The organism is Streptomyces sp. NPDC051364, assembly GCF_040682115.1.
Taxonomy (GTDB): Bacteria; Actinomycetota; Actinomycetes; order Streptomycetales; family Streptomycetaceae; genus Streptomyces.
Window position 1 is genome coordinate 1 of record NZ_JBFBAH010000038.1, and the last position, 54707, is coordinate 54707.

61 protein-coding genes and 6 pseudogenes (1 of these 67 running past the window's edge) are annotated in these 54707 nt (G+C 68.6%); 33 read left to right on the forward strand and 34 right to left on the reverse strand.

The features are described from left to right. Window positions 1-860 (reverse strand): ice-binding family protein (locus AB0M76_RS38180; RefSeq protein WP_365957330.1); only part of this gene is annotated, 860 nt, incomplete at its 3' end. Window positions 861-2619: 1759 nt separating this feature from the next. Here AB0M76_RS38180 and AB0M76_RS38185 point away from each other — a divergent pair. Further along, a pseudogene (locus AB0M76_RS38185) lies at window positions 2620-3174 on the forward strand (thiol:disulfide interchange protein DsbA/DsbL); the annotation flags it as partial. A gap of 154 nt (window positions 3175-3328) precedes the next feature. On the opposite strand, the gene AB0M76_RS38190 reads toward AB0M76_RS38185, so the two are convergent. Together AB0M76_RS38190 and AB0M76_RS38195 are read right to left on the reverse strand one after the other, a co-directional pair. Beyond that, window positions 3329-3568 carry a hypothetical protein gene (locus tag AB0M76_RS38190; protein WP_365957331.1) on the reverse strand — a complete coding sequence of 80 codons (240 nt, stop codon included), beginning with the start codon at window positions 3566-3568 and terminating at the stop codon, window positions 3329-3331. A 188-nt stretch (window positions 3569-3756) separates the two neighbouring features. Next, entirely contained in the window at window positions 3757-4395 is a 639-nt protein-coding gene (locus AB0M76_RS38195) for a hypothetical protein (RefSeq protein WP_365957332.1), read from the reverse strand. A gap of 202 nt (window positions 4396-4597) precedes the next feature. On the opposite strand from AB0M76_RS38195, the gene AB0M76_RS38200 reads away from it, so the two are divergent. The 3 genes from AB0M76_RS38200 (at window position 4598) to AB0M76_RS38210 (ending at window position 6155) form a co-directional block, all read left to right on the forward strand. Further along, window positions 4598-4912: a DUF3732 domain-containing protein gene (locus AB0M76_RS38200; RefSeq protein WP_365957333.1), complete on the forward strand. Its 315-nt coding sequence runs from the start codon at window positions 4598-4600 to the stop codon at window positions 4910-4912. 226 nt (window positions 4913-5138) lie between these two features. Beyond that, entirely contained in the window at window positions 5139-5444 is a 306-nt protein-coding gene (locus AB0M76_RS38205) for a hypothetical protein (protein WP_365957035.1), read from the forward strand. A 438-nt stretch (window positions 5445-5882) separates the two neighbouring features. After that, a complete protein-coding gene (locus AB0M76_RS38210; RefSeq protein WP_365957334.1) occupies window positions 5883-6155 on the forward strand; it encodes a hypothetical protein in 273 nt (90 codons plus the stop codon). 293 nt (window positions 6156-6448) lie between these two features. Here the strand turns inward: AB0M76_RS38210 and AB0M76_RS38215 are convergent, their stop codons facing one another. Both AB0M76_RS38215 and AB0M76_RS38220 read right to left on the reverse strand, forming a co-directional pair. Next, window positions 6449-7717 (reverse strand): aminotransferase class I/II-fold pyridoxal phosphate-dependent enzyme, encoded by a 1269-nt coding sequence (locus AB0M76_RS38215; protein ID WP_365957335.1) that lies wholly within the window; start codon window positions 7715-7717, stop codon window positions 6449-6451. A gap of 93 nt (window positions 7718-7810) precedes the next feature. Then, window positions 7811-7912: pseudogene (locus tag AB0M76_RS38220) on the reverse strand (IS5/IS1182 family transposase); the annotation flags it as partial. Between the two features lie 738 nt (window positions 7913-8650). Here AB0M76_RS38220 and AB0M76_RS38225 point away from each other — a divergent pair. Next, entirely contained in the window at window positions 8651-9502 is an 852-nt protein-coding gene (locus tag AB0M76_RS38225; RefSeq protein ID WP_365957336.1) for an IS5 family transposase, read from the forward strand. Window positions 9503-9575: 73 nt separating this feature from the next. Here AB0M76_RS38225 and AB0M76_RS38230 read toward each other — a convergent pair whose 3' ends face one another. The 5 genes from AB0M76_RS38230 to AB0M76_RS38250 form a co-directional block, all read right to left on the reverse strand. After that, window positions 9576-9746: a hypothetical protein gene (locus AB0M76_RS38230; RefSeq protein WP_365957337.1), complete on the reverse strand. Its 171-nt coding sequence runs from the start codon at window positions 9744-9746 to the stop codon at window positions 9576-9578. Window positions 9747-9981: 235 nt separating this feature from the next. Further along, window positions 9982-10992 (reverse strand): IS3 family transposase, encoded by a 1011-nt coding sequence (locus tag AB0M76_RS38235; RefSeq protein ID WP_365957392.1) that lies wholly within the window; start codon window positions 10990-10992, stop codon window positions 9982-9984. A gap of 3 nt (window positions 10993-10995) precedes the next feature. Further along, window positions 10996-11205 carry a transposase gene (locus AB0M76_RS38240; protein ID WP_365957338.1) on the reverse strand — a complete coding sequence of 70 codons (210 nt, stop codon included), beginning with the start codon at window positions 11203-11205 and terminating at the stop codon, window positions 10996-10998. 449 nt (window positions 11206-11654) lie between these two features. Then, complete coding sequence (locus tag AB0M76_RS38245; protein WP_365957339.1) at window positions 11655-12143, reverse strand: hypothetical protein; 489 nt, start codon at window positions 12141-12143, stop codon at window positions 11655-11657. A 408-nt stretch (window positions 12144-12551) separates the two neighbouring features. Continuing rightward, window positions 12552-12791, reverse strand: coding sequence for a hypothetical protein (locus tag AB0M76_RS38250; RefSeq protein WP_365957340.1), 240 nt, complete (start codon window positions 12789-12791; stop codon window positions 12552-12554). 960 nt (window positions 12792-13751) lie between these two features. Between AB0M76_RS38250 and AB0M76_RS38255 the strand changes: the two genes are divergently transcribed. Together AB0M76_RS38255 and AB0M76_RS38260 are read left to right on the forward strand one after the other, a co-directional pair. After that, window positions 13752-14183 (forward strand): hypothetical protein, encoded by a 432-nt coding sequence (locus AB0M76_RS38255; RefSeq protein ID WP_365957341.1) that lies wholly within the window; start codon window positions 13752-13754, stop codon window positions 14181-14183. A gap of 100 nt (window positions 14184-14283) precedes the next feature. Continuing rightward, window positions 14284-14481 (forward strand): hypothetical protein, encoded by a 198-nt coding sequence (locus tag AB0M76_RS38260; protein ID WP_365957342.1) that lies wholly within the window; start codon window positions 14284-14286, stop codon window positions 14479-14481. 151 nt (window positions 14482-14632) lie between these two features. On the opposite strand, the gene lepB is transcribed toward AB0M76_RS38260, so the two are convergent. Next, window positions 14633-15286 (reverse strand): signal peptidase I, encoded by a 654-nt coding sequence (lepB, locus tag AB0M76_RS38265; protein WP_365957343.1) that lies wholly within the window; start codon window positions 15284-15286, stop codon window positions 14633-14635. 585 nt (window positions 15287-15871) lie between these two features. Here lepB and AB0M76_RS38270 point away from each other — a divergent pair. Further along, window positions 15872-17494, forward strand: coding sequence for an IS4 family transposase (locus AB0M76_RS38270; RefSeq protein WP_365957344.1), 1623 nt, complete (start codon window positions 15872-15874; stop codon window positions 17492-17494). A 74-nt stretch (window positions 17495-17568) separates the two neighbouring features. Here AB0M76_RS38270 and AB0M76_RS38275 read toward each other — a convergent pair whose 3' ends face one another. Further along, the gene (locus AB0M76_RS38275) at window positions 17569-18528 is read right to left on the reverse strand and encodes an IS481 family transposase (RefSeq protein ID WP_365957345.1); all 960 of its coding nucleotides are present in this window, start codon (window positions 18526-18528) and stop codon (window positions 17569-17571) included. Window positions 18529-18909: 381 nt separating this feature from the next. Here AB0M76_RS38275 and AB0M76_RS38280 point away from each other — a divergent pair, with 381 nt between their 5' ends. The 3 genes from AB0M76_RS38280 (at window position 18910) to AB0M76_RS38290 (ending at window position 20847) form a co-directional block, all read left to right on the forward strand. Then, window positions 18910-19299 carry a hypothetical protein gene (locus AB0M76_RS38280; RefSeq protein ID WP_365957346.1) on the forward strand — a complete coding sequence of 130 codons (390 nt, stop codon included), beginning with the start codon at window positions 18910-18912 and terminating at the stop codon, window positions 19297-19299. A gap of 123 nt (window positions 19300-19422) precedes the next feature. Then, a complete protein-coding gene (locus AB0M76_RS38285) occupies window positions 19423-19764 on the forward strand; it encodes an STAS domain-containing protein (RefSeq protein WP_365957347.1) in 342 nt (113 codons plus the stop codon). Window positions 19765-20445: 681 nt separating this feature from the next. Next, window positions 20446-20847 (forward strand): cofilin family protein, encoded by a 402-nt coding sequence (locus tag AB0M76_RS38290; RefSeq protein WP_365957348.1) that lies wholly within the window; start codon window positions 20446-20448, stop codon window positions 20845-20847. Window positions 20848-20972: 125 nt separating this feature from the next. On the opposite strand, the gene AB0M76_RS38295 is transcribed toward AB0M76_RS38290, so the two are convergent. Together AB0M76_RS38295 and AB0M76_RS38300 are read right to left on the reverse strand one after the other, a co-directional pair. Beyond that, window positions 20973-21422 (reverse strand): SRPBCC family protein, encoded by a 450-nt coding sequence (locus AB0M76_RS38295; protein ID WP_365957349.1) that lies wholly within the window; start codon window positions 21420-21422, stop codon window positions 20973-20975. 571 nt (window positions 21423-21993) lie between these two features. After that, window positions 21994-22326, reverse strand: coding sequence for a cupin domain-containing protein (locus tag AB0M76_RS38300; RefSeq protein ID WP_365957350.1), 333 nt, complete (start codon window positions 22324-22326; stop codon window positions 21994-21996). Window positions 22327-22397: 71 nt separating this feature from the next. Between AB0M76_RS38300 and AB0M76_RS38305 the strand changes: the two genes are divergently transcribed. The 4 genes from AB0M76_RS38305 to AB0M76_RS38320 all read left to right on the forward strand — a co-directional run bounded on the left by AB0M76_RS38305 (window position 22398) and on the right by AB0M76_RS38320 (window position 24619). Then, window positions 22398-23342 carry a helix-turn-helix domain-containing protein gene (locus tag AB0M76_RS38305; protein WP_365957351.1) on the forward strand — a complete coding sequence of 315 codons (945 nt, stop codon included), beginning with the start codon at window positions 22398-22400 and terminating at the stop codon, window positions 23340-23342. A 70-nt stretch (window positions 23343-23412) separates the two neighbouring features. Further along, window positions 23413-23583: a hypothetical protein gene (locus AB0M76_RS38310; RefSeq protein ID WP_365957352.1), complete on the forward strand. Its 171-nt coding sequence runs from the start codon at window positions 23413-23415 to the stop codon at window positions 23581-23583. Window positions 23584-23973: 390 nt separating this feature from the next. Then, window positions 23974-24315 carry a hypothetical protein gene (locus AB0M76_RS38315; RefSeq protein WP_365957353.1) on the forward strand — a complete coding sequence of 114 codons (342 nt, stop codon included), beginning with the start codon at window positions 23974-23976 and terminating at the stop codon, window positions 24313-24315. 4 nt (window positions 24316-24319) lie between these two features. After that, complete coding sequence (locus tag AB0M76_RS38320; RefSeq protein WP_365957354.1) at window positions 24320-24619, forward strand: DUF6233 domain-containing protein; 300 nt, start codon at window positions 24320-24322, stop codon at window positions 24617-24619. An 812-nt stretch (window positions 24620-25431) separates the two neighbouring features. On the opposite strand, the gene AB0M76_RS38325 is transcribed toward AB0M76_RS38320, so the two are convergent. Then, on the reverse strand, window positions 25432-25578 hold the full coding sequence (locus AB0M76_RS38325; protein ID WP_365957355.1) for a hypothetical protein: 147 nt from the start codon (window positions 25576-25578) through the stop codon (window positions 25432-25434). A gap of 536 nt (window positions 25579-26114) precedes the next feature. Here AB0M76_RS38325 and AB0M76_RS38330 point away from each other — a divergent pair. Continuing rightward, window positions 26115-26177: pseudogene (locus tag AB0M76_RS38330) on the forward strand (hypothetical protein); the annotation flags it as partial. Window positions 26178-26203: 26 nt separating this feature from the next. Here AB0M76_RS38330 and AB0M76_RS38335 read toward each other — a convergent pair. Together AB0M76_RS38335 and AB0M76_RS38340 are read right to left on the reverse strand one after the other, a co-directional pair. After that, window positions 26204-26635, reverse strand: a complete 432-nt coding sequence (locus AB0M76_RS38335) for an IS3 family transposase (RefSeq protein WP_365957356.1) — start codon at window positions 26633-26635, stop codon at window positions 26204-26206. After that, on the reverse strand, window positions 26632-26940 hold the full coding sequence (locus AB0M76_RS38340) for a transposase (RefSeq protein WP_267727626.1): 309 nt from the start codon (window positions 26938-26940) through the stop codon (window positions 26632-26634). The genes AB0M76_RS38335 and AB0M76_RS38340 overlap by 4 nt, the downstream gene beginning before the upstream one ends. 208 nt (window positions 26941-27148) lie before the next feature. On the opposite strand from AB0M76_RS38340, the gene AB0M76_RS38345 reads away from it, so the two are divergent. Then, window positions 27149-27361 carry a hypothetical protein gene (locus AB0M76_RS38345; protein ID WP_365957358.1) on the forward strand — a complete coding sequence of 71 codons (213 nt, stop codon included), beginning with the start codon at window positions 27149-27151 and terminating at the stop codon, window positions 27359-27361. Here the strand turns inward: AB0M76_RS38345 and AB0M76_RS38350 are convergent, their stop codons facing one another. Together AB0M76_RS38350 and AB0M76_RS38355 are read right to left on the reverse strand one after the other, a co-directional pair. Further along, window positions 27362-27577, reverse strand: a complete 216-nt coding sequence (locus AB0M76_RS38350) for a hypothetical protein (RefSeq protein WP_365957359.1) — start codon at window positions 27575-27577, stop codon at window positions 27362-27364. A gap of 339 nt (window positions 27578-27916) precedes the next feature. After that, window positions 27917-30676, reverse strand: a complete 2760-nt coding sequence (locus AB0M76_RS38355) for a hypothetical protein (RefSeq protein WP_365957360.1) — start codon at window positions 30674-30676, stop codon at window positions 27917-27919. 806 nt (window positions 30677-31482) lie between these two features. Here AB0M76_RS38355 and AB0M76_RS38360 point away from each other — a divergent pair. Continuing rightward, a complete protein-coding gene (locus AB0M76_RS38360) occupies window positions 31483-32028 on the forward strand; it encodes a hypothetical protein (protein ID WP_365957361.1) in 546 nt (181 codons plus the stop codon). A gap of 39 nt (window positions 32029-32067) precedes the next feature. On the opposite strand, the gene AB0M76_RS38365 is transcribed toward AB0M76_RS38360, so the two are convergent. The 3 genes from AB0M76_RS38365 to AB0M76_RS38375 form a co-directional block, all read right to left on the reverse strand. Further along, entirely contained in the window at window positions 32068-32379 is a 312-nt protein-coding gene (locus tag AB0M76_RS38365; RefSeq protein ID WP_365957362.1) for a hypothetical protein, read from the reverse strand. Between the two features lie 150 nt (window positions 32380-32529). Continuing rightward, window positions 32530-33147, reverse strand: coding sequence for a winged helix-turn-helix domain-containing protein (locus tag AB0M76_RS38370; protein WP_365957393.1), 618 nt, complete (start codon window positions 33145-33147; stop codon window positions 32530-32532). A gap of 137 nt (window positions 33148-33284) precedes the next feature. After that, the gene (locus AB0M76_RS38375) at window positions 33285-34256 is read right to left on the reverse strand and encodes a WYL domain-containing protein (protein ID WP_365957363.1); all 972 of its coding nucleotides are present in this window, start codon (window positions 34254-34256) and stop codon (window positions 33285-33287) included. A 58-nt stretch (window positions 34257-34314) separates the two neighbouring features. Here AB0M76_RS38375 and AB0M76_RS38380 point away from each other — a divergent pair, with 58 nt between their 5' ends. Beyond that, complete coding sequence (locus tag AB0M76_RS38380) at window positions 34315-35796, forward strand: MFS transporter (RefSeq protein ID WP_365957364.1); 1482 nt, start codon at window positions 34315-34317, stop codon at window positions 35794-35796. A gap of 121 nt (window positions 35797-35917) precedes the next feature. Continuing rightward, window positions 35918-36405: pseudogene (locus AB0M76_RS38385) on the forward strand (RidA family protein). 301 nt (window positions 36406-36706) lie between these two features. On the opposite strand, the gene AB0M76_RS38390 reads toward AB0M76_RS38385, so the two are convergent. Continuing rightward, window positions 36707-36967, reverse strand: a complete 261-nt coding sequence (locus AB0M76_RS38390) for a hypothetical protein (protein WP_365957365.1) — start codon at window positions 36965-36967, stop codon at window positions 36707-36709. Between AB0M76_RS38390 and AB0M76_RS38395 the strand changes: the two genes are divergently transcribed. Together AB0M76_RS38395 and AB0M76_RS38400 are read left to right on the forward strand one after the other, a co-directional pair. After that, window positions 36920-37048 carry a hypothetical protein gene (locus AB0M76_RS38395; protein WP_365957394.1) on the forward strand — a complete coding sequence of 43 codons (129 nt, stop codon included), beginning with the start codon at window positions 36920-36922 and terminating at the stop codon, window positions 37046-37048. The two genes, AB0M76_RS38390 and AB0M76_RS38395, sit on opposite strands and share 48 nt — an antisense overlap. 755 nt (window positions 37049-37803) lie before the next feature. Next, entirely contained in the window at window positions 37804-38367 is a 564-nt protein-coding gene (locus AB0M76_RS38400) for a hypothetical protein (protein ID WP_365957366.1), read from the forward strand. 64 nt (window positions 38368-38431) lie between these two features. Here the strand turns inward: AB0M76_RS38400 and AB0M76_RS38405 are convergent, their stop codons facing one another. From AB0M76_RS38405 to AB0M76_RS38415, 3 genes are all read right to left on the reverse strand, one after another. Continuing rightward, window positions 38432-39658 (reverse strand): hypothetical protein, encoded by a 1227-nt coding sequence (locus tag AB0M76_RS38405; protein ID WP_365957367.1) that lies wholly within the window; start codon window positions 39656-39658, stop codon window positions 38432-38434. Between the two features lie 95 nt (window positions 39659-39753). Then, window positions 39754-39993 (reverse strand): hypothetical protein, encoded by a 240-nt coding sequence (locus tag AB0M76_RS38410; protein ID WP_365957368.1) that lies wholly within the window; start codon window positions 39991-39993, stop codon window positions 39754-39756. Between the two features lie 55 nt (window positions 39994-40048). Continuing rightward, complete coding sequence (locus AB0M76_RS38415) at window positions 40049-40174, reverse strand: hypothetical protein (protein WP_365957369.1); 126 nt, start codon at window positions 40172-40174, stop codon at window positions 40049-40051. Between the two features lie 1092 nt (window positions 40175-41266). Between AB0M76_RS38415 and AB0M76_RS38420 the strand changes: the two genes are divergently transcribed. Continuing rightward, on the forward strand, window positions 41267-42844 hold the full coding sequence (locus AB0M76_RS38420; RefSeq protein ID WP_365957370.1) for an ISL3 family transposase: 1578 nt from the start codon (window positions 41267-41269) through the stop codon (window positions 42842-42844). Between the two features lie 10 nt (window positions 42845-42854). On the opposite strand, the gene AB0M76_RS38425 is transcribed toward AB0M76_RS38420, so the two are convergent. Next, the gene (locus AB0M76_RS38425) at window positions 42855-43403 is read right to left on the reverse strand and encodes a hypothetical protein (protein WP_365957371.1); all 549 of its coding nucleotides are present in this window, start codon (window positions 43401-43403) and stop codon (window positions 42855-42857) included. An 85-nt stretch (window positions 43404-43488) separates the two neighbouring features. Between AB0M76_RS38425 and AB0M76_RS38430 the strand changes: the two are divergent. The 3 genes and pseudogenes from AB0M76_RS38430 to AB0M76_RS38440 all read left to right on the forward strand — a co-directional run. Then, window positions 43489-44197, forward strand: a pseudogene (locus AB0M76_RS38430) (transposase); the annotation flags it as partial. 142 nt (window positions 44198-44339) lie between these two features. Further along, the gene (locus tag AB0M76_RS38435; RefSeq protein ID WP_365957372.1) at window positions 44340-44708 is read left to right on the forward strand and encodes a hypothetical protein; all 369 of its coding nucleotides are present in this window, start codon (window positions 44340-44342) and stop codon (window positions 44706-44708) included. A 126-nt stretch (window positions 44709-44834) separates the two neighbouring features. Further along, window positions 44835-45557, forward strand: a complete 723-nt coding sequence (locus AB0M76_RS38440; RefSeq protein WP_365957373.1) for a hypothetical protein — start codon at window positions 44835-44837, stop codon at window positions 45555-45557. Window positions 45558-45576: 19 nt separating this feature from the next. Here the strand turns inward: AB0M76_RS38440 and AB0M76_RS38445 are convergent, their stop codons facing one another. Beyond that, window positions 45577-46083, reverse strand: coding sequence for an ArsI/CadI family heavy metal resistance metalloenzyme (locus AB0M76_RS38445; protein WP_365957374.1), 507 nt, complete (start codon window positions 46081-46083; stop codon window positions 45577-45579). 88 nt (window positions 46084-46171) lie between these two features. Here AB0M76_RS38445 and AB0M76_RS38450 point away from each other — a divergent pair, with 88 nt between their 5' ends. From AB0M76_RS38450 to AB0M76_RS38465, 4 genes and pseudogenes are all read left to right on the forward strand, one after another. Next, window positions 46172-46564, forward strand: coding sequence for a metalloregulator ArsR/SmtB family transcription factor (locus tag AB0M76_RS38450; RefSeq protein WP_365957375.1), 393 nt, complete (start codon window positions 46172-46174; stop codon window positions 46562-46564). Continuing rightward, window positions 46561-47307, forward strand: a complete 747-nt coding sequence (locus AB0M76_RS38455) for an MIP/aquaporin family protein (protein ID WP_365957376.1) — start codon at window positions 46561-46563, stop codon at window positions 47305-47307. The genes AB0M76_RS38450 and AB0M76_RS38455 overlap by 4 nt, the downstream gene beginning before the upstream one ends. 31 nt (window positions 47308-47338) lie before the next feature. Further along, complete coding sequence (locus AB0M76_RS38460; protein WP_365957378.1) at window positions 47339-47758, forward strand: arsenate reductase ArsC; 420 nt, start codon at window positions 47339-47341, stop codon at window positions 47756-47758. Window positions 47759-47784: 26 nt separating this feature from the next. Then, a pseudogene (locus AB0M76_RS38465) lies at window positions 47785-48117 on the forward strand (N-acetyltransferase family protein); the annotation flags it as partial. A gap of 81 nt (window positions 48118-48198) precedes the next feature. Here AB0M76_RS38465 and AB0M76_RS38470 read toward each other — a convergent pair. From AB0M76_RS38470 to AB0M76_RS38480, 3 genes are all read right to left on the reverse strand, one after another. Beyond that, complete coding sequence (locus AB0M76_RS38470) at window positions 48199-48474, reverse strand: isoamylase early set domain-containing protein (RefSeq protein ID WP_365957380.1); 276 nt, start codon at window positions 48472-48474, stop codon at window positions 48199-48201. Between the two features lie 361 nt (window positions 48475-48835). Then, window positions 48836-49174 (reverse strand): STAS domain-containing protein, encoded by a 339-nt coding sequence (locus AB0M76_RS38475; RefSeq protein WP_365957381.1) that lies wholly within the window; start codon window positions 49172-49174, stop codon window positions 48836-48838. Window positions 49175-49329: 155 nt separating this feature from the next. Then, window positions 49330-49986, reverse strand: a complete 657-nt coding sequence (locus AB0M76_RS38480) for a TetR/AcrR family transcriptional regulator (RefSeq protein WP_365957382.1) — start codon at window positions 49984-49986, stop codon at window positions 49330-49332. A gap of 141 nt (window positions 49987-50127) precedes the next feature. Between AB0M76_RS38480 and AB0M76_RS38485 the strand changes: the two genes are divergently transcribed. Then, window positions 50128-51078 carry an alpha/beta hydrolase gene (locus AB0M76_RS38485; protein ID WP_365957383.1) on the forward strand — a complete coding sequence of 317 codons (951 nt, stop codon included), beginning with the start codon at window positions 50128-50130 and terminating at the stop codon, window positions 51076-51078. A gap of 177 nt (window positions 51079-51255) precedes the next feature. Next, window positions 51256-51690: an ester cyclase gene (locus tag AB0M76_RS38490; protein WP_365957384.1), complete on the forward strand. Its 435-nt coding sequence runs from the start codon at window positions 51256-51258 to the stop codon at window positions 51688-51690. 222 nt (window positions 51691-51912) lie between these two features. On the opposite strand, the gene AB0M76_RS38495 is transcribed toward AB0M76_RS38490, so the two are convergent. Together AB0M76_RS38495 and AB0M76_RS38500 are read right to left on the reverse strand one after the other, a co-directional pair. Continuing rightward, window positions 51913-52473, reverse strand: a complete 561-nt coding sequence (locus tag AB0M76_RS38495; RefSeq protein ID WP_365957385.1) for a GNAT family N-acetyltransferase — start codon at window positions 52471-52473, stop codon at window positions 51913-51915. Window positions 52474-52930: 457 nt separating this feature from the next. Further along, window positions 52931-53260 (reverse strand): helicase associated domain-containing protein, encoded by a 330-nt coding sequence (locus tag AB0M76_RS38500; RefSeq protein WP_365957396.1) that lies wholly within the window; start codon window positions 53258-53260, stop codon window positions 52931-52933. 647 nt (window positions 53261-53907) lie between these two features. Here AB0M76_RS38500 and AB0M76_RS38505 point away from each other — a divergent pair. After that, window positions 53908-54108: a hypothetical protein gene (locus tag AB0M76_RS38505; protein WP_365957386.1), complete on the forward strand. Its 201-nt coding sequence runs from the start codon at window positions 53908-53910 to the stop codon at window positions 54106-54108. On the opposite strand, the gene AB0M76_RS38510 is transcribed toward AB0M76_RS38505, so the two are convergent. Next, window positions 54099-54707: the final stretch of an MFS transporter gene (locus tag AB0M76_RS38510; RefSeq protein WP_365957387.1), read on the reverse strand. The gene runs 657 nt beyond the window's last position; 609 of the gene's 1266 nt are visible here — the last part of the coding sequence; its start codon lies beyond the right edge, outside the window — the gene reads right to left on this strand; the stop codon is at window positions 54099-54101. The two genes, AB0M76_RS38505 and AB0M76_RS38510, sit on opposite strands and share 10 nt — an antisense overlap.

The window sequence follows — 54707 nt, forward strand, 5'->3', positions numbered from 1 at the left end:
CCGGGAGCGCCGGTCGGGCCGGGAGCGCCGGGGGCGCCGGGGCTGCCGGTCGGGCCGGGAGCGCCGGGAGCGCCGGGAGCGCCGGTCGGGCCGGGGGCACCCGTCGGGCCGGGGGCGCCGGGGCTGCCGGTCGGGCCGGGGGCACCGGTCGGGCCCGGAGCGCCCGTCGGGCCGGGGCTGCCGGTCGGGCCGGGGCTGCCGGTCGGGCCGGGAGGACCGCTCGGACCGGGAGGACCAACGGCGCAGGTCGGCCTCGTAATGGTGTTGTTGTCCATCGTGACCGCGGCCTCACGCGCCAGGGCGCGGCCTTCGATCACGGCGCTGTTGTTCAGCGTGATGGACTGCATGGCCAGGATGGTGCCCTTGAACTGGGTGGTCGTGCCGAGGGTGGCGGAGCTGCCCACCTGCCAGAACACATTGCAGGCATTCGCTCCGTTGATGAATTCCACGGAACTCGACGAAGCCGTGGTCAGCGTCGAGGGGATCCGGAAGATGAAGACGGAGTTGGGGTCGCCCTCGCCGTCGAGGGTGACCGTCCCGGTGAGTTGCAGGGACGGCGGGGACGCCGGGGCCGTGTAGACGCCGGGCGCCAGCGTCAGTCCGCCGATCTCGTCCGAAGCGAGAATGGTCCCGGGCCCCCGGCCTGCCGCATCGTCGTAGGCGACGACGAGGTCGGACTTCGCCTGAGCGGCGGCGGCGTTGGGGGCTACGCGCGTCACTCCGTTGACGATGCCGGGCGGGAAGCCGGTCACCGATGTGCCCGGATAGAGGCCCAGGTCGCCGTTGATGACGGTGGGGTTCGTGTTGGTGACCGTCGAACCGGCCAGGACCCCGTAACTGGCGGTGGTCCCCAGCAACACGGGGGCTTCTGCGGCGTGGGCGAGGGTCGGGACCAGGGCGGCCGACGCCAGGAGCGCTGCGGGGAGCAGGACAAAGGCTCCCCGTTTGAGCAGATTGCGTTGAGGGCTTGAGTCGGGTGGAGCCGACCGGATGACATCCAATGCCATAGCAGGACCTTTCTTGTTGCTGGTCAGGGCCGCCGGCCCGCTGCCTGTGCCGACACGCAAGCTCACCCCGAGCGGGGGAAGCAGATCTACTCCGTGCCAGAGGTGTGACGGGTCGTCACGCGGGAGCATTACCGCATATTTCACAGTGATAGACCACAAATAGGGAAAAGCGTCTGTATGAGTGACGTGGCGTCAGGAATGGCATATATCGTACATCTGTGCGTATTTGCTGCGTCGCCAAGCGCGGAGCACGGGCACGGGTGCAGAGGTATGGGCGACTGTCCCGCAGGCCCACGATGGGCATGCCACCTACGGCCACAGCAGCCCGATGTTTCCTCGCGAAGGAAAGCCATCGAAACCGGCTCTTCCTGCCCGATCGGCGGCGTGCACGGAGCAGTTGCGGGCAGGGTCTTGAACCATTGGGTCGGGGCGCGCCGGTGCCGGGCTTCAGGTCGTCGGCCGGGCGGACTGCTTGCGGCTGCCGGCCTTGGGTGCCTCGCCCAGCCTGGCTTCCCAGATCCTCTTCGACGGCGCCGGTCAGGAACGCGTGGCGCAGCGAGCAGCCGGCGTTCGCCGCCGCCTGCGACGTGGTGGCCGCCGCGACCGTGAGGCGCGCGGAGCGCCGTCCGTCCCGGTTCACGCCGGAGCGGCGCCGGCAGTTCCTCGAGTATCTGCGGGCCGGGATGGCGACGACGACGGCGGCGGCCGAGGTCGGGATCACCACCGCGACGGTCTACCAGCGACGCCGCCGCGATGCCGGCTTCGCCGAAGCCATGGACCGCCACCGCCACCCGCAGCACCCCGGAACCTGCCGGCGCCGCCACCGGCGCGTAGTGGACCGCCTTCTACAAGCACCTCGCCGCCCATGGCGTGCTCCGCCAGGCGGCCCTCGCGGCAGGGATCCGGCCCGAGACGGTCTACGACCGGCGCAGAGCAGACACCGGTTTCGCGAAGCAGACCGACCACCTGCGCCTTGGAGACAAGCGGGCTCCGTAGTCCCAGACGGCCGACCGCCGGGGGAGGGTCAGGCGAGGCGTGAGCCGATCCGGAACCGCATCTCGCCCGCGGCCCGGCGGGTCTCCTCGCTCTGGGCGGTGTCATCGAGCAGCCCGAGGAGCACCATCAACGCCCGTGCCTCGTCTTCGCTGATGAGTTTCAGGCAGGTTCGGTGACGCCGTAGCGTCGTCGCCGGCCTCCACGGCCAGGACGTGGGAGGGGAATGATGGGGGACGTGGGCAGCTCCTGACGTACGGTCGCCGTGCCGATCACGGCGACGTTTCGGCAGTTTCAAGCTGGCGGCCTGTGGACAGGGGCCGGAAAATTCTCCTCCCCCGGAAACGGATAAACCCTGCTGAGACGTTGATCGATAGTTGGCCGATTTGATGAGACTCCGACCGATAGTTGGCGGCTCCGACTGGTAGTTGGCGGGGCTGATGGGTGAGCGCGGTCGGGGCACGGCTTTCGCGACACGAAGGTTGGATTCGGTACACCCGATCCGGTCATTTCCGGTGAGGGTGCCGCGGGACGGGCGGCGATCGCGCCATGATCGCTACGCGCATACGCAGTGCGCATCCACATCACGCGATGGATGGAGTCGACCGTGACCGAGCTGATCGCAGGCCAGCAGTACATCGAGCTCTCCCATCCGGTCCCGGTGAGTGTTCCGGGCAAGATCGAAGCTGTGCAGCTGTTCTGGTACGGCGACCCGCGCAGCTACCACTTCGAACCGACGGTGAATCCGTGGGCGGAGAAGCTCCCGGCCGATGTGAACTTCAAGAAGGGCCCCGCGATGTCCGGCGGCATCGCGGATGTCCACGGGCAGATGTTCCTGACCCTGGAAGCCATGGGCGTCGAGCACAAGGTCCACGCCGCCGTCTTCGACGCGGTGCAGAACCAGCGCAAGCCGCTCACCAAGCCCGAGGACCAGGCCGAATTCCTCATCACCCAGGGCGTCGACAAGGACAAGTACCTGGCCACCTTCAACTCCTTCGCCATCAAGGCCCAGGTCCAGCAGGCCAAGCAGCTGACGATGAATTACGAGGTCACGGTCGTTCCGTCGATGATCGTTCATGGGAAGTACCGTGCAGATCTTGGAACGGCCGGGGGCCCCGAGGGACTCCTGAACGTGGTTGACGGACTGATCGCCGCGGAACGCGCGACTCAGTAGCGACAGCCGGACACCAGCGGCTACCGGCTCAGGCGCACACTCCGAGGCAGACCTCTTCCTCTCTCGGTCATCTCAAGCTCAGTCACAGCTGATCCAGTTCTCACGTGTTGTGGTTGAGCTTGTTCCGCTTTGACCAACACACCAACGGTGTCCGTCAAAGCGGAACAAGCTCACCCTCCCGGTGCTCCTCCGCCACGGACAGCTGGTCGGTCGCATCGAACAACGACAACGGCACCCGCACACCCGGCGCACCGGGTACAGCGGGAGCCGAAACAGGCGTGGCAGCCGCGGCCGGCTGCGCATCCAAGGCATGGGAGGCGGGAGCGGCGCCGAGCACAGACAGGACAGCGAGGACGAACGCGAGCAGGCCGCGCCACATCAGATTCTTGATCACATGAGTGGGTCTAGCGCGGCCCGCATGGTCTCCGACAGGGCGTCAGCAGCCAACTCACCCGTGCAGGCGGCCGGATTCACCGCGGAAACGATCACTCCGGCCACACCAGCGTCCGAACGCGACAGGACATTCACGCCGGGCGGGGACTGGAACCGCAGCATCAACCACTGTGCCGGTCCCCGGTCCGGTCAGTGGAACACGACGGCGCGACCGGTGGCGATGCTCGTGCGGCACACCTGGTACAGCTGGTGCCAGGCGGACCTCTCCATGTGGAAGAGGTCGTCAGATGCGGTGTCCAGGCGGGCGCTCTCCTCGTCGGAGAGGTGCCGGTCCCGGTCGAGGCGGACTCCGATGGCGGGAGCGAAGCCGCACAGTTCGGCGAGCAGCTGCTGACTGGAACCGACCATCCCGCCGCCCTCCACCTGCTTCTCCGCCGGCAGGAAGAGCGGATCGTCAAAGTCGACCGGCACGTAGAAGCCCGCACTGTCCGAGTGGCACAGCAGGTGCGAGCTCATCATCGTTGACTCGTCGAAGACCTTGTCCTCGTCGCGTTCGTACTGCTCAGCGCTGGTGGCCGATGCAGGCGTGACGGACTCGCCCCGGGCCGCCAGCACGAAGACGCGGCGCAGGTGGTGCAGGTGGCTGGTGGGGAAACTTATGAAACGCAGACGTGACGGCTCGTCCAACGCCGGCTCCTGCCAGACGATTCCCTCATCGGCCAAGGCCCGGCTGAGCAGGTCGAATCTCTCCTGCCAGTGTACGAGCGCCTCGTGCTCCTCGACGCCGGTCATGTTCTGGAGGATGCCAACCGAAATATGAAGTCCCATGGCCGGAAGGCTAGACGGCGGCTCTGACAGTCACGGCAGCAACCGTCGAGCGGCGGTCTCGGCGCCGTCACTCGCACCGCTTCGGCGACGAGCGCGGCACGAGCCGTCACGGCGGGCCGGAGGGTGACTAGCCGACCCAGCCCTACTACCCCTCCGACATGGCCAAAGCACGGGGACGGCTGGAGCACTGGACGAAGACCGCGTGACCATCACCCGCCTCTTCCAGCCCATGCACCAGGTCGTTACCGGACTCTCCCCCGACTTCCGGATCACCGTCAGCGACCACGCCGACCTGCCACACGCCTGGTACCAGGAAGCCCTCCGCTACAACTGGCGCAACGGCGAGAAACTCATCCCCACCACCTGGCTCGACAACCAGCCCACCCCCGAGAACACACCACATACCGGCGATCAGGGAAACTGCGCAACAACCAACCAACCTGCGCAACCAGGCCCGAGGCTAGAAACTCTGCAGGTCAGACCACTGGCAGCACCGCTTCCTGCGCAGATCCAGTGAGCCAGCCAGTCGGCAACCCGCCCAACCAAACTGCACAACCCCAGGTCAGAAGCTCGACGACTGCGCAGATTCACTGACCCTCGACAAACGTGACTTTGCGGACACGCTCTAGCCCTTCTCGGATGGACGCCCCGGAGTGCACCGGCGATGCCGGCGGCTTAGCTTCGCAGTGCCATGCCGCGGACCGTCCAGCCGCGACGCGTCCAGGCGGTCGAGAGGAAACTCCATGGCAGTCGTGATGACCTTTTCCTGGCCCGAGATCACACCCGACGTGTACGACGCGGTGCGCCAGAAGGTGCGCTGGGAAGAGGACGCACCGGACGGGTGCGTGCTGCACTCCGCCTGGTTCGTCCATGGCGGCCTCAACGTGATGGACATCTGGGAGTCGGAGGACCACTTCAACCGGTTCATCGAGGCCAGGATCGCCCCCGTACTCAAGGGCGAACTGGGCGTGCAGAGCGACCCCGAGCCGAAGTTCTACCCCCTGCACCGGCGCTTCGTCGCCCCTGGCGTCAGCGGAGGCGGCTCCTGACGTACGCCTTCTGCGCCAGGGGTCGCGTCAGCGATGCCTCGCCGGCCTTCGCCCCGCAGAACCTCACCAACGCCACCGCCACGGTCTGCGTAGGCTCCGACTACGACGACGTCATGGTCCGCTCGGTGATCTTCTCCGCCTGACGCACGCCAGCCGCGCCGGTGCGAGCCGTGCGGTCCTGGCGCCGGGGCGTGGGGTGACTCGTGGTACGTCAGTGCAGCCAGAGCTGGATCGCGGCGAGGGGAGAGGCGGGGCCGGCGGGCCGTGGGCCCGCCTGGCGAGCCCCGACCGCCGGGGCCAGCCTGGAAGCGAGGCGCACTGCCGCACTACGAACGAAGCGAGGCAGCCATGACCGGGACAACCCGACAGGACACACCAGTCGCAATCGAGGGCGGAGGTGTCGAACTCCGTACGCGAGCGGTCGGCGGAGACCTGTCCGTGGCCTTCGTGCAGCTGCCTCAGGGGACGGACCTGCGGCCGGCTCTGAAGGGCCTGACCGATGATCTCTGTCAGTGCCCGCACTGGGGGTACATGCTCAAAGGTCGGCTGAAGATGGTGACGAAGGACGGTGAGGAGGTCTACGAGGCGGGACAGGCGTTCTACTGGCCGCCCGGACACGCCCCCGTGGCCCTCGAGGACTGCGAATACGTGGACTTCTCACCAACCGATGACTTGACCGCGGTCATCGACCACATCACGTCGCAGGGCTGAGCCCAAGCCTTCGGCAAGAAGCGCTGCCGTGGGCCGGTCGACGGGTGGTGGACGCCCGCCCGACGCGCGCAAGCCCCGTTCAAGCAGGTCGATGACGGGTGCCCCGTGAGCGCTCACGGGCTCCTCCAGGCAGGTTGTACCGCCACGGTAGCCGCCGCAGCGGTGGAGGGAGGAGGTGTTCGGCCCTCACGGCTGGTGGAGGTATGTTCTGGGCGTAGCGGCGGGCCTCGGCCTCGCTCGTGCCCAACGCTGTCGCGACCTTCTCCATCGGGATGCCGGCGGCCGGCCCACTCCTAGCGGGCCCGCTGCTCGTAGCCCACAAGCCGTACGCACACGGTGAGCCCCTCGATGGCCTGCTCAAGCTCCGCGAGGCCCGGGTAGCTGGGCGCGATCCGGATGGTGGCGTCGCGCGGGTCGTCCCCGTACGGGTGGGTGGCGCCGGCCGGAGTCAGCACGATGCCCGCCTCGGCGGCACGGCCTACGACCTCCTTGGCGCAGCCGTCCGGCACTTCGAGACTGACGAAGTAACCGCCCTTGGGGTCGGTCCACCGGGCGAGCCCGGTGCCGCCGAGCTCGGCCTGAAGGATCCGGGCCACCGTCTCGAACTTCGGCTGAAGCACGGCGCGCTGGCGCTCCATGTGGGCCCGCACCCCGTCGGCGTCCCGCAGGAACAGCACGTGCCGCAGCTGGTTGACCTTGTCAGGGCCGATCGACCGCTTGGCGTTGTTGGCGAGCAGCCACTGCACGTTCGACGGCGAAGAGCCGAAGAAGGCGACGCCCGCGCCCGCCGCGGTGATCTTCGAAGTGGAGCCGAACACGAAGGCCCGGTCCGCGTGCCCGGCGTCCGCGCAGGCGGCGAGCAGATCGGCGATCTCGACGGGCTCGTCAGTGAGGTGGTGGGCGGCGTAGGCGTTGTCCCAGAAGATCCGGAAGTCGGGCGCGGCAGCGCGCATCGCGGCCAGCCGCGCCACGCTCTCTTCGCTGTAGCAGGCCCCGCTCGGGTTGCTGTACTTCGGGACGCACCAGATGCCCTTGACGGCCGGATCCTCGGCGACAAGCCGCTCCACGAGGTCCATGTCGGGCCCCTCGGCCGTCATCGGCACCGGAATCATCTCGATCCCGAACCGCTCACAGAGCGCGAAGTGCCGGTCGTAGCCCGGCACCGGGCACAGGAACGCGATCCGCTCCTGCTCCACCCAGCGCGACTCGGCGCCCGGCAGCACGCTCAGCAGCGCGTGCACCAGGCAGTCGTGCATCAGCTCAAGGCTGGAGTTGCCGGCCGCGAGGAGCTGCCCGGCCGGCACCTGGAGCACCTCGGCGAAGATCTCCCGGAGTTCCAACAGCCCTTGCAGACCACCGTAGTTGCGTACGTCCGTGCCGTCGGCGGAGGTGTGCCGCCCACCCGGCAGGCTCAGCAGGTCCTCGGAGAGGTCGAGCTGCTCCGGCGCCGGCTTGCCCCGCGTGAGATCGAGCGAGAGCCCGCGCCCCACAAGGGCCTGGTAGTCCTGCCGGGCCCGCTCAAGGAGCCCGCTCAGGGCGTCGGCGCTCAGCTCGGTGGTCATGGTGTTTCCTCTCACGGCCGGTGGCGCTGCCCGGTCCGGCGCCGGGGGCTTCGCTTCTGCCTGCCGAGGATATAAGAGCGACCGGCAAATGGATCATTTGAGGCGTCGGGTCGTGGGGCGAGTGTCCCAGCGGTAGCGGCTGGTCGCCCGGCGGATGAGCATACGGAGCGTGACGAGTGTGGCGGCAAGGTAGAGGTCCGCGGTCACCCACCGCCTCCCAGTCTGGCCTCTCCGCAGATGGACGTCTTACCGATTGGTAGGTTGACGTCCGCAGCGAGGCGGTCTGGGGGGAACTGGTGGGGATGCGAAGCGGGCGCCGAGGCGCCGGGGTGCTGTGGACGTGGGGCGCGGCCGCTCTGGCGGTCCTGGGCGGAGTGAGCTGGCTGCTGGCATGGGGCATGGCCCCGCCGGAGGGGTCCGTGACGGCGTTGACGGGGCGGGGGCCTAGGGGTTTCGCCACTTCGGTGCTGGGCGCGGTTGCTGCCGGGGCCTGGATGGCCGCGTCCGGTGCGCTCGCGATTGCGCTGGTCATTGGGGCGGTGGATACGGTGCGGGGCTGTTGGCGTGCTGGTCGCCGGTCGGGTATGAGCGCCGGGGCTCTGCTGGCAGTAGGCGTGGCCGGTGGGGCAGTCCTGGCCTGGGTGCACCGGATGCTGGCGGAGATCGTCCCGGAAGGCTCCATCGAGGTGCGGCCACACCCGGAAGGGTTCATGGAGGTTTCGTACGGGCCCGATCTGGTCGGGATCGTGCTGATGGTCGTGGCGGTGGGCCTTGTCCGGGGATGCCGCCGTGCTGGTCGTCAGCCGAGGGGCCATGAGCCAGGCGCCCGCGCGTAAACCGGCGCATGGTGCTGGCTGCCGTGGGATGTCATCCCGGCCGTGAAGGCAGGCACGCGCGTGGAGTTCTCTTCGCTCAGTGATCACCGGAGGGCCCGTGCCCGCAGTGCCGTCTTGCCTGCTCGAACCCCTGTGGAATCAGTTCGCCGCCCTACTGCCGACGCGGGGTGGGTTCGCGGCGACCCATCCGCTGGGCTGCCACCGCCGTCGGATCCCGGACCGGGTGGTCTTCGAGCACATCGTGCAGGCTCTGGTGCAAGGTTCCGGGTACGAACGGATCTCCAGTCCGGGCTGCTCGGACCGCACGATCCGGCGCCGCATCAAATCATGGGCCCAGATGGGGATATCGGAGCAGGTCCATGCGCTGGCTCTCGAGGCATACGACCGCATGATCGGCCTTGGACTGGCCGAGATCGCCGTGGACGGCTGCATCACCAAGGCACCCCCGGGTGGCCAGCGGGCCGGCCGCTCCCCAGTCGACCGGGGCAAGCGGGGCCTGAAGCGATCGGTGTCCTCGGACGAGGCCGGGGTGCCGCTGGGCATCGTCTCCACCGGTGCCAACCGACACGACTCACCTCTGCTCCGTCCCACTCTGGAAGCGATGAAAGCTCAGGTCGGGCCCCTGCCGGTGGAGGTGAACGTCAACCTTGACCGCGGATACGACAGTGCCCAGACCCGTTTTCTTGCTGGACGAGTTCGGCTTCACTGGCGAGATCGCCCGGAAAGGGTCCCCGCCCCGATCCAGGCCGGGAAGCGGTGGGTGATCGAGCGGACCCACTCCTGGATGAACGGCTACGGCAAGCTGCGACGTTGCACCGAGAAGGACGGTCAGGCCGTGGACTTCTACCTCTACCTTGCCGCCGCACTCGTCACGCTCCGTGTGCTCATCCGCCGCGCGACCAGCCGCTACCGCTGGGACACCCGCCCCACTACCCGACGCCTCAAGTGATCCATTTGCCGGTCGGTCTAAGCCGACGCTGAACCACCGGACACGCCCCAGAACGCCGCTGTGGTGCGTTCCGTTACCTGTCCTGCGCGCTCAGGAGCAGGACCAGGGCCTTGGAGCGGGTAGTCCCGAGCGCCGTGGCCACCGCTTCGGCGGACATACCGCCGTCGCACAGCGCGCCGGCGGCCTCCCGGCCCACCCGGGCGGCGATCCGCTCCAGCACCCCCGCGGCGCGCAGCGCCGCCAACGGCGTGTCCGCGGCCGTGCCAGTCAGCTGCTCGGCGATCTCGGCCAGGAGCGCGGCCAGCCGTTCGGGCAGAGGTACGGCGGCCTCGCGGACGACGGACAGGTGCGTAGTCCAGTCCGCGAGCGGCCCGGTGAGGTCGACGCCCGCTTCGTAGAGGGGCTGGTCGCCGATCGTGTCCCAGTCCAGGGGGTACTAAGCCGGGCTGAGGCGTCCCCCGGGGTGTGGACACAGGGGTTCATGCCGCGATTGTGAGTTTAGCTGCTTGCAGGTGTTGCTGTTCGAACTCCACGGGTGAGAGGTAGCTGAGGGCGCTGTGGCGTCTGCGGGCGTTGTAGTACGTGAGCCACTCGAAGATCTCCAGCCTCGCCTGGCGCATCGTCGAGAAGAGCCTCTGGTGCATCGTTTCTCGCTTCAGTCCCTGCCAGAAACTCTCGGCGAGAGCGTTGTCGTAACTCGAACCGACGCGGCCCATGCTCCTGCGGATGCCGTACTCGTCGCTGACCTGCGCGAACGCCGCTGCCGTGTACTGGGCGCCGCGGCGGTCGGCATGAAAGATCACCCCGCCGACGTTGCCGCCGCGGGCCGCCACGGCCATCTTCAGAGCGTCGATGACGAGTTCGGCGCGCATGTGTGAGGCCATGGACCAGCCGAGCACCCGGCGTGAGCAGATGTCGATGACGCAGGCGAGATACAGCCACGCGCCGCCGACCTGCACGTATGTGATGTCGCCGCACCACTTCTCGTCCAGCTGCCCGGCGGTGAAGTCACGCCGGACGAGGTCCGGGGCGGGCGGCGCGAGCCGGTCCGGGACCGTGGTGCGCTTGCGGCGCCGTAGGTGACGGCCCTCGAGCCCGTTGAGGCGCATGAGCCGCTCGACACGTTGGCGGTTCACGGTGTGACCGAAGCCGCGCAGCCTGCATGGACGCGCCTCACCCCGTAGGTGCCCTTGTGGCTGCTGTGTCTCGCGTATCTCGGCGACGAGCTCCTCATCGTCCCGTCGGCCGGCCGCCCTGGACTCAGCCGAGGCCAGGTGCCGGTAGAAGCCGGACCGCGAGACCTGCAGCATCCGGCATAGCCGCTTCACACCGAAGTCGGCGCGGTGGGCGGAGATGAAGTCCCAGCGGCGGGTCATGCCCTCATCTCCGCGGCGAAATACTGGGCCGCCCGGCGCAGGATCTCGCGCTCGAGTTCCCAATTCCCTCTCAGCCTTGCGCAGCCGGCCGTTCTCCGCCCGCAGCCGGGCCAGTTCCTACTCCCGGCTCACCCCGGACGGCTCGCTGCGGCTGCCGCCGGCACGGCCGTCCTGCTCGTCGGCTTGGCGCACCCAACTGCGCAGCGTCTCGCCCGTCACACCGATGTCGGCCGCGACCGCCGCATACGTGCGCCTCCCGCCCGCCGCGCGGTACAGCGACACCGCATCGTTCCTGAACTCCTCCGGATACGGAGACTTACGTCCCACCAGGACACCCTTCCTCGGATCAACAAGATCCATTGTCAGAGTGTCCACACGACGGGAGTCACCTCACCTGCGTCATGCCGACCTGGCGGCTACGGGCCGCTATCTCAACGCCCGAGTCGAGGATCTCTTCGATGCCCTGCAAGCGCACTACACCCGGCCGTGGCACCGGGCTACGACCCCGACGACTTCAAGGCGGTGTTCGGTGGCTAAGTTGCTGCGGCTTTCCCAGGATCGGCCACACCCGGCAGTGGACGCCGCTATTGACCAGAAACGGTAAGAGCTCTGAGTCGTTGAATGCTGCGTGAGTCAACTGGTGGGGGATGCACGCCGGACGCTACAACAGGAGCGCCCGGCGATTCTTTGGTGGATTTCCTTACCGGGTTGCCGTCATCAGGGACTTGAAAGAGACCTTCGGCCAAGCTTGAATCCTGGCCGTCGCTCGCACAGCGTTAGGAGGTCGACTTGCGCGCTGACGACGAGGGCGCCAGGAAAGTTCCCCAAGTGTAACTACCAGTCATAGTGACAGTTACCGCCGCAAACCTGACAGCCGTCGCCTTCCCTGCGGCATCAGGATCGAGCGTAGTCTTCTGGATGTAGTAGCCGTTCTGGGCGATAAGACAGTCCGTCCAAGTGTAGTATCCCTCGTCGAGAGTGATCCACTCCGAAATCCAACTACCCGACCTGGGAACAATTTTGTAGCTATCGACGGGGGGGTTCGAACCGTTATTCAATCCCCAAAGGTAACTGTCTTCATTGAGTTTGATGTGCCGATTATGGCAAGAATCAGCATTGGCCGTTGTCGGACTGTCGGTGAGAGTTATCGTTACCGTGTCGGTCGCTATGCCTCCGGCGGCATAAGCGGAGGCAGTCGTTCCAATTCCAGCCACCGCGGCTACGGCAACAGTTGCGGCAATCATCGACGTTTTCTTTACACTCATCGCCCTACTCCTTGCGAATGGTCCTTGACGGGCTCAGCAAATTCTCGCCATCACAGATCTGCATGTCAAGAGATTCACAGGGCCGGAGTGAAGCGAATTCCATTCCCCCAGAACGTTGCGCAGCTAATCAAACCATCACGGCACGCTGGATCGCGTTGAAACGCCTAATTTTCATCCTATTGACCCGCTTCACTCATCTCCGCGGGGCGGAAGGTCTCCGACGCGTGGAGGGGCGAGAGTACGTCCACCGAGGAGATGTCGGAGGACGGTGGCGCAGACGGCCACCAGCACGATGGCCGGGACGACGGCGTACCGGACGGCGAGCCAGAGTCATGATCCTCGTTGACCGGGGCCCGGGACCGGGGCCCGGGACCGGGGCCCGGGAGCGGGGCCCAGCCAACGATCCGTCTACATGAGCGGTAGCTGCCCGGCAATGCTGCCTGTGCCGAGCCCGCGGGGGCGCTGGCGCTCGCCTGGGATCGTGACGACGCCGGCGGCTCGCAGGTGGTGGGCGAACTGACAGTTGCGGCAGGTCTTGAACTGCTTGTCTGCGGCGTGGGAGTCGTTGGCCGGGATGTGCCGCGCGGTGAAGGGGATGGGGCGCACGTCGGTGAGCGTCACCTTCAGGTCCTTGACTTGGATCTCCACGTGGCACCCGAGGGCGGACTCGAAGGCGAGGTGCGGGTTGTCCTCCCACCGGTAGGGGTTGGCCGTGACGTCGCACAGGTAGAACGCGATGGCGTGGCGGTGCTCGTCGAGGGTGACGGTGAGGTCGCGGGGAGCGTCGGCCTGGACGGTACGACTGTAGGGGCCACAGAGAGAGCGGGCACAGTGCTGGGCCAGGTCGATGCCCGTGACGTACTTGAGCCAGAGGTAGTGGTAGCGCCTCTCCCCTTGCTCAATTCAAATGGTTAGTGAATTCACAAATCCCCCTCAATCGATGAAGTATCACTCTCTAATTATATAGGAATTGCAGGAATTCAAAATTCAAGCATTACGCCTCTCACGCGCCTCAAGGAGCGTTTCCACGAGGGGCTTATGCCGATTGTGTCGATACCCTTGCGGGTATTCCATGTTGAACTCGACTTCGAGCGCCCGGCGTCGCGCACTTTGGTCGAGCGGCAGCGGCCGGCGGCATCGTGCGTAGATGTTGCCGCCGTTGGAGTTGCCGAGTATCTGTACCTCGGCGAAGTAGTTGGCTTATAGTCGCGCAACGATCGAGATCTACGCGTCCCGGCATCGGCGACGGAACTACAGCGAGCCGAGGGCGTTCAATCAGTTCCAGCGTGCTCTGCTGAAGGCGGAACCTGCAGCAAGGCCCGACAACCCGCCGGCCCCGTTCGGGGACCTCTCCTCGATCGGGATCGAGGAGTTCTGCGCCTTGATCACGGAGATGCTCCGAGACAGGAACCGGCCCGTCGTCGAGAAGCGACGGTCTGGTATCCGTGCACTCTTCGGTTACCTGGAAACCCTGCCCCGTAATACATGGAAGGAACGGTGGGATGTCAGCGCTTTCAAAGGTGAGGATGTGCAACCGGTCAACGTTCTTGCCCCGCCTAACTCAACGGGCCGGCGGAATGCACTGGTGGCGGCCGTGAAGCTGGCGTTTTGCATGCGGATCATATCGACGCCCTGGCCATGGAGTGGAAACCGGAAGAGTTCCACGACACGTTCCAGGAGAAGGTCGCCGCCCTCGTCAACGCGAAACAGGCGGGCGAGACGGTGGAGAAGGCCGAGCCGCCGGCCAAGGCCACCGGCGCCGTCGACCTCATGGAAGCCCTCCGCGCCAGCGTCGAGAAGGCCAAAAGCCCCAAAGCCACCAGCGAGAAGGCGGCCGCCCCGGGCGTCAAGCAGCCCAAGAAAACGGCGCCGGCCAAGAAGCGGACACACGCCGCGCCGAAGAAGACGGAGCTGGACGGGCTGACCAAGGCCGAGCTGTATGAGAAGGCCACCGCGGCCGGTATCCCCGGACGCTCCACCATGACCCGCGACGAACTCCAGCAGGCGCTCACCCGGGACAGGGCACGCCAAAAGGCCTGACCCCCAGCCGTATCCCGCCGGACACGGCCCGCGTTGGCCCGGCTCGTGCGGTGCGCCGGGAAGCACGGTGCCGTGCGAGCGCGTACGGCGTTGTCCGAGCATGGACGAGACAGTGGACCAGCTGGACACCCTCCTCGACGGCGTCACCGAACCCAACCCCCGCCTGAAACTGATCAGCGAAGACGAGGCATGGGCACTGATGGTGCTCCTCGGCCTCCTCGACGACACCGCCCAGAGCGAAGACATCCGCCGGGCCGCGGGCGAGATGCGGTTCCGGATCGGCTCACACCTCGCCTGACCCTCCCCCTGCCACCAGGCCGTGCTCGTCTACGGCGCAGGCTCGTCACGAAGGGACACGTGGTCGGTCCGCTTCGCATGAGACTGTGACCTGCCGTTCTCCGCGTGATCCCGTAGGCGTGCCTCAGGCCACTTACAGCAGGGCCTTGATGTCAGATGGCCACAGGTACGAGCCGTGTGCGTACGGCACGGCGCTGGATCAGGTATCCGGCGAGGCCGCATCCGATCCCGGTGAGGGTGACGAGGACCCCACCGACCAGGACGAAGAGCACCGCGACCACGACGTCCGCATCCTCGAACGCTCGCTCACGGACCGTGTTCGCGGGGACGGTGCCGCTGTGTCCGTCTGTGAGGAAGTAACGGGAGTCGTTGGAGGTGACGCGGTTGTCGCCCAACATGAAGAGACGGCCTTCCGGCACCACTACGTCATAAGTGGTGCCGTTCCCGGCGGGGTTGCCCCCAGCGACATAGGGTTCTCTCAGCGGCTTGCCGTTCAGCAGCACCTGCTTGCCGTCACAGCTGACCCGGTCACCGCCCATACCGATGACACGCTGGAAGACGGTGTCGGTGTCCGTATACCGGCCGGGCAGGTGGTAGAAGACCGCGTCTCCGCGGTGGAGCTCACTGTCCTGGATCTTCTTTGTGAAGGCGATGTCGCCTTGCCCGTACGTCGGCCGCATCCCGTCGGAGTCCACGCTGTGCCCACCGAACGCGAAGTCGGCGAACAGCCATGTCCCGATCGTCAGCAGAATCCCGAGCGGCACGAGCACCAGCCCCGTGATCCGCAGTCTTCGCCCCGGTCTCATCCCTCAGCCCCTCCCGGCAGTCCGGGCTGCACCCTACCGACCCGACCAGCACCCCAGCCGGCGGGCCGGGCCCGCGGACGAAGGCAGCGGCGACTGCGCGGACCGACAGCTCGACGCCAACACGGTCCGGCACCGGGCTGCCGCCCAACGGGCGGCACGATGTGCGGGCCGGAGCGGATCATGGACGATTGCGGGCACCCGCAGCCGCCTCAACCGCGGCAGCTTGAGCGGCCGGCCTCGTACTGGCGCCGACTTGCCTGCGTCATGGCAAAGTGCCAGTGCCGGTTGCCGCCGGGCGGGAAGTAGTCGATCGCGCCGTAGTCCGCCCAGAAGCAACTGGCCACGGGGGAAGCCGTCGGTGAGGTTCCCCCGAGATGTGGGGATGGGTGACAGGGGGTCAGATGGGTCTCATGAGAGGAGCCCAGACGATGCCTGTCCCGAGGAAGTATCCCAAGACCACGGAGTTATGGCTTGTCCGCCGCTGTCAACGGGGCCGGGGCATTCGGGAGAAGTGCCGGTCACGGCAACGGGACTCCTGATAGAGCGAGGAAGCCGACCAAGGTCTTCCCGCCTGAAGGAGTCCCGTTGCCCGTTCAGTGTTCCACCGTCACGCTCACGTCGTCCATCACCGTCGCCGACGGGGTCTTCGCTCCGGGGCATCTGGGGGAGCTGACCCGGCACTTGCCCTTTGAACTGGTCGATGACGTGCTGGAACGTACTGGCGGCACCCAGCGGAGGCTGAGGCTGCTGCCGTCGAGGGTCGGCGTCTACTTCGTGCTGGCACTGATTCTCTTCCCGCAGCTGGGCTACCTGCGGGTATGGGACAAGCTCACCTCCGGGCTGCGCGGGCTCCTTCCGCTGCGTCCGTCGGAGAAGGCGCTGCGAGAGGTACGCCGGCGGCTGGGCGCCGCGCCACTGCGGCTGCTCTTCGAGACACTGGCCGGTCCCGTGGCACAGCCGGTCACACCAGGGGTGCGTTACAGGTGCTGGCGCACAGTCGCCTTCGACGGCTGCAGCTCCACCAAGGCTCCCGACCGGCCGCGAGTCTGTGCCTGGCTGGGCAAACACAGGCACCGTTACGGCACGGACGGCTATCCGATGCTGAAGATCATGGTGCTGTGCGAGACCGGGACCCGGGCTCTGCTCGGTGCGGTCTTCGGACCGACGCCTGAGAAAGAGACCGGTTACGCCGAGCAGCTGCTACCACTGCTGGACGACAAGATGCTGCTCCTCAACGACCGGGGCTTCGACTCCGACGACTTCCTCGCGAAGGCCGCTGCCACCGGGGCACAGCTGCTGGTACGCCTGAAGGGAACCCGGACACCCGCACGCTGGGCACTCCTGCCGGACGGGTCGTTCCTGACACGGATCAACGGGACGCGGCTGAGGATCATCGATGCACACATTGCGGTGACGACAGCCAAAGGGCTGCGGCTGGAAGGCCACTACCGGCTGGCCACCACGCTGGCCAATCACCGGCGCTACCCCGCCGCAGAGCTGGTGGAGCTTTACCACGAGCGATGGGAGATCGAGTCCGCGTTCTACTCGCTTCGGCATACCCTGCAGCACGGCCTGGTACTGCGATCCCAGGACGCGACCGGGATCCAGCAGGAACTCTGGGCCCACCTGACCGTCTACCAGGCACTGCGCCGGGCGATGGCCGAGGCCGTCGAGACGCTCCCCGGCACCGACCCGGACCGCGCCTCCTTCACCGTCGCCCTGGAGACCGCCAAAGACCAGCTCGTCGCCGCCGCCGACGTACTGCCCGATACCGGACCGGGACGAATCACACCGGCCCTGCTGCACGATCTGCTCCCACCCCGCCGGGCCCGCGTCAACCCGCGCCGAGTCAAATGCCCGATCTCCCGCTACGCCGCCCCGCCCCACCAGGCACAAGTCCTGGGCGCCTCCAGGATCACCAGCATCAGTGTCACCGTGGACCCCTCCGTCGGCCCCGGCCCCGACGGACGCCGTAACCGCACGCTGCAACTCCTGCGGACTGATCCCCTCCGCACCTGGCGCGCCTGTGAAATCGCCCGCGGTATCGGACTGGACGACGCCCAAGGACTACGCGCAGAATTGGGACGCTGGGTCTGCGAAGGAATCCTCTGCCGCACCGGCCGGGGCCTCTGCACCCTCGAACCCGAGTGGACCACCCCAACCGCCACAAGCCCACCGCCCCTGTTGACAGCGGCGGACAAGCCATAACTCCGTGGTCTTGGGGTACTTCCTCGGGGCAGGCATCGTCTGGGCTCCTCTCATGAGACCCATCTGACCCCCTGTCACCCATCCCCGCATCTCGGGGGAACCTCAGGGACGCGGCTGGCGGGTGGTTTGCCTGCGAGCGCGGTGTGTCCGCGGTGGTGATTGTAGGTGTGCAGCCACTGGGGGAACGCGTCGCGTCGTTCCTGTTCTGACTGGTAGGGGCGGGCGTAGGCCCACTCGTCCAGCAGGGTGCGGTTGAGGCGCTCGACCTTGCCGTTCGTCTGGGGTCGGTAGGGCCGGGTTCGTTTGTGGGTGATCCCGGCCGCTGCCAGCACGTCGCGCCAGGCGTGGGACTTGTAGCAGGCCCCGTTGTCGGTCAGGACCCGTTCCGCGGTGATCCCGCACGAGGTGAAGAACGCCTGGGCCCGGGTCCAGAAGGCGGTGGCGGTCTCCTTCTTCTCGTCGACGAGGATCTCGCTGTAGGCGAGGCGGGAGTGGTCGTCCACGGCGGTGTGTATGTACTGGTAGCCGACGCCGGACTTCGTCTTGCGGCCCGCTTGGCGGCCGAGAGTCTTATGGCCGCCGCCGTCGGGGATGTTGCCCAGTTTCTTGATGTCGACGTGGACGAGTTCGCCTGGCCGGTCGCGTTCGTAGCGGCGTATGACGCGGCCGGTGGCCCGGTCCAGGTGGGTCAGACGGGCCAGCCGGAAACGGGTCAGGGCGCGGTGCACGGTGGAGGGCACCAGCCGCAGGTGGTGGGCGATGCGGGCCGGTCCCCACCGGCGCAGGACACGGACCTTGATGATCCGCCGTTCCGTGCGGGTGGGTGTCCGCTTCGGGCTGTGGTGCGGACGCGAGGACCGGTCGGCCATGCCGGCCTCGCCCCCAGCCCGGTAGCGGGCCGCCCACCGCTGGGCGGTGGTGGGTGAGACCTGGAATCGCTCGGCCGCCCGGCGCAGCGGCCAGCCGTCCTCGACCACGCAGCGGGCCAGACGCAGCCGTCCGGTCTCGGTCAGGGGTGCATTACGGTGGGGCACGAGGGCCTTTCGGTCGGTGTAGACGTCGCAATCCACACCGAACCCGGAAGGCCCTCACCCGTTCAAGACACCTCAGCCGAGACCTGCATCACCCGTCCACAACCTCCCGGGGTCGTGCCCGGCCGTCCGCCCAACCCGCGCCCGGGCCACAGTGGAGGACCACACGAGACCCGGCACCACTCCGCGAACCCTCTGAGCCAATAGCCTCGCAGATCAGAGACGGGATCCGCGAGCACCGTGCGTGTGCGGCCCCAATCGACTCATTGCACGCGATCTGCACGCCGCTTCGACCGCCTGGTCGAACGGTGGGACGATGTCATTACCAGCGGTAGAGGCGCGAGCACCTGTGCGCCCATCCCGAGACAGACAGCAGGCCAGGCCATGACGAAACAGCCGAAGCCATCCCAGCCCAAGCATGGAGAAGGCCCCAGTCGCCACGAGGGGACCAAGCAGCACGGCTGGTCACCAGACGTCGACGAAACCCGTCAGCAGGACAACCCGAGCGCCCACCGTTCCTTCCACCCCGACAAGCACGCCCCGGCCAAGGGCCCCGAACCGGCGGTCTCCAAGGAAGAGGCGGGCAACCCCCACGGCAATCCCGTCAAGAGCCGGGGCAAGCGCGGGGAGGATCAGAGCAAGGGCTCCGGCGAGAAGGGCATGCACGACCTCGGCCCCCGAGGCCGCTCCCAACGCCCCAGCGGTACCAAGGACGCCTCAGCCTCCACAGGCATCAACCCCCAGGACCCGCCGGGCACACGCAGCGCCGGATAGCGGCAGCACCCGGGCACCGTGACGACCCGGTCCGGATACCCGCCGAGGGATGACCGGCACGGCCGCTGCCCCCAGTCGATGCGACCTGTTACCAGGTCTGCCAGCCCCCCTAGGGTGAGCGGTATGGCAGACGATCCAGAAGCCGGAATCCCGCGCGTGCAGGTGGAGAGCGCAGCGCGCAGCATTGTCGTGCGCGTCGGCGGCGAGATGGACATCGACCGGGCGCCCTTGCTGCATGAGGCCCTTGACTCGGTGATCACCCGGCCTGACTGCCCGGTCGAGATCGTCGTCGACTTGGCCGAGCTCACCTTCTGCGACTCCTCCGGCCTCAACGCCCTCCTTCAGGCCCGCCTGACCGCCGAACAGCATGGCCGACGGATCCGCCTGCATGCCCCGTCCCCGCAGGTCATCCGCCTGCTGGAAGTCACGGGCGCCGACCAGCTGTTCCCCGTCACGGACACCTGACCGGCCGCGCCCCGGTCGGCCTGGCCTTCCTGTCTCGCGCTCGATGGCGTGCCGACGACGTTGCGTGAACCCAGGCTGCTTCGGCGACCGGGCGGGTGACCTGCGCCCCACTGACGGCCGTGTACCGCGGAACCCGGCTCACGTACGCGCAAGGATGCACGGATTCATTCCCCGAATTTCTTCGCCGCTGGAGTGTTCCGTGCTCGAACGCAAGCAGACCAAGGGCCGTACCCAGGTCACCTTCATCCTCCCCGAAGACACCCCAACGGGCCGGTCAGCGTCGTCGGAGACTTCAACCACTGGAACCCCACCGCCCACCCCCTCGAGCCCCGCGGCGACGACACCCGCGCCGCCAGCGTCACCTTGCCCGCCCACAGCACCCACTCCTTCCGCTACCTCGCCGCCGGCGACTACTGGTTCAACGACGAACACGCCGACAGCCACGACGGCACCAACAGCCACATCCACACGTGACCAACGGCCCACCGGCACCCGCCCGACCCATCCCCGGCCGACCAGGCGCAGCCGGCTTTCCCGGGGCGCCTGAGGTCTCGTCGTTGCACCAGTCGTCACTTGGGGTCCAGGTAGCGGAAGCAGTACGGCTTCTCGCTCGGCATGGCCACTGTGACGCTCCGCTTGCCGCCTTGATTGCCAGGCCCTGACCACCGAGGTGAGACCCCTGTGAGCAGACCGGTCGGTCTTTCGGAAGACAGCCTTGCTGCCCTGCAGCATCTGAGGGAGACCCGGGAGATCAACACCGTGATCCTCCGCTACGGGGACGTCCCGGGTGTCCTGGTCCCAGAGGTTGCGGGCAACCTGACCCATGACGAGCTGCTGGCGGCCTTGCCTGCGGACGAGCCGCGGCTGGTCGTCCATGAGCTGTCCTTCGCCAGCCCGGAGGGCACGCGAAGGAACGAGCGCCTGCTGATCTTCTGGATGCCGCCGGATGCCAGTGGACAGGAAGAGGCGTACACGGCCGGGTACACCGCGCTGAAGGAGTTCCCCATCGACGTTCAGGTCCACCTCACCGCCAGGCGGACAGGGCAGCTGGAGTATGAACGGCTCGTCGCCTTGGCCGGCTGAAGGCTTGTACGGCTGCCGGGGCCGGGCGCCCAGCACCACCGCGGCCGCGCGGTGGAACTGCGCGGCGGCCGCCAAGCCTTCACCTCAATCGGAACACGTCCCTCCGGTCGACTCAAGGAGCCGGGTCAGACCTGGCCTCGCCACTGTCCGGTGGCTGAGCCGCGGTCTTCGATGAAGTGCTTGAAGCGCTTCAGGTCTCCCTTGACCTGCCGGTCGACGAAGCCGAGCTTGTCGCCGATGTTCTCCGCCATCCCCTCGGGGTCGAAGTCCATCATCAGCGTGACCTGCGTATGGGTGGGATCGATGGGCTGGAAAGTCACCAGGCCCGACTGCTCACTCTCGCCTCCGACGGTCACCCACGCCACCTTGGTATCCGGGATCTGCTCCGTGATCTCCGCATCGAACTCCCGCTCGACACCGCTGATCTTCGTCACCCAGTGCGTGAGCGTGTCCGTGCGCTGCTCGATCCGCTCCACCCCGTCCATGAACTGCGGGAACGACTCGAACTGCGTCCACTGGTCATACGCCATACGGACCGGAACCTCGACCTCGATGGACTCCTTGACCTGCGACATGACGCGTCTCCTTTGATCTGGGGCGGTGAAGCGGGAACCGGGCGGTCTCGGGCCTGTCCGACGCCCGCAAGGGGCACCCGCATCCGTGCCCTCTCGCCGCGCGCCTGCCCCGGCAACCGGGTAGTGACTCCCCGAACGAGCCCACTTCCCGGACCAGGCAGACCCCAGCAGTCGCGCCCCGGGCGAAACCAGGCGGTCGGCGGTACCGCGCACTGCCCCGCACACCGCCGACCGCACGCGTTCTGGCAGCGCCGACGGCCGGGAAGGCGGGTGCTGCCGACCGGGGCTGTGCCACGGCGACGTGTGACGGCGGCCGCTGCTGCCCGGCCGACAGCACCGCAGGGAAGCCAGGAGGACACCGACGTGGCAGGTGCGCTCCTCGCCATGCCATCCCACCCATTGCGCACCCGCGATGACCACCACGACCCGCCCCACACCGCCCGGTACCACCCGCCCAGAGCAACATCCTGCTCTCGGTCCGGACCCCGTCCCGGGCGCGCCGTCCGCCCGGTCGGCCGGCCGCGTGCAGCCGGCCCGTCGTGTCGTGGCGGCCGGGGACGATGAGCTGCGGTCAGTGTGCCCGCACTGTATTCCCCAGCATCCGTGCGCCCGCCTCCGTGCGGGGGCGGTGGCGGCTGCCCGGGGCGAACACCACGTAGGTCCCCGGACCATGGCGTTCTTCTCCCTCGATCACCTCGCCGCTCAGGACGTAGTAGCGCTCCTCGGTCGCGTGGACGTCGACATCCGGCCACTGGGTGCCCGGGGCGAAGTCGATCAGCCAGCCGCTGGCGAATTCGGTCGCCGGGAGCCTGCGGCGGACGATGCCGGGGGCGACCTCTCCCGGTTCGATGTCGTCGATGTGGACGGTGGTCTTCAACGGGCCTGTAGGCGTTGTTTCGCTCATGTGCCCACGATCGCGCGGAGCGGGTACCCGGGCCGAGAGTCTGGAAAGACATCATCAGGTATTTTCCTGCCATGAGCCGTCATCGTGTCGTCGCGCTGCTGAACGGGCCGCAGTCACCGTTTGAACTCGCCTGCGCCGCCGAGGTGTTCGGGTCCGTGCGGCCGGATCTGCCGGTGTACTACGACTTCGCGGTCTGCGCCGAGCATCCCGGAGTGCTCCCGGCCACGACGGGGCCCGCGATGTACGTCGAGGCGGGGCTGGACGCGCTGACCGACGCGGACACCATCGTCGTTCCGGGCTGGCAGCCGACCGGGGCGACCGTGTCACCGGACATCCTGAGCGCCCTGTGCACGGCGCACCGGCGCGGGGCGCGGGTGGTGTCCATCTGTACGGGGGCATTCGTACTGGCGCAGGCCGGGTTGCTGGACGGGCGCCGGGCTACAACGCACTGGCGGCGTGCGGAGCAGTTCGCTGCCGCGTTTCCGCGGGTGGGGGTCGACGCGGACGTGCTGTACGTCGACCATGGCGACGTGGCCACCAGCGCCGGGTCCGGAGCGGGCATCGACCTGGCCCTGCACCTGGTACGCCGCGACCACGGCGCCGCCTACGCGGCCCAGGTCGCCCGGAGCATGGTGCTGCCGCCGCACCGGGAGGGCGGCCAGCTCCAGTACGCCACCCAGCCTGTAGCCAGGACCGACGAGTCGCTCGCGCCGCTGCTGGAGTGGACCCTGACCCGGCTCGACACCGAGCTGACGGTGGGCCGCCTCGCCGAGCAGGCGGGAGTGTCGGCCCGCACACTCGCCCGGCGCTTCGCCGAACAGCTCGGCCACAGCCCCGGCAAGTGGCTGCTCACCCAGCGCCTCGCCGCCGCCCGCATTCTGCTCGAGCAAACGGACCTGCCAGTCGAGGCCATCGCCATCCGGGTCGGCCTGTCCTCCGCCGTCAACCTGCGACGCCGCTTCCGGACCATGCTCGGCACTACACCCGGCGCGTACCGAAGGGCCTTCGGCCGCTGAACGACCGGGCGCGGCGGCCCTCGCCGGATGCACCCAAACGCCCGCGGAAGGGAAACGGATAGGCGGAGAGATGAGCCCCGCTCTGCGCGTGATCGTCTACCCGCTGGTCACCAAGGGCGGGCGCCGCGTCCGCTGCGACGGCGAAATCCTCGGCTGCGTCCCGGGGGCCCAGGCGACCTACTCGAGTTCCTGCGGCGGGCCGGCCTTGACCCGGACGACGTCCTCGATGGTGCGCTTCTGATCGAGTGGCGCAGCGGCGGGCTGGCAGCCTGGGCCCCGGATATTGGCGAGGAGTGAGCGCAGCGGTGGGGACGTCAGTGTGACCCGCCGCCTGTACAGCGTTGCCCCCGACACGGCGCGCCGGTGACCGGCCTTCGGGTCCTCCATCGCGTGGGCGGCCCGCCGGAGGTTGCGGTGAGCAGCACCCCTCGCCTCGCCCTCCTGCGGCGTAGCTCACGCATCCGTCTTTGTCTAGACACGTTTTCTCGGGGCATGACCAAAGTCGTCCACTCGGGCCTACTTGAGAGGTGCCCATTTCCGGTTCGCGTGGCACACCGCGAGGCCGAGCCCCCGGACCTCGCCTTCACATCTGCAGGGCCTCGCTCCGCCTGAACTACGAAGGACCACTTCCATGAATCACAACTTCGGCAATTCGACCATTACAGAGCACCGGAACGGCTGGAAACTCGGGATCAGGATGGGCCTGGTCCTGACCACGCTGGCATCCGGTGCGATGCTCGCAACCTCTGCCTCCGCTGCCATCGCCGCCCCCGCCTCGGCGGTCACCGTGGCCACAGACGACGATTCCGGAAATATTCCGCGCAAGTCCTTCCAGAATTCGCAAGTGAATTCGAAGAGAAATCTCACCTACTACAGCCCCCACACGATTATGCCGCCGAAAGACCCGTTCCCCCCGGTATGCGACAAGAAGCCTTACCTCCCCAATTGCCCGCTCGGAACGGTAATTCCGTAAAGGGTTGACAAACACGCGCCGGGGCGCCCACACCGCGCTGCACCTCGCGTCCGTCGCCGCAGCCGGCGGCGAGCGGGAGGCCAGGCGGCGCACCCCGCGCCCGCCGCCCGAGCCGCCTGCGTGGCTGATCGTGCACGGCATCGGCGCGGCCCGGCTCCCGGTCCGTGTGCACGCCGGAGACTGCTGGGATGCACGAAAGCGCTGCTCACCCCTGAGCAGCGAGGAGGCCCGCCGGGCTCTGGCCGAGGGAGTACCCGCCTGCCCTCACTGCCGGCCCAACGCAGCCCCCGGAATGCTGGAGTGACCGGGTACGGCGGGGTGGATGGATGAGACCCGATCTGCGCCCGGTCGTCTATCCGCCAGGGCCCAGGCGGGCGCCGCCGGGACGGCGGCTCGGCCGCTCTGGAGTGTTTGCAGGGGGCTGACGTGCCCGAACGCACGTGGAACGCACATGAGACCGCGCGGTTGGGGTAGACGCTGCCGGGGGTGCGGCCTTGGCCATCAGGGCTGCGACGGAGGCCGCACCCCCGCACCCGCACGGTGATGCGTGGGGCGGGCGGGAGCGGCAGGCACCCGTCGGGAGCCGACGACGGGCGGTGAGGGTGATGGCGCGTCCCGTCTGGGCGGGGATCTTGAGTTTCGGGCGCTCATCGCCGGCTGGGACGCCACCGCCGAGTACTGTCCGGGGCGTGGGCTATCCGGTCGCCTCTGGAGACCACTGGCGGTCACCACCAGGCTGGGCCCCTCGGAGAACTGGTGAAAGTTGAATACGCGATCACACCCCTGCCTGCAACCGCGGCCACCACGGCGACACCGGCGGGGAGCTTGGTAGAGATGTTCACGGCTGATCAATGCCGGGCGGGCGTAGGCCGACACGGGGCGGTCCCGAACTGACCCCGTACGTGGGACGGTGCCTCCCGGATCGCAGGAGGCTCCCCTCACCGCAGGGCATCACCCGCCAGCCGGGTAGCTCGAGAGGGTGCCTTCGTTGAGTACGAGGCCGCCGAATTCGTTGACGAGGATGGGCGCGACCTCGGGACGGGTGGGCATGTCCTTGCCGGTACGTTCGTCCAGCGCGACAGCACCGTTGGCCGTGGTCCCGTAGATCCGCCCGTGTCATACCGCCTTCACGGTCGGTGCCTTCCGGCCGTCCTGGTCGTGGTGGAGCTGCCAGAGCAGCTGTCCCGAGGCCAGGTCGACGGCGATGACCGCGAAGGGGCCCGCGCAGACCAGCGTCGCCGCTTGGTCGTGAGAGCAGCTCATGACAGAGACTTCTTTGGGTAGAGGCCGCTGGACCTCTCCGGTGTCGGCGCTCATCAGCTGGTCGAATTTCTGGCCGGCGAGATCTCCGCCGACCTTGGCCAGGGAGGGCCCTGCGGGCACCAGGTCGGCGCCGAAGGTCTGCTTGCCGCGCCATTTCTCGTTCCCGGTGCCAGGTCGTACCCCGCGGGCACCTGGTAGTCGCCGCCCTGGACGAGCAGAGGCCTGCCACCGTTTCGGCGGTCACTGCCGTCACCTTCACGTCCGGCTGCGTCCAGACCAGCTGGTGGCTGGTCAGGTCCCCCCTCCCTCCTGGCTGACCAGGGCCAGGCGGGGTACCAGCGGGCAATGGACTCCGCAGCCAGCAGCCAGGATGTTGCGCCACAGGCCCGCGAGGTCGTCGAGGACATCGTCACGGCTGAGGTTCCCCCGAGATGCGGGGTTGAGTGACAGAGGGTCAGATGGGCCTCATGAGAGGAGCCCAGACGATGCCTGCCCCGAGGAAATACCCGCTGGAGTTGCGTGAGTGTGCGGTTCGGATGTACCGGACTGCCGAGCCGAAGCCCGTGATCCGCCGCATGGCCGAGGAGCTCGGCGTGCATCACGAGGCCCTGCGCAACTGGATCCGTCAGGCTGAGGCCGAGGCCGGCGAACGAGGCGACATCACCCACAGCCGGTTCGGGCCCTCGGCGGTGAAGTCGCGGTTGACGAGATCCGGGGCGAGGGTGGTCGCGGGGTCGCGGCGGGTGAAGCCCTTGCCGTGGCGGCGGGGGCTGATGCCGTGCAGGCCGGCCTCGCGCATCAGCCGCTCAACCCGCTTGCGGCCGACCGCCTCGCCCTCACGCTTCAGGACGGCGTGCACCCGCGGGGATCCATGGACCCCGCCGGACTCCGTATGGATCTCCCTGATCCACCCGGTCAGCCCGGCATCGCGGAGGCGCCGTTCGCACGGCTCCCGCTCGGCCAGGCGCCAGCGGTAGTAGGTGGAGGAGGCGATGGACAGTTCCCGAAGGACGGGCTCGACCCCCAGATACGGATGCTCGTCGAGCAGTCCTGTCACCTGGGCCGGGTCGGGTCGAGCTGTGCCGCGAAAAAAGCCGAGGCCGTCCGCAGAACTTCGTTCGCCCGCTTGAGTTGCACATTCTCCTTGCGCAGGGCCGCCAGTTCCTCGCGCTCGGCGGTGGTGAGCACATCACCGCGCTCGCCGGCGTCGGCCTCGGCCTGCCGGATCCAGTTCCGCAGGGCCTCGTGGTGCACACCGAGATCCTCGGCCATACGGCGGATCACCGGCTTCGGCTCGGCAGTCCGGTACATCCGAACCGCACGCTCACGCAACTCCAGCGGGTACTTCCTCGGGGCAGGCATCGTCTGGGCTCCTCTCATGAGACCCATCTGACTCCCTGTCACCCATCCCCGCATCTCGGGGGAACCTCACCGGTGGTCCGCCCATCGGGGCTCAGCCGTGTTGCCGGTAGGGCGCCCTTGGCCTTCACCAGGAAGCAGATCTGCCAGTCCGGGACAAAGGCAGTTCCCCGGCGCCGGGGAACTGCGGACCGGGCGGCAGACTTCCGTCATGAGCACCACGCGCCGCCCTCTGGGCACCGGTCCGACGACGAGCACCAGGACCACGGCGACGCCGTCCTCGAGGACGGGTCTCCTCCCCGCGGAGCGCATCGACGTCGAGCACCAGGACGTCGCCGACGAGAACCCGGGCGTGCGAATGCTGCGGGGCCGGCGGCCGCTCGGGACCGGTGTTCCGGAGCAACCGGGAGCCGGAGCGAGTTAGCTAGCCGTTGCCTCGCAGGAGGTTGCCGATCAGCCCCTCCGCCTGCTTATTGAGGATGGTGACGAAGGCTTCGCCGAGTACGTCGATGATGGAATCGGTTGCTTTGGCAGGCCCGCTGTCGACAGGCTTGGTCTCCTGTGCCTGTGCGACGCCGGAGCAGGACAGGACAGCGCCCGTGAGGGCCACTGCCGCGAGTACGCGCTTCATGTTGTTCATGGCCTGTAAACGACCATGGACAGGCCGGGTCACCGAGCCCAGTCCATGCCGAGCTCGCGATTTCCTAGCTCCGGTGATGAGCGACGTATGACTTTCAGTGGTCAACGACAGTCGTTTGCGATGTGCTTTGGTGGCGTCGTTCCTGATGGTGGGGTCGGGTTGGGGTGCGGGGTGTCGCTGTCTTGGTGAAGGTTGCTGTCGTTTCTCGCTGATGGTCCGGTGTCGGTTGTGTAGTGGCTGGCGTAGGTCGGCTGCCGGATGTTTTGTGCTGTTGTGTGCTGGCCCGGCTCCGGGGTCGGGGTCGGGCCAGCACGTGTCGGTGGGGTGGTGGGTTGGGTGTTAGCGGAGGGTGAAGGGTGCTACGTGGGTGGTGGTGTCTGCTCCGCTGATGGTGAACTCGAGGTTGTAGTTGCCGTTGGGCAGTCCGTTCGTGCTGACAGGGAGGCCGTAGCTGGAGAACACAGGGTTGTAGGCGAACCGGCCTGTGACCGGCCTGGTGACGGGGCCAGTGACCCGGACGGCCGTCAGGGTGATGTTCGAGCTGGAGAGGTTGTTGCCGTTCGCGTCGCAGATCCGCAGGGAGAGCACGACCTGGCCGAGGAGGCGGACCGGGCGGGTCGGGTCGTAGAGCAGGCAGATCCGGTACGCCACGGTGTAGGTGACGCTCTTGGTGGACGGGTTCGTGGCGACGTCCTTGGCGTTTACCGTGAAGGTGTGCGAGCCGAGCGTCGAGGTGTTGACCGCGCTGCCGTTGGGGACCGTGCCGACGCAGCTCGCCACTCCGGAGGTGGCGTCTGTGCACGAGTAGGACGCGGTGACCGCCTGGCGGTACAGGTACGTGCCAGCGGCCGGTCGGACGATGGTGATCGTCGGCGCCACCGTGTCGAGCCGCACGGTGATCGTCTGCGGTGCGGAGGTGTTGCCGGCGTTGTCGGTGGCGGTGTACGTCACCGTGGTTACGCCGTTCACCGTGATCGGGACGGCGGCACTGGCGCCTGAGACGATGGTGGACGTGATCGGCTGGGCGCCGCTCGCGCTGTAGGTGATCTTCTGGACGCCGGAGGCGCAGGCCTCCTCACTGGCGCTGATGTTGACGGTGGCGGGGCTGGTGGTGTTCCAGCCCGCGCCGTTGGGTGCGGGGGAGATGCTCGAGGAGACGGTCGGTGCGGTCGTGTCCGGGTCGTAGGTGAACTGGTCGGCGGGGGTGATCGGGCTGGTGCCGTTGGGGGTGGTCACGGTGACGTCCACCGTGCCCCGTGCCTGCGGCGGCACCTGCGCGGTCAGCTCCTCCGGCCCGCTCACGTTCACGTTCGTGGCGGCCACTGAGCCGAAGCTGACGGCGGTGCCGCTCGTCGGGAATTCCGTACCGCGCACCGTCACGGTGTTCACGCACTGTGCGAGTTCGGGCGCGTGGTTCGGGGTGACGCTGGTGACGGTGGGCGGGGACAGCGTGACGCGGTCCATCGCGGTGCCCCAGTCGCCGCCGAAGATCCCGGTGTTGCCGGTGGCTCCGATCTGCTGGACCGTCCACACGTCCTTGGGGTTGCTCGGGTCACGCGCGGTGCCCGAGTAGTCGCCCCAGCGCACTTCGGCGCCGCAGTTGCACGAGTAGGCCTGGGTGCCCGCGTCGTAGAAGTCGCCGAACGTGTTGGCGGGGAAGTTCCCGGACGGCACTCCGATCGCCACCCCGGTGGGGAACCTGGTGGAGGAGGAGGCGGTGAATCCGGAGAACAGGTCGTCCTCGTCGTTCAGGGTCAGCGAGCCGTAGTAGATGTCTCCGCCCACGAGGCCGAGATTGAGGTTGGTCGCCAGGGTCTGGGTCCCGCCGGTCGCGATCTGGATATAGCGCTGGCAGGCGTGGGCCGCGGTGTCGCCGACGGGGGTGCAGCTGACGTTGAAGACGCCCCACAGGTGGTTGTTCTGCCAGGCGACCGACAGCATCCGGTCGTCGTTGGTCTCGATGGTGGCATCGCCTCCGGCCGGCTGGGCGGCGGCCGGAGGCGGCCCGGCGGCCCCGATGGCGATGGTGTTCTCGGTATGGGCAACCGTGCTCACGCCGGGCACGCCGGTGAACGTGTGCACCACCACGTTGGTGGGGTCACGCGGGTCGTGCTCCATCGCGAGCTGGTCGTTGACCGCCGACAGCGAGGTGGCCGGGACGACCTGGAACTGGTTGGTGTCCTGAGCGAACGTCGCGAAGGAGATCGTGCCTCCGGCCAGCAGGTCCGCCTTGTTGACGACCACGGTCACCACCCCGAGAAAGTCCCGCGGGGTCGTGGTCAGGTCGTAGTTGTTCCAGCTCAGCGTGACCTTGTCGCTGCTGTAGCCGAGCTTCGGCTGATCCTGCAGCACGTTGGTGGTATTGCTGCCCGCGATGTAGACGGTCCAGTGCCCGCGCGGGTCTGAGGTGTCGCTCACCGCGACGTCGACCTCGTCGCCGCCCGCCGGAAGTCCCTCGTACGAGGCGAAGAAACGGCCGGACCCCGCGTCGTAATGCACGCGCGGATCACCGCCCGTGTTCGCCGCGAAGCCGAAGAAGGTACCCAGGTCGAAGGGGCCGCCGACGGCCGCGCCGTTCTTGTCGTAGATCTGGCCCGAGCGGTTGACGACCTGGACGATGTGGGTGGGGCCGACCGCGAGCTGCGCATCGGAGGGAGCGGTTTGGGCGGCCGCAGGGTTGTCCCCATTCCCCAGCGTGCGGAAGGTCTTCAGCCGTTCGATGACGGCCGTGGACGGAACTGCCTTCGGCGACGCCGCGCCCTTCGCAGTGAGCTGCGCGATGGTGACGGGCACGCTCGGCTGCCGGCGGGGCCCCACGGACGCCGGCTCCTTCGGAGGCGGGAGATAGGGCATGACCTGCGGCTCGGCGGTGCGCTCCGGCTTCGGCAGGGTCCGTACCTCCACGCGCCGCTTCGGCGTGACCCGCGAGAGCTTCCCCTCGCCGTCCGCAGGCAAAGGGCTGGCGGCAGTGGGCGGGACACCAGGCCGCGGTTCGGCGGCCGCCGCGCCGGCGGGTGCGGCCACCGTGAGCGTCACGGCGAGGGAGAGGAGGAGCGCACGCGACCAGCCGCGCGCGGCGCCCATCACCCGTCGGTTCATTCGAAGAGGCCGTCGCATCGACACGGGCTCCCCCCTTCGGCCTCGTTCGGAAGTCCGGTCCCGTCTGCCCATCGGCAGCGGGCGACAGCTGTTCTGCGGTAGCTGTTGATCACGGGCGGTGTCTATCGGAAGGCCTGGCCGACCGGTCACTGTCGGCAGCGTGCCGTGCCGACAATTCCCTCTCCTGGCCCACAGCCCGGCGCGTATCTTTCGTTGCAGGACCGTTCCTTCGCGTTGCGCGGTAGTTCGGCGACGAACTCGACGGTGCGCGGGACCTTGTCCGGGGGGCGCTAGCCTTCTGACCTGCAGAGTTCCTGGCTCGTGGTCTGCTTGCGCAGGTTGGTTGGATACTGCGCAGTTCCACTGGTCCGTGACTGCGCTGCCGCGTGTGAGTGTCACGGGGGTGCCGCGGGTGTTGTCGTGGGTGTGAATGTGCGGTCTGGTGGCAGGACCGGCGCGCTCTCCTGGAGCAGCTGTTCACCGACCACGCCCTGACGGCCCCCTGGACGCTCTGCCCGATAACCGCGGACCTGGCCACGGCCCGGGAATGGCTTCAGACCTGGACGGATGTGTCCGGGGTGGAGGGCATCGTGGTCAAGCCCCTGACCAGCCGCTATCTCCCCTCGCGCAGAGGGTGGTTACTAGTTGACTGCACCAACTCGGGCCACGGCTCGGCGCAGTGGCGGTGGTTGAAGAGCATGCGGGAGTGCATAAGGCTTTCGACTGTTTGACGGACCGGTGCGGCTGCCCTGCCGGCGTACTCGCGTCCGTTCACATGTACGCCGACACTGTCTCGAGTGGGGGCCGTGGACATTGAGTCGGTCAGCAGTTACCTAGAGGACCGGATGCTGAGCGCTTTTGGCCGCAGCACGGAAGAATGTCCCTGCCGCGAAGGGGGAGCCATGGCTGATGGGATCGATGTCCTGCTGGAGCTTTGGAAGGATCATCGGGCGGCTGACCGCCAGGTGGAGAGTCAGAGGGCGACACTCACGAACATCATCATCGTGCTGATGGGGGCTGGTCTGGGCTTCCTCGCACAGAAGGGCCTGCAGACGTCCATGCTCGTCGTGACGTTGCCGATGCTCGGCCTTGGGCTCTACGGCACTCTCGCTTGCCTGAAGTTTCACGAGAGGAGCGCTTTTCATGTTGGGCAGGCCAAAGGGCTGCGTCGGAAGATCGCCAGTAAGTTCCCGGACCTGAGCATCGAGACCGGCCTGACGGAAACGAGCCGTACTCAGCGGGCTCGCTTCCCGCGACTGAGGAGCCTGCGTTCGTACACGGTGTGGGTCGCTCTGCACTGTGCCATCGCGGTGACTGGGGCGGCGCTCTCAGGATGGATCATCTTCACCTGAACCTGACTGCTGAGCAGGGAAACGCATTGGCTTCAGCAGTCAGGAACGTCCGAGCTGGGGGGACTTGGCGTAGCGCAGAGAAGCGTGCATCCGCTGCCCGATGCCGAGCGTCAACCCGAAGGTGCTGCCCCGGCTCGACACGTCAGAATTGCGGGAGTCGGTGGGCGGGGAGTCCGGGCGGGAGTCGGTCGAGGGTTCCGGGGAGTCGGTGGCGCCTCGTCGGTGGCCTGGCGGTCGGCGGCTGGTGGGCCGGGTGGTCGCGGCGCTCGCCGTCGAGGCGGCTGCGGTCGTGGTGTCCGTGTGGGCGCCGACGTGGTCGGCGGCGGCGCACTTCCCTGACCGAGGTCGCACGGGCCGGCTTGCGGCTCCGGCGGGGTCGGGGCGGGCGTCCGCGCGGCCCTGCGGGTTCCCGGGCCGTCCACGCGAGGACGGCCTGGGAACCCGGGGGTGTCACCCGGTGATGGCGTCCCCGGGTCTGCGGCCGGTGGAGGGCCCCGCGGTTCACGGGGCGGGGCCGGCAGCGGCTGCCGGGTGACCGGGGCGGGTGCGGTGTGGGGCCGCCTTAGACCTTGGCGGGCACCGTCGGTGGGGTCCGATGGTGCGGCCCGGCTTCGTCCTCGAGGCAGACGTAGCCCCCGCAGGCCGCCCGGGCCATGTACCTCCGCCCAGGTCGCCCCCCCCCCGCCATGCGGTGAGGGCCTGCTCGTCGCGTTCGGCGACCGGCCGGGCGGGCGCCTGCGGGGAGAAACCGAGCCGGTGCATCAGCCTCGTGGCCCCCGAGACGCTGTAGGTGATGTGGAACTTCCGGCCGGTCAGCGTGGTCACCCGTGATGCGGTCCACACCTGGTCCTCCCCCGAGCCGTGCGCGGCCGGCCCCTCCTCCAAGAACCCCGCAAGCTTCTCCAGACACCGTGGGGACAGGCGGCATCCTGAGCCGCCCGGACCTCGGGAGACCAGTGCCTGAACACCGCCGTCCCGCCACAATTGGTGCCACTGGTAGGCAGACTTCACGCTTACCCGCAGCCGTCGTGCGACTTCCGACGGCTTGACCTTCTGCTCGAACAGCTCGGCCGCCTGCCACCGTACGGCCTCCCGACGCTGTCGCCCCTCAGCGGTCAGCCCGCCCCCATCCGCCTATCTCACACAGTACGAAATACAGCCCGCACTCCTGGCCCGCCCATCAGCCACATCGGCAAAGATCGCCCTGACGAGCCGAAGTCAGTGACAGTCCCTAGCCTCGACACTTTCCAGTGAATTCACGTAGCACACCTGAGTCCTTCATCGATGCGGGTGCGCAGGGAGCGCAGCGCCTGCCTGAGCTCTGCCGGCTCGATGTCTGTGACATCAGCGTCGAAAGTCAGGAGCAGTCCTGCCAGCCCTGCCCACGACCACGCACCGAGCGTGAGCCGGCAGCTGGAGTCGGTGTTGTGCTCGACCGTCGACCCGCCGGGAGCGAACCGGGCGACAATGGGCGCAGGTAGTGCGACGAGCGCCGACCCGGAACATGGCCATTCCGCCAGGGTGTCGCCGCGGTCGTGCGTGCTCATGACGAATGCGACCGGATCGCCATGCGGGACGTCGCGGCGGTCGAAGGTTCTCCCTGTGGGCATGCGTGATTCGAGGCGGTCGACGCGCATCGCGCGCCATCGGTCCGCGTCCGGTTCGAATGCGACGAGGTACCACCGTGCCGCCCACACGACGAGGTCGTGCGGCTCCAGCGTGAGCGTCGCCGGTTCGTCCTCGCCGGTGTAGTCCACGCGAACGACGTGCTGTCGGTTGATCGCGCCGCCGATGACACGGATGATCTCGGCATCGATAGGTGCTGCGGGGAATTCCCAGTAGTTGCGCGCTGCGGAGACGCTGAACGACTCGGTGCGGATACGGCTGCGGACGGGCATCGCTTGCTGCAGCGTGGCGAGGGCGCGTGCCGAGTTCTCACGGATGCCGGAGAGGATCCTGGGGACGGTCTGGAGCGCGACGGCCGCGGCGACCGCCTGGTCCTCGTCGAAGACGACCGGCGGCAAGCGGGTGGCGCGGCCGAGCCGGTAGCCTCCGCCCGTTCCGCGCACCGCCTCGATCTCATATCCGAGCTCTCTGAGCGTGTCGATGTCGCGTCGCACGGTCCGAAGGGAGACTCCGAGCCTACTGGTGAGCTCCTCGGCGGTCAGGGTGGCGCCGATACCGAGGATCGACAGCAGCCTGAGCGTCCGCGCGGAGGTCACAGCCATGATCCCCCCCCGGAATAGCGGTCATTCGATGGCAACTATAACTGTGACCCTGACCGGCATGACCGCTCCACAGACATCCCGAGAGACCACCCGCGCCCCCGACGCTCCCCCCGTACCCATCTACGGTGCAGGCGCCAATGTGGCGCTCCTGGTCGTGCTGTTCGGCTCCTTCATGGACCTCATCGACGCGACGATCGTCACCGTCGCGGCCCCGGCGATTGCCCGCGACTTGGGAGCCGGCGAGGCTCAGATCCAATGGACGATCGCGGCCTACACCCTCGCCCTGGGCGCGGGACTGATCACTGGCGGACGGCTCGGTGACCAGTTCGGCCGCAAGCGCCTGTTCATGGCGGGGCTGGGCGGGTTCATGGTCACCTCCGCGCTCTGCGCGCTCGCCGTCACTCCGGGCATGCTCATCGGCATGCGCGCCGCGCAAGGACTGACCGCGGGGATCATGGTCCCGCAGGTGTTCGGCGTAATCCGAGCATCGTTCGCCCCGGCAGAGCGCGCGAAGGCATTCGGCGCCTACGGGGCCGTCCAGGGGCTCGCCTCGGTCGCAGGCCCACTGCTGGGCGGACTGCTCATCGAGGCCGACCTGTTCGATCTGGGGTGGCGCACCATCTTCTGGATCAACGTCCCCCTCTCGGTCCTCGCCCTCGTCCTCGGGGCGAAGGTCTTGCCGGAGTCCCGTTCTGCCTCCACCGCGCGACTCGACCTTGTGGGCGCCCTCCTCGCGGCCTCGGGCATCCTGCTCCTCCTGCTCCCGATCATCCAGACCGAGACATGGGGATGGACCGCGGCCAGCTACGCCCTCCTGGCGGCCGGAGGCATCACACTCATGATCTTCCTCGCCTACGAGCGCAGCCTCGCCGCACGCGGGGGCGAACCCGTCTTCGACCCGGCTCTGCTCAGAATCCGCGCTTTCGCCATCGGTCTGAGCACATCCCTGTTCTTCTTCGGCGGTATCGGATCGTTCTTCCTCGCCCTGTCGGTCTACCTTCAGCTCGGCACCGGCCGGAACGCGTGGGAGACCGGCTTGGTGATCCTGCCCTACGCCCTCGGCTCGATCATCACCTCAGGACTCGGCGTCGCTCTCGCCGCCAAGGTGGGCAGAGCGCTGCTGATCACCGGCTCGCTCACCATCGCGGCATCCCAGCTCGTGCTCTGGGCCGTCATCAGGGACGGCGGTGACCCCGGATACTGGCTCCTCGCGCTCGGACTGTTCATCGGCGGCCTCGGCCTCGGCCTCGCCGCCCCCATTCTCGTCAACGTCGTGCTCGCCGGTGTCCCCGGACGCAATGCGGGCGCGGCGGGCGGCGTCCTGTCCACCGTCAACCAGATCGGTGGATCCCTCGGCATCGCCGTTCTCGGAACGGTCTTCTTCCGCGCCGTCACCGGATCGGCGACCGGCGCACCAGGACCGGCCGACTACGGTCACGCCCTCAGCACCGTCCTCGTCGTCACCGCGGCGCTCCACCTCGTGGCGGGATTGGTGATGCTCGCGCTCCCTAGGGCTGCGGCCGCGCACGTCGACCAGTGAACCCATGCAAACGGAAAGCGCACCGCTCGTCCGGCGAGCTCCAGCGCGCCCCGCCGATCGGCGCGCACACGAGAACCGTGGACGCACATACCGCCTGTATTCGAATGGAGCCGATGTGGCAGTGAAACGAACGGCAGTCAACCCGGTTACTTGGTCGGTGGAGATGGGATTCAACCAGGGGGAGGTCGTCTCCGGGCACACCCGGACCCTGTACTGCTCCGGACAGACCGCGATGAGCAGCGAAGGCTTGTCGAGGGTGATCACCCAGGAGGCCAGCACCCCGGCAGCCCCGGTCAGCACCAGCAGCCAGGCCAACGCCCGCGGGGTGGCGGCTGGTCCGAGCCACAGCACGACGGTGACATGGCCGCACAGCTGGCGCTGAGCCTCGACAATCTGGAGGCCGTGCTCGGCGAGGCCGGCATGTCCCTCGCGAACCTCGTCCGGCTCAACGTATACACCACCGACGTCGATCTGCTCTTCCCGCACTACGGAGTGCTGGCTTCGCGGCTGGGCGCCGCCGGGGTGGCACCCGCCACCACCATGCTCGGCGTGACACGGCTGGCGATCCCCGGCCAGATGGTCGAACTCGAGGGAACCGCCGTCGCGTGATGCGACCCTGCTGTCTCTGGTGCTCGTGCCGGTCGGACCGGCACGAGCACCAGGCAGACGGGTGACACCTGGCCGCAGACGCTAAACCGGGTGCCCGGATGGCGAAGAGGCCCAAGCAGCAGGTGAACACCCGTCTCGAGTCCGCCCAGCGCGCCCTGCGCGTCATGGAAGTCATCCACCGGCACACCAAGGGTGTCTCCCGGACGCAGATCCTCGAGACCGGGCTGCCCCAGCTCTACCTCGCCCACGCGATCGAGCACCTGGTCCGCACCCAGCTCGCCGTCCCGATCGCCCCCGGCGTCTACGCCGCCGGCTCATCCCTCAAGCTCGCCGAGACCGGCCGCAACGGCGGCGCGCTCCTGCGCGATGAGGTCGCGCCGCCGTCTACGTCGCCAGCTACACCGACGGCGAGGTTTCCATCACCCAGTACGCCGACAGCCCCACCACCCCCGCCGTCCACGAATGGGTCGACTTCCGCAAAGCCGCCCACGCCTCCGTTGTCGGCAAGGCGCTCCTGGCCCAGCTCGACGACGACGAGCGCCGAGAACACCTCAGCCGCCACCGCATGGAGCCCTTCACCCCCCCCACACCATCACCAGCCCCGACGTTCTTTCACCGAACTCGACATACGGCACCCGGGTGAACCCCTCCTGGACCTGCAGGAATACGCCCTCGGAACCGTCTGCGCCGCCGTCCCCGTCCGGAGGGACCCGAACCGGAATGCGTGGTCTCCCTGCCCTCACCCGACCCGCACAAGCTCCAGCAGGCCGCCCACGTCCTGCGCAACGAGGCGATCGCCGTCCTTCTGGCCCTGCTGCGCCGGCGAGAGGAGGCGGCTCTTCCATCAGTCGCGCGCGCCCTTGGAGGTGTCTTCTGCCGGACTGCGGTCGTCAAGGCGAAGCGGCACAGCCATCACCCCAATTGGCGATACCGCAACACCTGTGGCACCGCATACCATGGCCTGCACGGCGCTGAGCTGCGACAACCCCCCGGCTCCACATCCATGCAACGGCCGTAACCCCAGAATCCGCTCTGCCAGGAGTGCCGGGCCCGGCTTATGGAGTAACAGCAGAAGCTGGCCCACCCGGGAGCCTGACTCGGCAGGGCCTCTGGCCTTATCCGCGCGCCATGCATGCCTGGCCCGGGGGAGGCTGTCGGGTGCCAGGCCCGGAGCGGCGGTGAAGGAGGCCATCCGAGAGTGGTTCTCACCCCGCCCGTCGAGCCGATGCTCGCCCAGGCCGTCGAGTACGTCCCCGGCTCCGGTGTCCTGGCGAGCGGTTTCGCGGCGGAGCAGAAGTTCGACGGCCACCGCGCGATCCTCTTCACCCCGCGAGCCCGGGCGGCCGGCTGCTCCTGCAGACCCGGCGCGGCTCTCTCGTCCAGGACCGGTTCCCCGACTTGGTCGCGGCCGCCGAGCAACTGCCGGACGGCCTGGTCCTCGACGGCGAGCTCGTCGTCTGGGACACCGCAGCCGGCCGTCTGTCCTTCGAAGCCCTCCAGCGCCGGGCCGCCGCCCGCGGCCGCACCGCCACCGCGCTCGCCGCGAAGAGCCCGGCGTTCTTCATCGCCTTCGACGCCCTGCAGATCGACGGCATCGAGCTGCTGGCCCTGCCCTACGCCGAGCGCCGCCGACGCCTGGAGGTCCTCTTCGCGGCCCGCGCACTGACCGCCCCATGGACCCTGTGCCCGATGACCACCGACCCGGCCAAGGCCCGGGAGTGGCTGGAGGACTGGACGGACGTCTCCGGCGTCGAGCTTCAATCCAGGCCGGCAGCTGGTGGCCTGCAACTGGGCTACTTTGAGCGGTTGGGCGATGGCGAGGTTGACGGTGACGGATTCGAGGCCCGCGATGGCCGCGGTCGCGAAGACAGTGCCGGCGATGGTGGCGACCTCGGTGGTGAGACCCGCCCGAGCCGGGCGGGGCGAAGAAGCGGTTTGCCGGCCCGGGACCGCGGCGGGTAGGTCGGTACGCGGCCCGGCACTGCGCTCGGCCAAGCGTGGCAGTGGCCGGCCCTTCGGCCCAGCGCTACGCCGTGTCTTCCGGATCAGGCAGGGCCTGCTCGGCCGCCACGGCCCGGAAGGCCGCGGCCGCGCGGCGTGCGACTGCGTCCGCGTACGGCACGAAGACCGCCGGGTCGGCGTGGTCGGTGATGCGCAGGCTCACCGCGACCTGGAACGTGTGGGCTGTGTGGTAATCGAGCTGTTCGGGGACCAGCGCCTGCGCGAACCCTTCGATCTCCCGTTCCCACCACTTGTACCGCGTCGCCATTCCGTTCGCGATGCTCTCACTGGTCACGGACGCCAGACCATAGGCGCCGGACGGCCGCCGCACGAGGAGGATCCGGTCCGGGTGGTACGCGGCGCCGCGCCACTGCCCTGCGTACAGGTGTCCCATCGGCATGTCCGGCGGTGTCCTGAGCGGGGTGGCGTCGGGCAGGCCGGACCAGTCGAAGTGCACCCACCAACCGTGGCGCGCCTCGTACGGCCTGTCCTTGACGGTGCTGATGCCGGGCCGTCCGGCCGCCTCCAGGGCCGCCGCGGTTTCGGTGATCGCCCCGGCCACTTTCCGTACGGCCTCCTCGCGGGCCCGCTCGTTGCGGGCCGAGGCGTGGACGCGCCGCCACCAGGCGTCGATGTCACCGACCGTCTCCCGCAGCTCGGCGGGCCAGGCCGGCGGCGTCTCGCCCCGCGCCGCCAGCTCCCGGGGAGTGCTCCCGCCCGGTAGCGGTCGGTCTGCGGCCGCCTGGCGCCACTCCCACTCCGCGAATCGGGCCCGGGCCTCCGCCAGCCGCCGTTCCTGTTCCTGGTAAGCACGCCGGCCGGCGTCGATACGCTGTTGTTCCTGTTCGGCGATCCGCCGCTCCACGGCCTCCCGCACCGGCCGGTAAGCGGCTGCCGCGGGCTCCACTCGCTCCAGGAAGACCGCTTTGGCCCTCCCGTACGTCCCCTCGGCCCACCGCCGGCTCACCCACCGCCTGCGCCAACGCCACAAACGCGCCTCGACCCGCTCCAACTCCGCTATGGAAGGGGTGAGTTCACTCAGGCAGACAAGGGCAGCGGCATTCCACGCAGCCACCTCCTGCGGGGTGGCGGTCGCCTTCACGCGGGTCCGCGACAGACGGGATGAGCCCAGCAGGTCCGGGACGGGGCCCTCGGCCCCGCCGACCTCGCGGGGCTCCTCAGGGAACCAGTACAGGGTCACGAGGCCGGCATCGGCGATCGCGTGGTGCCGCCACGATAATTTCAGAGCCATGGCCCGAGGATGCCCACAAGCACCGCTCCGAAGCCCCGACCGCGGCCACCCTCCAGAGCGGATCCGCAGGCCTGAGCCCACAGGCGTACCTCCGTCTACTCGGAGCCGAGAGCGCGCCGCGGCACCGTGAGTATCCGGACCAGACCTCGCCCCTCTGCCGGGACGCCCTGCAGGTCCATGTCCGCGGCTCGGCTTCCGGCCGGATCCGGGCGATGGCCGGGAGCGAGTACACGCTCGACGACCGGATGTGCCCGGACCTGGACGCGGTCGCCCGCGGCATAGCTGGTGAAGCGGACCCCACAGCCCGTCGGCAGCTGGCGATCGCGCTGATCCACGTCCGCGACCGTGCCGGGCAACGGGCTGCGCCGGCGGAGGACCGGTGCGACAGCCCTATACGGCGCCGATCCCGCCGGATTCCTGCACCGCGACATCCAACAGGCCGTTGGACGGCGCGCCGACGTCCTTCGCGGCTTCGCTTTCGACGGGGAGCCGACCGTCGTCGACATCCTGGGGCACCTGCGCAAGAACCGCGATGCGGAGCGGGCGGGGAGCAGGACACGTCCGGTGCGCGGATCCTCACGAAGCCCTGGGGAACGGGTGACCGCCGCGATCGCCCGCACTCCGGTACCCACGCCACGGTGGGTGCCGCGCTAGCCGACCTCGTCCTACGGGCTTCGTGGCCGGGGAAGGCCTCGCCTTCACTGCAGCCGGCTGGCGAAGGCCCGTGCCGGGGGAGGCATGACCACGGCTGGCTTTGTACGCGTCGAAGAGCAGCGTTTTGACAGCAGTTCGGGAGTCACCCTGGCGGTCGGCGCCGAGCCGTTGTTCATGACGTTCGACGGCACCGCCCCGCGCCGGGACGTAGCGCCAGCCGTCTGGGCGTCCTCGGGAGCCGGGTCGCTGGGGACAAAAGCGCTGGCTACGGAGCCAGGTCACCGGTGGCGCGGCTCCGACGCCGTCTCGCGGCCCGCTGCGGTGTACTGCCTCCGGTTCTCGTGAACATCGGCCTCCCGCCTCGGCCGGTGCCTCCCGAAGTCATGACGAACGGGCTTCGCAAGCCGTGAACAAAGCCACTGTGCCCAAGCCTTATCCGGAAGAGTTCCGCCAGGACGTCGTGCGGGTCGCGAGGAACCGCGGCCCGGGCGTGACGGTCGAGCAGGTGGCCGCCGACTTCGGAGTCCACGCGATGACGCTGTGGAAGTGGATGCGCCGGGCGGACATCGACGACGGGACCAAGCCCGGAACGACAGCCAGGAGAGCGCGGAGCTGCGCGAAGCGCGTCGGCGCATCAAGCTGCTGGAGCAGGAGAACGAGGTCCTGCGCCGGGCCGCGGCCTACCTGTCCCAGGCGAACCTTCCGGGAAAAGGATCTACCCGGTCGTGGAAGAGCTGGCCACGGACGGCATTCCCGTCACGGTCACGTGCCGGGTGTCGGCGTACACGTGAACGTGGCTCTGCCAAGATTTTCGTAGCCGGAGATCATCTCGATGCGGCCGGTCGCCCGGTTTGCGGGGTGGGCAGCCTTTGAGTGTGTTCTGTTGAACTGCCAGAGTTGTTACCGCACTTGGCCGGGTTGCTGGTGTTCTCGGCTGATACTTCCGGTCCTGCCGTGGTGATCGAGGCTCGTACCCGCTCCCGTGTCCCAGTGGGATGCAGCGGGTGCGGTGTCCTGAGCGACTGGACTCACAGCCGCTATGTCCGGCACCTCGCCGATGCGGCGCTCGGCGGCCGGCCGGTCCGGATCGACTTGTCCGTGCGCCGTCTGTACTGCGAGAACCGGTCCTGCCCGAAGGTGACCTTCGCCGAACAGGTGCCTGGGCTGACCGTCCGCTACCAGCGGCGGACGCCGCTGCTGCAGCAGCTGGTCGAGTCGGTCGGTGTTGTGCTGGCGGGCCGGGGCGGGGCCCGGATGCTGCGGGTCCTGAACGTCAGACTCTCGCGGTGCACCGTGCTCGCCCAGCTGATGCGGGTGCCGCTGCCTCCGCTGGTCACACCCCGGGTGCTGGGGGTGGACGACTTCGCGTTCTACGGCGACACCTACGGCACTCTCCTGGTCGATGCCACTACCCGACTCCCGCTTACGCTTTGGGAGGGCAGGGACGCAGAACAGCTCAGCCGATGGCTCCGCTTGCATCCCGGAGTCGAGATCGCCTGCCGCGACGGCTCCCTCACCTACCGGCAGGGCATTGCCGATGGTGCCCCCGAAGCTCTGCAGGTCAGCGACCGTTTTCACTTGTGGCAGGGCCTGTCCCGGCGCGTTCAGGAAGTCGCCGCCGCCCACCGCGGCTGCCTTCCGGCCGCACTCCCTGTCCCCGAACCGGACGGGTCCGAGTCTCCTTCAACGACAACAAGACCCGGGCAGGACACTCCCGCCAGCCGGCATGCCCGGCGGCTGTTCGAGGCCGTCCACGCGCTGACCGATGCCGGCCGCCCCTACAGTGCCACGGCCCGCGAACTCGGGCTGGACCGCCGCACCGTCCGCAAATACGCCAGGGCCCGCAGCTGGCACGAGGTGATGCGCCGCCCTCCCCGCCGCCCGTCAACCTTGGATCCGTACCTCGACTACCTGCAGCAACGCTGGGACGAGGGCGAACACAGCGCCAAAATCCTCCACCAAGAACTCGCTGGCAAGGGCTACCTGGGCCACTACCAACGCGTGAAAATGGCCCTGGCACCACTGCGACGCGGCCTGCCCCTGGACGAGCCCCGCGAACGAACGCCCTCCCCACGCGACGCCGCACGCTGGATCATCACCAACCCACTCCGGCACGGCCCGCAGTCGGCGGAGCGCCTGCGGCGGCTACTCGACCATTGCCCGGAACTCCACCGCACCCACGAACTGGTCCGCCAGTTCGCCGCCATGCTCGACAACCGCGACGCCACACCACTGCCAGCCTGGCTCGATCACCTCACCACCAGCGGACTGCCACCCCTCGCCAGCATCGCCACCGCCCTGCGCGAAGACCGGCACGCGGTCGCCCAGGGAATCACCAGCCCCTACAACTCCGGAGTCAACGAGGGCCGCATCACCGACGTCAAGCTCCAGAAACGCATCATGGCGGGCCGCGCCGGCGTTCCACTCCTCCGACACCGAGTCGTACTGGTCGCCCACCTACGCCGCCGCTACGCGGACCAGCCGGCCACACCATCGAAAGGGCCGCCGGATACGGAAATCAGGAGCCTGTAGGCGAACGCGCTCACGGTTGAATGGGCTCTGCCGGGGGCCGGGCGGGGTCATAGTTGGTGCGGGCGAAGGCATCGTCGGCACGGTGCACGACGTCGGGCTGCGGGGGTGCCGGCCACACGCTCAAGGAATGCTCTTCAACCGGATCGTCGCCCTCATGCCCCTCACCCTCATCTCGTCCGCGTGCCTGAACCCGGACTCGATACCAGCCCTCGCCGGCATTCGCGAAGTTCCCCGCCTCCTCCTCCACATCCCCACCCCACCGGAACAGTCGCAGATTTCCGCTTGTGCTGTAGATACTCACGTCTACTGCGGCCTCCCACTCCAGCCCCGGCGGAGGAGGTTCCTCTGCGCACTGCTCGGTAGTGAGGCGGATCCAGCCGGTATGCGTGCCAGCGAACACCGTGAGGTGTTCCGGGCCTCCAGCCGCCAGGCTATTGCCCTCAAAGATCCGCCCGACCGTGTCGGCGTCGTCGTAAACAGTGAGGAAGTCGTCGCCCTGCAGGTAGTACTGGCAGTACGAGACAAACATGCGATCCGAAGTCCACCGTGTGTAGCTCATTCAGCGGATCATGCCCTGCCCCACTGACACCCCTCGAACAGCCCCACAAAGATGATCTGCGGCTACGAAAATCTTGCCAGAGCCAGAAAAGTCCGTACGCCGACACCTGGGCAACCACGGCCCCCTGGTCCTCCTCACCGGCTACCAGACACCAGCAGCCATCCGACGGCTCGGCGCCAGCCGGCTCGAGCAGTGGCTCCGGAACAGGAAGCTCCGCTGGTGCGGAGCCCTGGCCCGCACCGCCATGGAGGCCGCCGAGCGACAGCACACCAGCGTTGCCGGAGAGAAGACGGTCGCAGGAATGGTCGCCACGCTCGCCCGTGAAGTGATCGTGCTCAACGAGAAGATGAGCGAGATCGACCGGCAGATCGAGGCTTCCTTCCGCGCCCACAAGCAGGCCGCCATCGTCGCCAGCATGCCCGGGATCGGCAACCTGCTCGGAGCCGAGATCCTGGCCGCCATCGGTGGCGACATAGATCTCTTCGGCAGCCCTGATCGCCTGGCGACATCCGGCCTGGCACCGGCGCCCAGGGACTCAGGCAAGGTCAGCGGCAACCGTCACCGCCCCAAGCCGATACCACCGACGTCTGCAACGGGCCCTGTTCCTGGCAGCAATGAGCAGCATCACCTGCTGCTCGGAATCGCGCCGGTACTACGACCGCAAACGAGCCGAGGGCAAGAGGCACTCCCAAGCAGTCCTGGCGCTGGCCAGGCGACGAGTCAACGTCCTGTGGGCACTTCTCCGAGACCAGCGGCACTACGAGCTCACGCCACCAGCGGCAACCGTCCAATAGGGCTTCTCGCCGATCGCAAACCTGATCGACCAAAGCCGACTTCTCAGGGAGGATCCCATCAGCACTGCCCTATGACGCTGAGGAGACCCCTGTGATCACGCAAGGAGTACAGGTCACAGGCCGGTGCAGTGCCTGCGGAGGTATGACGACCTGCGATGTCGGCCAGTTCTTCCACCGCGGCATCCTCTGCTGGGGCACCGAAGGACGATGCGCGGACTGCGCGAATGGGTGGTGCGAGCAAGACAGCGGTCCCGTCACGCCCGAGCACATTCGACAGGCCTTGCTGCAAGCGCACGGGCCCACGCGGCTTTGCCTCTCTGGAGACGCGCCGAGCATCGTTCCCGTGCTGCAAGCCCTCCGCGGTGCGCAGGCACTGTCCCTGGGCGAAGCGAGAGCACAGGCCGCGGAACTCGCCGAAACCGGTCTCATCGGCACGCTCGTCGAGATGGAGATCCTGGCGGTTCACCTACGCAGACGAGCCATCACGGTGATCCTTGAAGCAGCGGCGTAACCCTGTCGGGACCGCACCTGCTGCGGCTTGACACCGGCATTGAGAAGTCTTTCCCCGCGATAGCCGGGGGAAGAGGTCTGGTCTGTGTCCGGGGGCTGGCTGCGCCGCAGGGGTACATGTACCGGTATGGCTCGTGATCGGATCCGGTGGCTCCTCGTCGTGGACCGGGCGAGGGAGATCGTGGACGGGTACGCGCCGCTGAAGGTCACGCTGCGGCGACCTGATCGACACCGTCCGCGAAGTACACGTCCCGCCTGCCTGGCCGGACGCGACCGCGTTCGTCGCCGAGATGCCCCCTGGTTCCGCCTGGACCGATCCGCGGGCCAGAAGCAGGCCCTGTACGTCGCCGCCGAGAAGGACACCCTCCGACAGCAGCTGACCGGCTGGCTCGAGTTCGCGGGTATCCCCGTGCTCGTGGTCCGCGGCTTCAGCTCCCAGTCCTACGCCGACGTCGTCCGCGACCGCGTCGCCCACGAGCAACGCGAAGCCTGCCCACTTGTGGTCGGCGACCATGATCCGAGTGGGGAATGGATGCTCACCGCGCTCGCCGAGGACGTCACCGCGTTCGCCGAAGCGGCCGGCGCCGAGGTGCAGTTCGTCTCCATCGCGGTCACCCCGGAGCAGATCGAGACCTACCGCCTGCCGACCGCCCTGCCGAAGCCCACCGACCGCCGCTCGTTCTCCGGCACCACCACGACCCAGGCCGAGTCGCTGCTTCCCGACGTTCTGGCCGCGATCGTGCGCGAGGAGATCGAGGCCCGCCGCGACATGGCCCTCCTGCGGCGAGTCATCGAGCGAGAGCCAGCCGAGCGGCAAGCCATCATCGACCGGCTGACTGGCCTGCGGTGAACGAACCGCTGTCCCGGCGTCAGCTGCCGCACGCACAGCCGGGGGCGGCCTTCGCCTCGGCCGCGCTCTGGGCCGGGTCGAGGACCTGCTCCTCGGGGGTGCAGCAGGAGGTGGTGCCGCAGCAGGCGTCCGGCGCGGCGGCGCTCTTGCCCAGGGTGTCGGCGTCGGCCTTGACCACGTATACCTCCCAGGGCTCCTGGCCGGGGCCTGTCACCCAGACCTTGTCCTGGAGCGCGTAGCAGCAGGAGGTGTCGTTCTCCTCGAAGGTGGCCAGGCCGGCGTCCTTGAGGCGGGTGGTGGCGGCGGTGACCTGGTCGGTGGACTCGACCTCGACGCCGAGGTGGTCGAGACGGGTGTCCTCGCCGGCCTCGCCCTCAATAAGGACGAGCTTGAGCGGGGGCTCGGTGATGGCGAAGTTCGCGTAGCTAGGGCGGCGCTTGGCCGGCTCGGTGCCGAACAGCTTGGAGTAGAAGCCGATGGAGCCTTCGAGGTCGGCGACGCGAAGGGCGAGCTGAACACGGGACATGGCGGTCTCCCCGATCCGAGGTCTTGTTTCGACATCTGTCGATACAGCAAGCTTGCCTCTCCGGATAGATGGCTGTCAACATAGACGTATGTCGAAATCAGAGCTGGTCGTCCTCGGGCAGGACGACGCCATGGTGTGCTGCTCGCCGATGGTCCGCGAACCGCTGGGCGAGGCAGCCGCCGTCGACCTGGCCCGGATGTTCAAGGCACTGTCGGACCCGGTCCGGCTGCGGCTGCTGTCTCTGATCGCCTCGCACGAGGGCGGCGAGGCATGCGTCTGCGACCTGACCGGCCCGTTCGACGTCTCCCAGCCGACCATCTCCCACCACCTGAAGGTGCTGCGCGAGGCCGGCCTGGTCGGCTCCGAACGGCGCGGGACCTGGGTCTACTACTGGGTGCTGCCCGCCGCCCTGGCCAAACTGTCCTCCCTGCTCCAGGCCCCGGCCGGCGCGGTTCCGGTAGCCGCAGGGGGCACCAGATGACGGAGATAGCGCCGCTGGGGCGCCGGGCCGCGGTCGAGTTCGTCGGGACCGGCGCCCTGGTCGCCGTCGTGGTCGGCTCCGGCATCCAGGCCACCAAGCTCTCCCAGGACATCGGCGTGCAACTGCTCGCCAACTCGCTGGCCACCGTGTTCGGCCTGGGCGTGCTGATCGCCCTGCTCGGCCCGGTCTCCGGCGCCCACTTCAACCCCGTGGTCACACTGGCCGCGTGGTGGACCGGCCGCCGCGGCGGTGAGGGGTCGAGTCTTCGCGAGGTCGCCGCCTACGTACCCGCGCAGGTCGTCGGCGCCATCGGCGGCGCGGTGCTGGCGAACGCGATGTTCGCCGAGCCGCTGGTGCGCTGGTCCACCCACGACCGCTCGGACCCGCACCTGTGGCTGGGCGAGGTCGTGGCGACCGCCGGCCTGGTCCTGCTGATCTTTGGCCTGGCTCGCACCGGCCGCGCGCACTTCGCCCCGGTCGCGGTCGCCTCCTACATCGGCGCCGCGTACTGGTTCACCTCCTCCACGAGCTTCGCCAACCCCGCCGTCACGATCGGCCGGGCCTTCACCGACACCTTCGCCGGCATCGCCCCCGCCTCCCTGCTGGCGTTCGTCGCCGCCCAACTGGTCGGCCTGGTCGTCGGCGTGGCCCTAGTCGCCGTGCTGTTCGGCCGTCCGACACCCGCCGGTGAGGACGTCGTCGTCCCACACGGCGAGCACCACCCGGCCGCCTCCGGCCGCTGAACCCACTGCGCCTGCCCGAAGGAAGAACCCCGTGACCACTCCCGCCGTCCCGTCCGTGCTGTTCGTCTGCGTCCACAACGCGGGCCGCTCCCAGATGGCCGCCGCCATCCTCACCCACCTCGGCCGGGACCGGGTCGAGGTCCGCTCGGCCGGCTCCGCCCCGGCCGACACCGTGAACCCGGCCGTCGTCGAGGCGATGCGTGAGGTCGGCATCGACATCTCGGCCGAGGTGCCGAAGGTGCTCACCGTCGAGGCGGTGCAGTCCTCCGACGTGGTGATCACCATGGGCTGCGGCGACGCCTGCCCGTACTTCCCCGGCAAGCGGTACCTGGACTGGAAGCTGGACGACCCGGCCGGCCAGGGCGTGGACGCGGTCCGGCCGATCCGCGACCAGATCAAGCAGCGCATCCGCGCCTTGATCGCCGAACTCGGCATCGAGGCCGCCGCGTGAACACTGCCCCGGTGACCGTCTCGGCGATGCTCCCGGAGCACGCTGAGCAGGTGCTGGCGATCTACCAGCTGGGCATCGATGGCGGCGACGCCACCTTCGAGACCTCCGCGCCGACCTGGGAGGCGTTCGACGCCTCCCGCCTCGCCGAACACCGCCTGGTCGCCGTCGACGGCAACCAGGTGCTGGGCTGGGCCGCTGCGGTGCCGGTGTCCGACCGGTGCGCGTACGCGGGCGTGGTCGAGCATTCCGTCTACGTCCACCCCGACGCACGCGGCCAGGGCGTGGGCCTGGCCCTGCTCCGGGCGCTGCTGGTCTCCACCGACACGGCCGGGATCTGGACCGTGCAGTCCGGCATCTTCGCAGTCCTGCCGTCTCCTGAGGCGGCGCCCCGCACGTGAAGCCGCGTGTGACCGTCCACCGCGGGCCCGGGGCGGGCGGGGTCAGGTGTGGATGCGGCTGTTGGTGCCGTCGTGGCTGTCGGCATGTTCGTCGTTGAACCAGTAGTCGCCTGCGGCGAGGTAGCGGAATGCGTGGCTGGTGTGGGCGGGGAAGGTGACCTTCGCGGCGCGGGTGCCGTCGCCTTGGGGTTCGAGGGGGTGGGCGGCGGGGTTCCAGTGGTTGAAGTCCCCGACCACGCTGACCGGTCCTTCGGGGGTGTCCTCGGGGAGGACGAAGGTGACCTGGGTGCGTTCTTTGAGCTGCTTGCGTTCGATCACGGTGGTCTCCAGCCGTGGAAGTCGTGGGGTGCGGGAATCCTCGCCTGGGTTGCGGCCGGCCTTGGCGGGACGTGGCCGCTGGCCGGTGCGCCGGTCACCCGGCCGGATGCGTCGCTCTTGGACTGTCGCGAGATGGCCCCGGGCCGGCGGCTCCGTGCGTCCGTAGCGGGGCCCGGCCGGGGTGGTGTGGGTTGCCACCGGCCGGGCCCCGCCGTGCGTGGACCCTCTCATCGCCCTGCCACCGTGCCACGGCCGTACCCAATCTGCCCGCCATGGGATCCGGCCGGGGGAATCGCGCAGCGTGACGCCCCGGGCCGCGGGCTCTGCGGTCGTGCCGCAGCGCGGGTCGGGGGCTGCGGGGTCAGGTGCCGGTGATCGGGAAGAGGATGTCGGCGCCGGTGATCTCCAGCAGGCGCAGGAACTGCGGCCGCGGCGCGCGCAGGCTCATGTGTTTGCCGTACTCGGCCGCGGTGTGATGGGCCCGGATAAGGGCGTTGAGGCCGGCGGAGTCACAGAAGGACATCTCCGAGAGGTCGGCCACGATCTCGATCGGGCCGCCCGCCTGGGCGATCGCGACATGCAGGGCGTTGTACAGCATCTGGGCACGGTCGATGTCCATCTCACCGCCGACGTGCACGACAACCCGCTGGTCACCGCCGTCCACCCACATGCCGGGGTCGCGGCCTTCTTGATCTCCCATGGACCCCATGATGGTGCAGGCTGGGAGAGGGAACACACCCGAAACGGAAGCCCGGTGTGACGCTGCGCCCCCCGGTGGAGCCGATGCTGGCGCAGGCCGCCGAGGCGATCCCGCCCGCGCGCCCGCTCTCGGCCGAGGTGGCCTTTGAGCAGAAGTTATGGACAGGTATTGGCGTCTGTCCGTTGTCCGGCGTCCGGGGTGGTGTGGCCGCCGGCGGTGAAGATGCGGTCGAGGTGGTGGCGGAGTACGGCGATGGCTGACTCTGGTGTTCGTTGGGCGACGAGGATGCTGGTGCCCATGGTCGCGGTCATGGCGAGCAGGCTGATGGCCTCGGTGCGTGCGTCGGCGCCGGGATCGGCCAGGCCTGCCGCCTGGGCTCCTTCGATCAGGCCGGTGAGGGCGTTCTCGGCCGCGTCGGGGTTGTCGATGAAGGGCTGGGCGGCGAGTGCTCCGTCGGTCACGGACAGGATCGAGTAGGAGCTGTACAGGAGGTGGAAGGTCCGGCTCTCCTGGTCGGTCGGCAGGGATGCCAGCAACAGCGCCTCGATCGTCACGCGCGGGCCCGGGTCCGGGCCGGCGGCGGCCAGTCGGGCGCCCACGCGGGCAGTGAAGCGGTCGGTCAGGTGCTGGAGTCCATAGAAGAGCAGCTTCTCTTTGGTCTCGAAGTAGTACTGCACGAGCCGGAGGGATACGCCGGCCTCGGCGGCCACGTCGCGCATGCCGACGGCGTGCAGCCCTCGCCGCCCCGCGACTTGGATGAGCGCTTCGGCGATCTGCGTGCGCCGTTCCTCGTGGTCCACGCGCTTTGGCATCAGTGCTGTCTCCGGCCGTGGGGGTGGGGTGGGTGGTTCAGGGGCTCACAGTCCGGCTCGGTCCGAACATCTTCATGGTACCGCCGTATCAACAATATGGTACGTTCGTATCACGAAGAACCGATCTTCCTGGAGGTGCCCGTGCCCGAGAACACGACCCGAGTACGCCGCGACATCGGCCACTACGTGAGCGACGAGCTGCGCGACCGGTACTTCGCCACCTGCGACGTCCTCTACGCGAAGGGAGCGCCCGCTCGCTACGAGACGGACGTCGAGACGAGCTTCGGCACCACCCACGTCTACCGGTACGGCCCCGCCGACCCGGCAGCCGACTCATGCACACCCGTGGTCCTGATACACGGTTCGGGAGGCTGCTCCGCCCAGTGGTATCCCAACACCCTTGCCCTCAGCGCCGAGCGCCCCGTTTACGCTCTCGACACTCCCGGCGACCCCGGCCGGAGCGTCCAACGCGAACCGATGTGGCAGCCCGAGCGCGCGGCGCAGTGGATGGACGAGGCCCTCGATGCGCTGGGCCTCGACAAGGTCCACCTGGTCGGTTCCTCGTACGGTGGCTGGCTGGTCATCAACCAGGCTCACCTTCGGCCCGGGCGGCTCGCCTCGGTCACCGCCCTCGACCCGGGCGGTCTGGAGAAGGTCGGCCTGCGCTTCTTCGTATGGATCTTCGCCAGCCTCTTCGCCACCTACGCCCCCAAGGCGTGGCGCCCCCGCCTCGCCAAGTGGCTGGAGCAGCCGGTGATCATCGTTCCCGAGCTGCGTACGTGGATCCAGGCTGGCGTGAAGGCCTTCAAGATCCGCCGCCCCGCGCCGCTGCCGCTGTCGGACGCGGAACTGGGCTCCATCCGGACGCCGTTCTACCTGATCATGGGCAAGCGCAGCCTGCTCGTACACCCCAAGCGGCAGCTGGAACGCGTACCGCGCCTGATCCCCGGCGCCCGCGCCGAGATCGTCGCAGCCACCGGCCACGGCCCGCAGATCGACCACCCCGACCTGGTCAACGCCCGGATGCTGAGCTTCATGGAGGACATCGACTCCCTCGATCCGGCGGCGGCACGGGGCGCCACGGACGCTTAAGCCCCTATCTGCCTGTGTCTGATGCCGCCATGCCAAAACGGGCTTCAGGGTGCCGATCGACGCGCTGCTCGACGGAATCGAATGGGTTCCGGAAGGGCTAGCGACGGGTTCGTTTCGGGTCGGCCCTCCGCTGGTATACCTATGCGCCGCCGATAGTCACCTAGGGAAGAGGCGTCGATGTCGACCGACCAGAACAAGGATCTCGTCCGGCGATACATCGAGGCGATCGACGAGAACCGGACCGGCGACTGGGCGTTCCTCGATCATTACATCGCAAACGATTTCGTCGCCCACAATGCTGTACATCCCGGGGTCAGCCTGGACCGTGAAGGAATCAAGCAGGGGGCGGAGCTCTTTCGCCTCGCGGCTCCAGAGTCCCGTCACGACATCAAGATGCAGGTCGCGGAGGGGGACCTCGTCGTCAGCCACATCGTGGGCCGCGGCGTACACACGGGAGAATTGCTCGGAATCCCTCCGACCAACAAGGAAATCGAGACCGAGGGCATCGTGATCCATCGCGTCCGCGACGGGCAGATCGTGGAGTACTGGGCAGTGACCGACGTGGCGGGTGTACTACAGCAGTTGGGCGTGCTACCAGGACCGCCGGGATAGGCTCTGCCCAACGTGCCCAGGTCGGGGTTCTCGCGAGCTTCAGCGCGGTCTTGCCCCAAGCAAAGTCGGTTCAGGCAGCCTGGGGCAGGCCGGTCGTGGTCTGCGGACATTCGGACCGGATGCCGGGATTACGGCTGATGCGGCGTGTCATGAGGGTGATGGCGCGCGGGTCCTCGCCGTCCTCGCCTGCCTGCGCCGCTGACGCTCGCCGGCGCCCCGTGTCTAGCGAGACCGTTCCCACACGGTGCGCGTGAGCTCGTACTCGACCTCGCCGTGTTCGGATCCCGCGATCGCCTCCGGCCAGTCCCCGGTGAAATGCCGGACGAACGACAGGCCGGACTTCTCCATCACGCGGCGGGAGGCGCTGTTGACAGCCATCGTGTTCGCGGTGACCCGCTCGACCCCCAGCTCGGTGAACCCCTTGTCGATCAAGGCCCGCGCTCCCTCGGTGGCGTAGCCGCGCCCCCACGCCGCCCGGTTCAGCCGGTACCCGAGCTCGACCACAGCGGGCCTGCCGCCTTCCACCGGCCGGAACTCGAACCAGCCCAGAAAGGCACCGGTGGCCTCCTCGTACGCGGCCCAGTACGCCTGCGCGTTCCAGCAGTCGTAGACGTCCAGGAGCCGCGGAAGGACCCGCGTACGGATCGTCTCGGGGCTGGTGGGACGGCCGCCGTTGATGAACCGCATGACTTCGGGGTCGCTGTCCAGGGCGAGCAGGCGGTCGGCGTCGCCGGCCTCGAACGCGCGCAGGGCGAGCCGGTCGGTCTTCAGGAAGTAGGTCATGCCACGATGTTCACCGCCGACCGAGGGAACTGCTATCCGATTTCGGCGTCCCCCGGCCAGGGACGGGAGGCCGCCGACAGGTGCCGGCTACGCATCCGGAGTAAGGCCTACGTGTGACTCGCCTCCGATCTGCGATCGAGCACGACGCGTCACCCGCCGGGGTCTGGGCGGAGATCACCGGTCGATGACCGAGAGGTGAGGGCCAGCTCGTGCCGAGCGGGCTGCGGGACTGCTTCCTGGGGCTTCCTGGAGGCGTAGCTGGTCTGCGATCGTGTCGGGCACGATCGGCTAAGGGAACCACACGTGACGTACGCAGATGATCCTCAGCGGTTGGCCCGTCTGCTCCGGGACCTGGCGTCCGCTTTGGAGGCGGCCGGGGTGAACCCGTCCGGCAGCAGCAACGAGCGTCACCTCATGGACTCGGCACGGCGCGCTGCCCGCGAGCTGACAGCGGGCACTACCGGGAGCGGGGACGGCCCACGTCGCGGCTGGACCGGTTCCGAAGGCCCGGCCAGCTGACGACCGGTCTCGGGGGACCTCGGAGTCGTTTGCTGCTGGTGCGGCTCGCATGGCGCTCCCTGCCCCCCTGCCGCGCACGGACGCGGTCGATGCATCGGCGGGGCGTCCCGTGGACCTCGTAGTAGGCCCGAGGGGCCGCGAGGTTGGCATCGAAGGCGGCGTCGGTGGTGTCCCAGAAGATCCCGAGCCCCTCCAGCTCGGCCGCCCGCACCTCGCTCATGGCCCCGGCCCGGTACGTGCGCCGCTGGTCGGACAGCCACCGCCCCAGCGGGAACTGCCCCCTTCAGGTGGTGCTTGCGGTCTGGTATCGGAGCGAGGCGCAGAATCCGCTTCCCCAGACGGTGCGTTCGGTGTCGAGAGCCCAGTGCGTGGTCGACCCTCGCGATCCGACGCCGGGACCCTAGGGCGGACCCCAGCCGGTGGGGTTGGCTGTGTGGGTGTTCCCCGGCGCGGTGACGGTTCGGGGCGCTACGGTCGAGGGGTGACAACCGTGCTGCCCGATGTCTCCCGGCTTCCCGCCGACCCGTAACCCACAGGCACCGGCCCCGGACGGCCACCCGGCGCCAAGAACAAACACCGGGCACCCCGCTACGACGTCGGCAAAACCGTTAAACGCCCAGAGACCCTCAAAGGCCATCGGCAAGCCTGGAAGATCTTGGTAGATAAAGAACAAGCTAAGCCTCCGCGGTGCTCAGGGAGGCTTTGACCTGGGAGTACCCCATCAAGCACTTCCGGTGCCCTTGCTGCCTCTCGGGAACCGGCGCCGTCGCCCACGGAGCAGGCCCGACGGGGCCGGAGAGCAGAACGACAAACGCCTCCGGCGGGCCCGCTCTCCGAGGGGGCGGGGGAGACGACTCCGGCCGCCGGCCGGTGGGAGTTGAGGTCAGGTTGGGTCGCCGAGCACTCCCCCGACGGATGGGCGGCGGCCGGTCCAACGGAGCCATCGCCACCGACCTGCGCCTTTCGCGCCAGGCCCTGGACTACCACCTGTGCCAGCTGCGCGTCGCACTCGACGCGGACTCGCGCCCGGCTCTGGTGGCGCGCGCCTACACCCTCGGCATCCTCGACACCAGGGTCTGGCCGCCGCGCGCAGCCGTCCCGCCGTATCAGGGCTGACCGGCGGCCGGCCGCACCCCGTCCCGACGCAGCAGCCCCAGGACGACGCCCACGACGAGCAGCAGCAGACAGGTGCCCGCCGCCGTGTGCACGAGGAGCGCGTCGAGGCGGTCCGCCGCCAGGTAGGCACCGACGGCCAGCGCCACCAGCGCGCACACGCCGCGGTCGATGATGGACTCCACCGACAGCAGGGTCGCCCGGTAGGGGGTCGGCGGGATGGCCGCGTTGATCAGGTTGCGTTGCACCGGGTACGCAAGGCCCGCCGCGGCGGCGAACACGCACAGCCACAGGATCGTGCCCAGGCCCCCCGACAGCGTGGTGGCCGCGAGCGTGAGTGCCATGACCACGCTGAGGACGGTCACCACGGTGGTGTCGGACAGTCTGCTGCGCAACCAGCCGGTTCTGGCCGAACCAACGGCCTCGGCGACCGTCATCGCCGACAGCACCGCACCGTGGTCGGCGACGGGGAGGTCCTTTTCGAGGAGCAGCGGTTGGAAGAGGTTGATCTGGCAGATGCGGGCGAGCGTGAACACGGCCACGCCCTGCACCATCAAAGGCCCGAGGGGCCGTGACGTTCCGAGCACCTTCGCGGCCTGGCG

What these genes read in the sequence shown, in the direction of transcription:
- AB0M76_RS38405 (WP_365957367.1), bottom strand. Translation starts at nt 39,658, where the DNA reads ATGGCTCTGAAATTATCGTGGCGGCACCACGCGATCGCCGATGCCGGC.
- AB0M76_RS38300 (WP_365957350.1), bottom strand. Translation starts at nt 22,326, where the DNA reads ATGAGCGAAACAACGCCTACAGGCCCGTTGAAGACCACCGTCCACATC.
- AB0M76_RS38380 (WP_365957364.1), top strand. Translation starts at nt 34,315, where the DNA reads ATGACCGCTCCACAGACATCCCGAGAGACCACCCGCGCCCCCGACGCT.
- AB0M76_RS38495 (WP_365957385.1), bottom strand. Translation starts at nt 52,473, where the DNA reads ATGACCTACTTCCTGAAGACCGACCGGCTCGCCCTGCGCGCGTTCGAG.
- lepB (WP_365957343.1), bottom strand. Translation starts at nt 15,286, where the DNA reads ATGAGACCGGGGCGAAGACTGCGGATCACGGGGCTGGTGCTCGTGCCG.
- AB0M76_RS38450 (WP_365957375.1), top strand. Translation starts at nt 46,172, where the DNA reads ATGTCGAAATCAGAGCTGGTCGTCCTCGGGCAGGACGACGCCATGGTG.
- AB0M76_RS38280 (WP_365957346.1), top strand. Translation starts at nt 18,910, where the DNA reads ATGACGAAACAGCCGAAGCCATCCCAGCCCAAGCATGGAGAAGGCCCC.
- AB0M76_RS38325 (WP_365957355.1), bottom strand. Translation starts at nt 25,578, where the DNA reads ATGAGCTGCTCTCACGACCAAGCGGCGACGCTGGTCTGCGCGGGCCCC.
- AB0M76_RS38350 (WP_365957359.1), bottom strand. Translation starts at nt 27,577, where the DNA reads ATGAACAACATGAAGCGCGTACTCGCGGCAGTGGCCCTCACGGGCGCT.
- AB0M76_RS38305 (WP_365957351.1), top strand. Translation starts at nt 22,398, where the DNA reads ATGAGCCGTCATCGTGTCGTCGCGCTGCTGAACGGGCCGCAGTCACCG.
- AB0M76_RS38205 (WP_365957035.1), top strand. Translation starts at nt 5,139, where the DNA reads ATGGCAGTCGTGATGACCTTTTCCTGGCCCGAGATCACACCCGACGTG.
- AB0M76_RS38245 (WP_365957339.1), bottom strand. Translation starts at nt 12,143, where the DNA reads ATGAGTGTAAAGAAAACGTCGATGATTGCCGCAACTGTTGCCGTAGCC.
- AB0M76_RS38440 (WP_365957373.1), top strand. Translation starts at nt 44,835, where the DNA reads ATGGCTCGTGATCGGATCCGGTGGCTCCTCGTCGTGGACCGGGCGAGG.
- AB0M76_RS38345 (WP_365957358.1), top strand. Translation starts at nt 27,149, where the DNA reads ATGAGCACCACGCGCCGCCCTCTGGGCACCGGTCCGACGACGAGCACC.
- AB0M76_RS38260 (WP_365957342.1), top strand. Translation starts at nt 14,284, where the DNA reads ATGGACGAGACAGTGGACCAGCTGGACACCCTCCTCGACGGCGTCACC.
- AB0M76_RS38445 (WP_365957374.1), bottom strand. Translation starts at nt 46,083, where the DNA reads ATGTCCCGTGTTCAGCTCGCCCTTCGCGTCGCCGACCTCGAAGGCTCC.
- AB0M76_RS38425 (WP_365957371.1), bottom strand. Translation starts at nt 43,403, where the DNA reads ATGAGCTACACACGGTGGACTTCGGATCGCATGTTTGTCTCGTACTGC.
- AB0M76_RS38490 (WP_365957384.1), top strand. Translation starts at nt 51,256, where the DNA reads ATGTCGACCGACCAGAACAAGGATCTCGTCCGGCGATACATCGAGGCG.
- AB0M76_RS38340 (WP_267727626.1), bottom strand. Translation starts at nt 26,940, where the DNA reads ATGCCTGCCCCGAGGAAGTACCCGCTGGAGTTGCGTGAGCGTGCGGTT.
- AB0M76_RS38215 (WP_365957335.1), bottom strand. Translation starts at nt 7,717, where the DNA reads ATGACCACCGAGCTGAGCGCCGACGCCCTGAGCGGGCTCCTTGAGCGG.
- AB0M76_RS38355 (WP_365957360.1), bottom strand. Translation starts at nt 30,676, where the DNA reads ATGAACCGACGGGTGATGGGCGCCGCGCGCGGCTGGTCGCGTGCGCTC.
- AB0M76_RS38475 (WP_365957381.1), bottom strand. Translation starts at nt 49,174, where the DNA reads ATGGGAGATCAAGAAGGCCGCGACCCCGGCATGTGGGTGGACGGCGGT.
- AB0M76_RS38505 (WP_365957386.1), top strand. Translation starts at nt 53,908, where the DNA reads ATGGGCGGCGGCCGGTCCAACGGAGCCATCGCCACCGACCTGCGCCTT.
- AB0M76_RS38295 (WP_365957349.1), bottom strand. Translation starts at nt 21,422, where the DNA reads ATGTCGCAGGTCAAGGAGTCCATCGAGGTCGAGGTTCCGGTCCGTATG.
- AB0M76_RS38195 (WP_365957332.1), bottom strand. Translation starts at nt 4,395, where the DNA reads ATGGGACTTCATATTTCGGTTGGCATCCTCCAGAACATGACCGGCGTC.
- AB0M76_RS38375 (WP_365957363.1), bottom strand. Translation starts at nt 34,256, where the DNA reads ATGGCTGTGACCTCCGCGCGGACGCTCAGGCTGCTGTCGATCCTCGGT.
- AB0M76_RS38285 (WP_365957347.1), top strand. Translation starts at nt 19,423, where the DNA reads ATGGCAGACGATCCAGAAGCCGGAATCCCGCGCGTGCAGGTGGAGAGC.
- AB0M76_RS38315 (WP_365957353.1), top strand. Translation starts at nt 23,974, where the DNA reads ATGAATCACAACTTCGGCAATTCGACCATTACAGAGCACCGGAACGGC.
- AB0M76_RS38435 (WP_365957372.1), top strand. Translation starts at nt 44,340, where the DNA reads ATGACGACCTGCGATGTCGGCCAGTTCTTCCACCGCGGCATCCTCTGC.
- AB0M76_RS38480 (WP_365957382.1), bottom strand. Translation starts at nt 49,986, where the DNA reads ATGCCAAAGCGCGTGGACCACGAGGAACGGCGCACGCAGATCGCCGAA.
- AB0M76_RS38310 (WP_365957352.1), top strand. Translation starts at nt 23,413, where the DNA reads ATGAGCCCCGCTCTGCGCGTGATCGTCTACCCGCTGGTCACCAAGGGC.
- AB0M76_RS38455 (WP_365957376.1), top strand. Translation starts at nt 46,561, where the DNA reads ATGACGGAGATAGCGCCGCTGGGGCGCCGGGCCGCGGTCGAGTTCGTC.